The sequence below is a fragment of the Undibacterium sp. genome, assembly GCF_030683615.1.
Lineage (GTDB): Bacteria > Pseudomonadota > Gammaproteobacteria > Burkholderiales > Burkholderiaceae_D > Undibacterium > Undibacterium umbellatum.
Genome location: NZ_JAUXQE010000038.1, coordinates 1 through 57,671, shown reverse-complemented (window position 1 = coordinate 57,671; position 57,671 = coordinate 1). Strand labels below are relative to the sequence as shown.

Here is a 57,671-nt window from a genome sequence, read left to right as displayed (position 1 = left end):
ATAACACCAGCAGGTACCAGGTTGCTCATCTGGAGGCTAGCTTTATCTTGATACAAAACTTGCAGCCGCTGTCGCAGATTACTGATGCCCAGGCCTGGGCCTTGATCACTCTCATGCAAATGCCCGACATCATCCGCAATGCGTATGATGACTTGCCCTTCCTCCCTATATGCACTGATCTTTAGCTTAGTAAGCTGGCTGCGTTTTTCCACGGTATGCTTGAAACTGTTTTCGAGTATGGTCTGCAGGCTCATGACGGGTACTTTACTGGCCAGCACTTCGTCAGCAATGTCCCAGTGGATTTCAACCCTGTCGACAAAGCGCAGGCTCATCAACTTCGCATAGGCTTGCAGCAGATTCAGCTCATCTGCGAGGCTGGTTTCGCTGTGCTGGCCCAAGTCCATACTGGCGCGCAAGAGTGAGGCGATCTGGCTTAGTGCAGTGTCAGCCAGTTTGACATCGCTATACATCAGCGATGAAATGGTATTGAGTACATTGAACAGGAAATGCGGCTGCATCTGTTGTGTCAACCTGTGCAATTGCGCCTCGCGCAACAGAGCCTGGGATTTTTCTGTTTTTTCTTTTTCTTCCATCAAAGAGGCATAAGCTTGCAGGCCAAATATGACGACATAGAACATGCCAAAAAACAGGAATATCTTGCTGCATTCATAAAAATAAACCTTGAGCCAGCCATCATGTTGGTAGCTGAGTCCCAGCAAGGCATATACCGAGTGGCGCAGGCTATATACCAGCACAACAAATAATGTGCTGAACAAAGGCAGAGACTGTATTTGTTGCCAGAACCATTTGGCTGGCGTCTGCAGCAAACGCCTGTCAGTCAGTTTTCGCTTTTGTAGCAAGAGCAGGAATGTGCCAACGAGAGCAGAAGAGCTTTCCCAGAATATGGGTTCCCAGATATGCTTGCCGCCACCTTTCAGATGATCTTGCACAGCCACGGTCACCATCAATATCCAGAACAGAAACCAGCCTGTGATTACTGGTTTCTTGATTTTATCCCGATACGCCAGTCCGTCCATCATTGCGCCACAAGATTGCTGGTGCCCAGCCATTTGCCACTTGCACTCAAATCACGGGTCATTTCCAGCACCAGTTTTTCCACTGCCATGGCAGCATTCGTCAAAGGGATATTTTTTGATGCGCAGAGTGTCACAGTGCGTGATAGTTGTATATCGCTGATGGGGCAGGCGCGCATTTCGCCACGTTCAATTTCTGCCAGCATTGGGGAGACAGGTAAGATAGTTGCGCCCATATCAGCCTGCAGTGCAGACTTTAGAATTGCGATCGAAGTGATGTCGATGACATTTTCTATGCGCATTCCCTGCTGCCGGACCACCTGCTCTATGCGCGGCCGCACACCGTGTTGTATGCTGGGCAAAATCAGCGTAGCCTCCAAGGCCTGCGCCAGGGTAATCGATTTACGTTTGCAGGCAAATTGCGAATCCGTACGCGTGATGTACATCATTTCTTCTTCAACCAGTGGCTTAGTAGTGAAGCCACCCAATTGACCATCATCAAACAGGATGGCGAGATTCAAACGACCTGAACGTAATTGCTCAGTCAGGTTGCCCGTCAATTCTTCTGTCAGTTGAAACACGATATCTGGGTATGCAGTACGCACTGCTTTCAAAAGGGGAAAAGCCAGAGCGCCTGAAGCACTTTGCGGTATGCCCAGCGCGACTGTGCCGCTGGGTTTATCGGTCGACTGCGCGACAGCCGATTTGGCATCGCTGACTTGCTTCAAAATCGCCAGCGCGTGCTCATAGAATATTTTACCGGCATCGGTAGCTTGCATGCCCTGAGCAGACCTGTGCAGCAAAGTTGCGCCCAGTTCTTCTTCGAGTTGCTGCAATTGCTGGGTCAGGGCGGGCTGCACGATATGCAGCACCCGTGCGGCACGCGACAGCGAGCCGTGATCGACGATGGCAATAAAATAACGTAGCTGGCGCAATTCCATTTTTCTTATTCCACAGGCTTGATAGCCCGTCTTTCTATTGATGAAGACAGGATCAGGGAAGTTGACGTCACACCGCAACGTGCCAGGCTGGTGATCACACGCTCCAGCTCGCGCACCGAAGGTGCAACGACTTTGACGATCACGCAATCTTCTCCTGTAATGGCATGGCATTCAACTACTTCTGGTACTTGTTCGGCAATTTTCAATACTGGCGTATCGGTTGCACGGCTGGCAATGCGAACAAAGGCGGTGATGCCATAACCCAGCGCTTCAGGGTTGACCCTGGCATGGTAGCCAGTGATGACATTCGCCGCCTCCATGCGCTTGATCCTTTCAGTCACGGCAGGCTGGCTAAGATGTATGCGCCGACCTATCTCGGCCATGGTGACCCTGGCATCTGCCTGCAAAATCTCGAGGATTTTGCCATCCATCAGGTCCAATTCTATCTTCATGGGAAAAGCCTGCTTTTTCGTTGAGATTAAAAGAAATGTACCTGATTTACCTTTGATTATCCATTTAAAATTCAATGTCACTAACATACACTGTTTACTTGAAATTAATTTTAGCCTTCCCAGTCATGCGCCATTTGCCACGTAAAGTCTTACTTGCCCTGCTCACTGTTTATATAGTCTGGGGTTCCACTTACTTTGCCATACAAGTGGCACTGAAGGCATTCCCGCCTTTCATGATGATAGGTACACGCTTTCTAGTCGCAGGGGCTATCCTGTATGCATGGCAAAAATGGCGCGGTGCAGCCAACCCGACTTTGCGTGAATGGCGCGATGGCGGGATTGTCGGCATCCTGATGCTGGGTGGCGGCACCGGTTTGACAGCAGTGGCACAACAATATGTCTCTTCTGGCCTCACTGCGGTTTTCATTGCTTGCTCGCCCATGATCTTGTCTGGCCTGTCCGGCCTGTTTGGTGACTGGCCCAAACGCCGTGAATGGGTCGGCATATTCTGCGGTTTTGCCGGAGCCATGCTGCTGGCATCAGACGGCCAGTTCTCGGCTCAACCTTTAGGCATACTGTTCTTGCTGGGGGCGATACTGTGCTGGGACGTGGGTTCAATTTTGTCGCAAAAGAAACTCAAGATGGCAGCAGGCGGCATGGGTTTTGCCAGTGAAATGCTGGTAGGCGGCTTATTCCTGTTTATTGTCAGCCTTTTTAAGGGCGAGCAACTGACGGGTGAAGTCACCATAAATGCGGTGGCTGCCTGGGGTTATCTGGTAGTGGCAGGCTCCTTGCTGGCGTTCACGGCCTATATGTATTTGCTATCCAAAGTACCGGCTGGTCTGGCTGCCAGTTATGCCTATGTCAATCCCGTCATCGCGGTTGCCCTGGGTGTGGCGTTTGGGGGTGAACATTTGTCCGTGCGCGAGATGCTTGCCATGAGCATCATCCTTGGCAGTGTGGTCGTATTGACGAGTGCGCATCAAAAGCCCAAGGAACAAACTGCCAGTTAAAGATTGAAGGCAACCTGAAAAAGAAACAGCGGAACAGCAAAAGTCTGGGGACACTTGCTTTTCCTGCTTTAAAAGAATTCGGCAGTATCGTTGGATACTTCCGTATGCAAGTCCCCGCTGGTCACCAGTGCTTCGTAAAAACAAGTGCGGTTACGTCCATTCGTCTTGGCAAAATACAGGGCCTGATCGGCCCGGCCAACGATGGCAACGGCTGGTTCAAACGGGTCTATGCGGGCATAGCCTATGCTGATGGTCACCGTCCCCACCTGCGGGAAATGGTGCTGCTCCACATTCTGACGAAACCGCTCAAAAATGCTATGGGCATCTTCTTGCGAAGTAGAGCGCAGCAAAATCACAAACTCTTCTCCACCGAAACGGAATAAGCGGTCTGAAGGCCGGAAAGAACTACGCAAAAGATTGGCAATGAGGATCAGGACCTCATCACCATATAAGTGGCCAAACTGGTCATTCACACGCTTGAAGTGGTCAATATCCAGTACGGCAAGCCAGTGCTGACGTTCAGGTTCATGGCTGCGGCGCTCTTCTTCTTCACGCTCGGCTTCGGTGCTGGCACGTTGCTGCAAGGCGCTGCTACGTAGCACCTTAGAAAAATTATCATCAAAAGTCTTACGATTAAGCAAACCTGTCAGTGAATCGCGCTCACTGTAGTCAAGCAGGTTCTGGAAGTTGCGGTAGACAATCAGCATGCCGCTGACGACTTCCATGGTGGTCGCCGTGTAATTGGCTGGCTTATAGATTTCCAGACAAGTGTGCAGCTTTTCATTGATCCAGATGGGCAACCAGATAATCTTGCCGCCCTCAATGGAATGTTCAATGACTTGCTGCTGCAATGCAATACCCTCTTTCAACTGAGGGAAGAATTCTATGGAGTCACTTGATGAGGGGGCAGTCTGGGTCTCATCGGTAATTGCGACATTCCCATCTTGTATGCAGATATGTGGCTTAATAAAGACTTGCTGACCAACAGAAACTACATCGAGTACCCGCGCCGACTCTGCGTTGGTCAATTGACGCAACGCAGTAATCACTGAAATATTCAGTAAATCGTGATCGCGATGCCCGGTAATTTCTACCAGGTGTTTAATGATTGATTCCATGCCCCGTATTCCTGCATCTTCCTGCCGATTCCAGCCGATCCCTGCATCATTACCAATACGAACTCGCCAGCAATAAACAACACGGCACTTGACTCAAGTGCGCAAATTACCCTTATGCAATAGTATAACAAACAGGGCTGGCTTTACCTGATATTCTGCAAACAATTCCAGTACGACCATGTTTTAGGTAAAAAATACTAAATATTCAGACAAAAACTTTTGTAAATAACGACAAGCTTTCTGTCCTGCGCAGAACTAAAGTAATATAAACAGGGCTTAAGCAAAATTGTCTCAGCAAGGCGTAGCGACGAAGACAGTACTTTAGTACGGCGACGAGTTGCAATGCAGCTGGGGTAGGTTTGCGTAAGCCCAAATAACAAGAGATCATTTCAACCGTTTTTTTATTGGCAGGATGAAACCATGTGCAAACCACAAGTGAAGTTATCCACCCCGGCCATGATGGCGATACTGATGCCTGCAATGATGGTTAGCAGTGCGGCATATGCCGGGTCTGTCGTCCAGGTTACGGACAGCGGTGGCCAGCCAGTTCTGGATGCGGTGGTCTATGCAGAACTAGCCAGCGGGCCACAGCCTGCCAAAATGGCCAATGCCGAGATACAGCAAAAAGACAAGAAGTTCATGCCCTTTGTCACGGTGGTGCAAACTGGCACCTCGGTCTCATTCCCGAACAATGACACTGTCAGGCATCACGCATATTCATTTTCACCAGCCAAGCCCTTTGAATTGAAGCTGTACTCTGGCAAACCTGCTACCCCTATCGTCTTTGACAAAGCGGGAACGGTAGTTGTTGGCTGTAACATCCACGACCAGATGGTGGCCTATATTCATATCGTGGACACCCCTTACTTTGCCAAGACCGATGCCGCCGGTACGGCCCGCCTGCCCAATATGCCCGCCGGCAAATATGTCCTGAAGACCTGGCATCCGAAACAGCCTACGACTGCCAGCGTGCAGGAGCAAAGTCTGCAAATGGACAGCAACAATCCTGCTGTCACAGTCAAACTGAATTACAAGGCTGTATAAGATTACTTTTCCATGCACATTTTGAGGAAAGTTCATGCGTTTGCATAGTTTGGAAAGCCGTGTCGTTACCCTCTTCATAGGCTTGCTATTGACGGTACAACTGGCAGCTTATTTTGCCATTGGCAATGCCATCGACAGAAATGCACGCGATGCCGTTGAAGACAGGTTGATAATCAATGAGAAATTCCTGCTACGCCTGCTTGATCAAAATGCACAAAACCTTATACAGGGTGCCATTGTCCTGGCTAAGGAATATGCCTTTCGCGAAGCCATAGGCACGCATGATACTGAAACCATCGTTTCCACATTATCCAACCACGGCAATCGCATAGGTTCAGACCTGACCATGCTGGTTGGCCTGGACAGGAAAATCACGGCATTCTCGAACACCAGCAAAAACAACCGCACTGGCAATGGTAACGGTGCGAATAATGAATTGAGCAACAGCCTGCAACAATCAGTCGCCACGCTGATACAGACTGCAGAAAAGTCCGGCAGTGCTGCCAGGACTGCTATTGTCGATGGCAAGCCCTATCAAATGGTCGTTGTACCTATTGAAGCTCCAGTCACGATCAGTTGGGTGGTCATGGCTATTCCCATAGGCAAAGCCCTGGTGAGTGATATGCATGCATTGTCACGTATGCAAATCACTTTGCTGACCTCGGAAAAACAAGGGCGCTGGGCAGCGAATGTCTCCAGCATGAGCGACGAAAATGCCAGCAAACTGGCGCAACAATTGCCCAGTGCTGAAAAACAGGTCAGTTATCTGCCCGCCTTACAAATCGATGATGATCAATACAGCGCCCGCATACTCAAACTGGCACAAAATGAAGACTTCAGCACCATCGCCGTGCTGCAATTATCCATCAGCGAGGCAGTTGCGCCCTTTAAGGAATTACAACGCAACATCCTGATACTAACCGTCCTGGGTGCTGTGGTTGCCAGCATTATTAGTGCCATCACGGCACGCCGCATTACCGGGCCAGTACGTCAGCTCGCAGAAACTGCACGTAGCCTGGGTGCCGGTGACTACACGGCCACCATCAACGTCAAACAAAAAGATGAAATTGGCGATCTGGCGCGCACCTTCATGACTATGCGCGATGGTATTGCCCAGCGTGAGAAGGAAATCAGCCGGCTGGCTTACTGGGATACCCTGACCAATTTACCTAACCGTGCCCTGTTCACCGACATGCTGGAAGAAGCCATTGCCAGTGCACGCTCCCATGAAAAGTCCTGCTATGTGCTGATGATGGATCTGGATCGTTTTAAACATGTCAACGACGTCATGGGGCACCGTTTTGGCGATATCCTGCTGAACCAGGTTGCCATACGCCTGTCTGCGGAACTCGGCGCCGGCGGCACTAAACCAGCCCGCCTTGGTGGCGATGAATTTGCCATACTCCTGCCGCACAGCACAAAAGAAGATGCGCTGGATCTGGCGAACCGCATCTTGCGCTCGCTGGAAAAACCTATTTCCATAGAAGACCAGACTGTCGATCTGGGCGCAGGCATAGGGATTGCCGGCTTCCCAGAACATGCCAGCGATGCCCAGACCTTGCTGAGCCGTGTCGAAGTCGCCATGTATGCCGCAAAACTCGGCAATAGTGGCGCCATCGTTTATTCGCCGGATATCGATAAATCCAGCCAGCAGAGTCTGTCTCTGCTGAGCGAGTTGCGGGCGGCGCTGGAGCAGCAAGCCTTCCGCCTGTATGTACAACCCAAGGTCGACCTGATCCATGGCCAGGTGGTTGCGGTTGAAGCACTGGTACGCTGGATACATCCTGAGCGTGGCTTTATCTTTCCCGATCAATTCATTCCCTTTGCCGAGCAAACCGGCTTCATACGGCAACTCACCCACTGGGTCATGAATGAAGCAGCACGAGTATGCCGTGTCTGGCAAGAGCAAGGTATCAACTTGAAAATCTCGGTCAATATTTCTACCCGCGATTTGCTGGATCAGGACTTGCCAGCCAAATTTGCCCAGATATTGCACACCAATGAAGTTGAAGCAGCCTCGTTTTGCCTGGAAATCACTGAAAGTGCCATCATGGATGACCCGATCAGGGCTTTTCAGACCCTGGACAAATTACATGCCATGGGGCTGGAGTTATCGATCGATGATTTTGGTACCGGCTATTCGTCGCTGGCCTATCTGAAACGCCTGCCCGTCCATGAATTGAAAATCGACAAATCTTTCGTGCTGAAAATGGAAAAGGATATAGACGACACCAAGATCGTCAAGTCCACTATCGACCTGGGCCACAACATGGGCTTGCGGGTGGTTGCTGAAGGAGTGGAAAACATCGAAGTCATGCACTTGCTAAAAGAACTGAGCTGCGACCAGGCCCAGGGTTATTACATCAGCAAACCCATGCCCTCAGCTGACTTACCCGCCTGGCTGTGTAAATGGCAAGATCAGCATGCGCAATCTCAGGAAGCCTGATCAGGCCAGGTGAACGAACTGACCTGATTTGCGGTCACGCTTGCGGTTGTACATGCGACTATCGGCAATCTTGATCAGGCGCACATAGTCACAGCCATCTTCCGGAAAACTGGCCCAGCCTATCGACACCCCGACACTGACCACGATATCGTCAAGCGAAATGGGTTGCTCAACAATATTGCAGATTTTTTCCACCATATTATTGATGTCTATGGAGTTCTTTGTGTCTTTCAGGAGCAAGACAAATTCATCGCCGCCATAGCGCGCCACTTCATCAGTATCGCGTATGGCAGAGCGCAGGCGAGCGGCAATAATCACCAGTGCCTTGTCACCAGCATCGTGGCCGTGATTATCATTGATGTACTTGAATCGGTCCAGATCGATAAACAACAAGCTGAAGCCTTCACTGGCACCAGGGTTTTCCAATGCGTGTTTTTGCAGGTAGTTAATCTGAGTGAACAGGGATTCACGATTCGCTACCTGGGTCAGCTTGTCATAGCGCAGCTTGTTCTCCATCTCGATAAAAGTTTGGGCCAGCATGCCTATTTCGTCAGTGCGGCAGATTTGCAGACTAGGCATGGGTTCGCCATTGCCAAATTTTTCTGCCGCTGAAGTCAGCTTGCGGATGTCGCGTATAACGCGCTCGACAATGGTCAAGCCTATGGTCAATGCAAAGATGATGCAAGCCAGGGCAACCACCATACTTTGCATGAAACCCTGGTTGATACTGCTCATGAAGTCAGCACGTGGTACCGCTACCACAGTCAGCCAGTTCAGGCCCTGCTTATTGCCTAGCGGTGAAATTGCCACATCGATGGTGCCACTGCTGAGTTCTATGGACTGGGTCTGGGTAGCTGGCAATTTCAGATTCCCCACCTTTTGGAAGGTTTCGCTGATCAGGGGAGTCTTCATGTCGATAGCACGCATGCGCTCGGGCGTGCCATTGACGGTGCGTTCTGGCAGCTCCTGGCCAGAAGTGGCGACGATATAGCCATCAGCATCGACAATGTAGGCGACACTGTTTTTACTGATTTCCAGCTTGCGCAGGAAATTCGATAATTCCTTGAGTGTCAAATCTGTCGCCATGACACCGGCAAATTCATGGTTCTTTTGATAGACTGACTTGGCCAGGGTGATGGTCGGATAATGGAAAGAGAAATTATTATAGATTTTTGACCAAACCGGCTTCTCTGAGTTTTGCGCCGTCTTGTACCATGGCCGCAATCGAGGATCAAAATCATCGCTGCGCAAGATATTCGAACGGTCACCCACATGACTGACACGAAATACCGTGCGCTTGTCACTATCAGGCTCACGCCAGAATAGCTGCACGGTTTCTCTGGAAACCCTGTAGACACCGACAAAACGCCCATCGCTACCACCGAAATAGACATAATTATTGACATCCATGAACAAACCACTGGCAGCCCAGAATTTCTCTTCCAGGGCTTTCATGTCAGCAGAAAAGCTCTGCACCTTGGGCAAATTGATGGAGCTGGGAGCCACGGATTCCAGTGCTATCAAGGCCCCATCCAGATGTTTTTCAGTCGCATGGTTGATGCGGTTGACCATGTCCACCAGGATACGCTGGGTCAGGGTATAGACGGCGTCCGTCCCGGCCTTCATGGAGACCCAACCTATAGCGGCAGATACACCGATCACCAGCACTGTAATCGGTATCACCAATTCTCGACGCAAAGACGAACGACTCATACTTGGGCTCAAAAAAAACAATCGGTAATTATCTCTTGCTGACTCCAGTCTCCTCCGACTGACCGCCTACAGCTGTTGCGCTTGAAATTGGTCAGGAATTATTCCCGGAAGAAAAATCAGGGGCTTAAGTATATACCGTTAAAAATTGTTAAAACCAACTTATGCAGCAACACAGAAATTAAATCTTGCGTATTGTGGTAAAGGGACGCATACGCCAAAGCAAGATACTAAGTTCAACTTAGCTTTTCATCCATTTCTTTTATAACTTGAATCGTTTAGCCTTAAGAAAATTTCTTTTGAGCAAACAACACATTATGGACTTATACGTCACCGAAAGCGAAGTCAGGCAGCTTGAGCAGCGACTCACTGGTCAGGTGACACAGGAGCAACTGCATGAAGCGCTGACGCTGGCGTGGCATCTACGACAGCGTGATAGCGGTCGTGCCTTGGTGCTTTGTGAAGATATCAGCAAATTGCTGAACACTTCAAGCCGGAGTGACACTGACAAAGCACTAATTTATCTGCGCATGCAATTGATAAGGGCGGAAGAAAAATGGTTGCATGCCGACCTTGATGGTGCTGCCGCCATAGTCCAGGCCATACTCAGGCATCCGGATGTCCACCTTGACCGCGCCAGTCTGAGTGATGCCCACCGCATGCTGGGCTTTATATTTTCTGACCAGGGCAAGCACGTTGAGTGCGACATAGAGATGGCTATCTCCATCGATGAAGCCAGCAAGGCCGACGACATGCTGCGCAAGCAAAGCACCGCTGCTGCTTTGGCCAGAGTTGCCGTCTTGCGTGATGACAAGCTGGCAAAATCTTACTTCGACCGCCATTTTGATTCCAGGAATACTCCGAAGGATATTCATCCTGGACTGGCAGCACTGATGAATGATTTTCTTGGCTTGCATGCGGGCTTGAACGGGCATCTGGAAGAATCTGGGGCTTTTCTGAACAAAGCTTTCGAACTATGCCTGGACTCTGGCCAGATACGGCGGGCCATCCTGACAGCAGCCAATATTGGTTACAACTATAGCAATGCAAATGACTTCGAATCTGCGTTGGAATGGTTGCAAAAAGCCCTGAAGCTGGCGAAACCTACAGGCTGGTCGCCCAGCATAGGAAATTGCCTGATGCAAATTGGAGACACTTTGCGCAAAATGGGTTCTCTGGATGCAGCAGAACATATGCTGCATGAAGCTCTGGAGCAATTGGCCAAACTCACCAATTCGCGCAATTATGCCTTGACCATCAGCGTACTGGCTGATGTGGCACTGGACAGGCGTGACTATCACCTGGCCCTGAATTTGTTCACCCAACTCAGCATGCTGCCAGGCGCACAAGAACAGGCTGACTTGCAGGAAACCGCCATTCGCGGCCAAGCCAAGGCCCAGGCCAAACTCAAGTCCCCCCTACGCGAGACTGCCAATAATAAGTCTGCAGCACTTGCTGCAAAGCGCTAATTCCACTTGTGCAAGCCGTGTCCAGCTTGTATAAATAACTCTTGCGCAGGTTTTCTGCCAGCAAGATGCTGGTCAATCAATATCAGCCGTAACGATCTCCCATGCAGCCCTTATTACAACGACTCATTTCCAGCCTGGCTCTGCTCAGTTTGCTAGCAGCCAACCAAGCCAGTGCTCAACACTTGCCCATGCCAGACAAGGGCAGACTGCTGGCAACTGCTGGAGTCACACAACTGGAGGGTGCCGGCGGCGGCGGGCTGACACCCTGGGCAACGATCACCGGCTACGGCAGTGAAGACAGCTATGGCGTGAATGCCCATATCACCCAGGTTGCTACCCAGGATTACCGCTTGCAAACCACCGGTGTCGCCTTAGGCATCGCTGACAAACTGGAATTTTCGTTAGCAAAGCAGAAATTTACCGGCAATCTGGCGCCACTGGATCAATTGGAATTGCAACAGGATATCGTCGGTATCAAACTCAAAATTGCCGGTGACCTGGTCACTGACCAGGATAGCTGGCAACCCCAAGTCGCCATCGGTGCCATGTATAAACGTAATCACTCAGTCAAGGGCCTGGAGGCGCTGGGAATCACCAACGTCAAACAACTTGGCGCTGTGGATGATAGCGGCGTGGATTACTACCTGTCTGCCACCAAGCTGCTACTGGAACATAGCCTGCTTGTGAATGGTACTTTGCGCCTGAGTAAAGCAAACCAGATGGGCTTGCTGGGTTTTGGTGGCGACAAGCGCAAAGGCTACCAGCTCTTGCCTGAGGTTTCGCTTGGCTATCTGATCAACCGCAAGCTGGTTGCTGGCGTGGAATATCGCAGCAAGCCACAGAATCTGGCAGTCGATAATGAAAAAGCGTATTACGATGCTTTCCTGGCCTGGTTCCCCAGCAAGTCAGTTTCACTGACCCTGGCCTATGCGCATCTGGGTGACATCACAGTCTTCAATCCGAAAAACCAGCGCGGCTGGTATCTGTCGCTACAAATTGGCCAGTGAGAAGATACGCATGAAAATACACACTTGCATTCTGGTGACTTTATTAACCTTCAATACTGCAGTTTATGCCCAATCCGGTCCAGCCAGTTTGTTTCAGGATTTGGGAAGTGAAGCTGGTATCAGCCAGATAGTCGATGAAAGTCTGCTCATCATCCTGCAGGATGAGCGTATCAAAGCCTCGTTCAAGGAGACCAATATCCCCAGACTGGCACAGTTACTGAAAGAGCAATTTTGTGTCATCAGTGCCGGCCCCTGCAAATACACGGGCGACGATATGAAAACCGTGCATCAGGGCCTGGGCATCAATGCCGCGCAATTTTATGCAATGGCTGAAGATGTGCAAATCGCCATGGATAAACTGGCGATCCCCCCTGCCACCCAGAATCGCCTGATGGCGAAACTGGCACCGATGAAACGCGATATCGTTATGCCTCAAACCCGGCCCTGAGATTTTTTCCTATTTCTTGCATCAAATCTGAATCTGATTTTCAATCGCCTTCGTATAAAAAGCAGGTGCACGGTTTTCCGTGCGACATTGCCGCTTAAACAAGAGGAGAAATGATGCAAATGAAGAACAAGATCCTTACCCTGACACTGCTGGGGATTAGCACTACCTGTATGCACGTCGCTCAGGCTCAGGATATGTTGAAACCCGACATGGGGAAACTTACCGCCACTGGCGGAGTCAGCCAGCTTGAAGGTGCCGGCGGTGGCGGTTTGACCCCATGGGCACTCATTACAGGCTACGGTACGCGCGACAGCTATGGTGCCAACGCTCATTACACCCAGGTCAATACTCAGGATTACAGTCTAAGGGCCTATGGTGTGGCAGTTGGTATCGCTGACCTGGTAGAGTTGTCACTGGCCAGTCAGGAATTTACAGGTTCACTCGCGCCCCTGAATGCCTTGAATATCAAACAGGATATTTTTGGTGTCAAAGTCAAAGTCGCTGGTGACGCCGTGTACGACCAAGGTAGCTGGATGCCACAAATTGCGGTCGGTGCTATGTACAAGCGCAATAAAGGCATAGGCGGTCTGAGCGCCCTGGGTGTGACGAATGTCAAACAACTGGGTGCCAAGGACGACAGCGGCGTTGACTACTATGTCTCAGCAACCAAAATCCTGCTGGAGCAAAGTCTGCTGCTGAACGGTACCTTGCGCATGACCAAAGCCAACCAGATGGGCATACTGGGCTTTGGTGGCGACAAGAAGGATAGCTATAAACCCATGCTGGAAACCTCGGTCGCTTATCTGCTGAACCGCAAACTGGCCATCGGTGCGGAATATCGCATGAAACCGCGCAATCTCAGCGTCGACAATGAAAAAGACTATTACGACGTCTTTGTCGCCTGGTTCCCGAGCAAGAATCTGTCTGTCACGGCTGCCTATGCAACCCTGGGCGATATCACTATCTTCAATCCAAAAAATCAGCGTGGCTGGTATTTGTCCCTGCAAGCCGGATTCTGAGCCTCCATAGACAGCTACAAATTATAGAAAGATCACGTCATGAACACTATGCTTTCCCGTATCAGCAAAATCACTGTCAGCCTCTTCTTGCTTGCAAGCTTGTCTGTCCATGCACAAAGTGGTAACGACGCACTGTATCAGAGCCTGGGAGGTAAAACCGGTATCAGCACTTTCGTCAATTCTTTTATTACCATCGTGCTAGAAGATGCCCGTATCAACAAAGCATTCAAGGATACCGATACGGAAAGACTGGCCAGCTTGCTGACCGAACAATTCTGCGAACTCAGTGGAGGTCCTTGCAAATACAGTGGGCGCGACATGTATGAAGCGCACAAGGATATGCAGGTGACAAACGCTCATTTCAACGCCCTGGCGGAAGACTTGCAAATCGCCATGGAAAAGCATGATGTGCCATCATCAGTGCAAAACAAGCTGATTGCCAGGCTGGCACCTATGCAGCGGCCGATCGTCACCAAATGAATAATGTAACGACAGGAAAAATAATGAAACCATTATTTATGCAAAAGTTTCCTGCCCTCTTCGCCCTGGCGATGGCGCTGGCGCTGGCAGTAAGCTCGCCCATGCAGGCGCATGCAGCCAAACTGAATTTCCAGGCGGTCGATAAAAATGGCAATGCCATGAGTGATGTCGTCGTGTATGCAACACCGATAGGTATGCCCTTGCCACCCTCAGAAAAAACCGAAGCAACAATATCGCAAAACGATATGCAGTTTTCACCGTATGTGACGGCAATACACACAGGCTCGCAAGTCAGGTTTCCCAACTACGACAAGATGGAGCACCATGTGAAATCCTTCTCGGCAGCCAAGGAGTTTGAAATCAAGACCTATGAACGTGGCGTGGTTCCACCACCCGTCATCTTCGACAAACCCGGCATCGTCATCGTCTACTGCCTCTTGCATAACTGGATGCGCGCTTATGTACTGGTGCTGGACACACCATATTTTGTCAAGACTGACCAGAGTGGTACAGCCATGCTGGACAAACTGCCAGACGGTAATTACGACATTAAGGCCTGGCATCCCAATATGGGCAGTATCAAACCGCCGCTGAGCCAGACTGTCAAAGTCACGGATCAGTCAGCACCTGTCAAGTGGCAATTTGATTTTGTGCCTGTGGCTAGAAAAGCAAAATAGCTAATAACTGTCGATATTGAAATAGAAATGAAACCGGGCGCGAGTGCCCGGCTTCATTTTTTTGCCGCTAAGTTTTGCTCAGACTCTCGAGCCATGTTGCAAACTCTTTATCCATGCTCGTACCCCAAGACCTGACCAGGGATTGGTAGCGCGGATAATCACCGCTACGGGTAAACACCAGCATCTGATCTATCTTTGGCCTGTGTTTCTCCATCATGAAACGCACCGCCAGATAACCCCAGCTATAAATCCTGGCAGTGCCATTATTGTTTTCATAGCCGGTGTCGAATAACTGGCTCAATGCATAGGTCTTTTCAGTAGCAGCCTTGATAGCCGCCGGATTATCCTTGCCCTTGGAGACATACTCAGCGATGCCCTCGGTCCACCATACCAGGTAAGGCGTCAGCGGCGCAGGCTTGGCACAGTTTTCTGGCGGCGCATGCGAGTCGTGCAGGTTGGCGCAAAAGTCGCCATACAGATTAAAGCGGCCATCGAGATAATGCACATATTCATGACCCAGATTGAGGATGCTACCATCTTTTTTCTGGTTGGCGACAAACTCTGCCTGGTTACCCAAACGCTCAGGGTAACCCTCCAGATACATGCCACCATTATCGGTCGGCATATCAAAATGCTGGGGCGCATATTTTTGATAGTCTTCTTTGGACTGATAAATATTTGCTCTCAGGCTGCTGTTGCCATCATCTCTGACTGGTTTGCCTGCAGTACCAAAGATGCCATGAAACTGCCGCTCCAGCGCCCCCAGCATCTGGCAAGACTTACTTTCATCTTCCGCTGTCAATGCCTGCGAACGCAGGCTTAGCGTTGGACTGCACTGGTGCACATGCGTCAACACTTTTTGTATTTGCTGGTCACGCTCACTGATCTTTTGTGATGGATTGGTACTGCAAGCTGTCAGTCCAGCTGCTGATATCACCATCAATGCCAGCGCACCGCTATTTCTGATTTTCAACTCTGTCTCCTTTTTCATTTCTCTATTGCAAACAAGATTTATATCTTGATATCGGTTCGTTGTAAATATGTCGAAAATATTTTATTAATATACTTTAAATATATTTATATTGGTACATTTGAGTCCCGCCGGAATTTACATTCCTTATTTCCAGTATCGATTCCGGTGGCGAGCAGCAATACATGTCAGCAGCGAAAAACACTACTGCACTAACGGTGCGGCGTGAAAAACTGCACATGGATTTGCCCAAGATAAAGAGAAGGCTGGCCTTGCCGGGCAATAGAAAAGCAAGAGCCAGACCCGGAAGATATCCATTTCAGCGCTGGCTTATGTGCCGAAATGGAGGTGGCTGTTCATTCGAGGGATTGAATGGTGAGACTGAGGGCGACCTCAAAACTATGGAGCATATTTTGAAAAAACTACCCGATATGAAAAAATCCGCACTAGCCATTTCTCTGGCACTGATGGGATTGCAAAGCAGCTATGCACAAGATGCTGCACCTGTACAAAAAGTGGTCGTGACCGGCTCGAATATCAAACGCCTGGACAGTGAAACTGCATCCCCGGTACAGATCCTGACTCGTCAGGAAATCATGGACAGCGGTGCCAATACCGTCAAGGATATCCTCGACAACCTCAGCAATAATGACCGCACCGCCATTAGTGATCTGGGTGGTGCCAATTCTTGGGCCAGTGGAGCATCCGGCGTGTCCTTGCGTAATCTTGGCTTGTCGGCCACCTTGACTTTGTTGAATGGCCGGCGCTTGCCCAGCTATGGCTTTGCCGATGGCCTGCAGGCTACTTTCGTCAACATTGATGCCATCCCGGCCAATGCGATAGACCGCATAGAAATTCTGAAAGATGGTGCCTCGGCGGTGTATGGTTCCGATGCTGTTGCAGGTGTGATCAACATCATCACCCGCAAGGACTTCAAGGGCGTGACCCTGAATGCCAGCGCCCAGCAATCGCTGCGTAACAGCATGCTGAACAAATCCCAGACTGCCTCCATCACCGTGGGTACAGGTGATTATGAGAAAGATGGCTACAATGTGTTCGGCCACCTTGAGGCTTATCATCGTGGTGCCTACAAGGACCGCGATGTCTTTGGCATGCTGCCGGACTGGTACCTGAAAATGAACCCGGATCGTGCCGCCCTGTCTACTGGTGCCTATCCAGGCAACTATACTGGCCGCTACCCAGCCAATTATGCTGACAAAACCCTGGCGGGCAAATCCTTCACCACCGCTGCCCCTGGTTGCGCACCAGAATTGCTGATCGGTGGCTTGTGCCGCTATGACTACTGGAAAGACAGTGATGCCAATCCTGCTGCGGACCGTATTGCGTTTTTCAGCATGGGCAAGAAAAAGCTGGGTGAAAATCTCAGCGGTTTTGCTGAAGTCAATTTCTCGAACACCAAGAGCACTTATTACACCTCCGTCCCTCGCAGTAATATCACAGGCGTACCGCTGACATGGTATGACTCCATCAAGGGGCAGATGCAATACTTCACAGACCCGCAACTGCCAGTCGGCCATGCCTTCAATCCTTACTCCTTCCCGGTAGGCTTGAATTATCGCTTTGCTGATAACCCCGAAATGTTCAAAAATGTCGGTGAAGCCAGGCAATATCGCGTCGTAGTGGGACTGGAAGGTAATCACTTTGGCTGGGAATGGGATAGTGCTATCGGCAGGATGAGTTCTACCGCTACCCAGAAACAACGTCTGTACCGTGATCGTTATGGCTATCACGATGCCATCGTCAAGGGTGAATACAAATTTGGTGCGACCAACTCGCAGGCGGTGCTTGACAAGATGTTCCCGGAAATGGGATCACATGGCACATCGACACAAACCTTTTTTGACTTCAAGGCCTCGCGTGAACTGATGGCATTGAGCGGCGGCCCTTTGCAACTGGCAACCGGTTTCGACCTGCGCCGCGAAACATTTGAACAAGCCAGCAGCGACAATGTCTTGAATGCACAAATCGTGCAATTCAGCGGTGTATCGATACAAGGCTCACGCAATGTCAGTGCCGCATTTGCCGAATTGAACGCCCTGTTCACCAAACAGCTGGAAGGCAGTTTTGCTCTGCGTGCGGACAAATCAGGAACGACGGAGGCTGCCGTCGTGCCAAAACTGGGGCTATCCTATAAAGCCACGGATTTCCTGATGTTGCGCGGCACGGCAGCAGAAGGCTTCCGCGCACCTAGCTTGCCAGAAACAGGTAATGGCGGTGCATCCTGGTTCAATAATGGTTACCTTGATCCAAAACGCTGCTCGATGGCGACACAAATGTCAGACGCCTTAAAAAAAGGCAACGCTATCGACCAGGCAAATGCCAGCACCGCCTACAACCTCGGTTGCTCGGTCAGTTTCCCGGCGCGTGTTTTGCCGAACAAGGACTTGAAACCAGAAAAATCAAACAGCATCACCCTGGGTCTGGTCTTGCAAGCCAGCAAAGACACCAGCATCACCATCGATTACTACAGCATCAAGCGCCGCGATGAAATCTCTGTACTTGGTGTAGACGAAACCCTGGCCAATGAAGACAAGAAAGCAGGCCTGGTTGAACGTGGTGCAATGACGACCCAGGACATTGATCTGGCACAGCGTGCATCTGAGTTGGCTGGCAAACCCCTGGGCTTTGCCATTGGCCCTATCGCCACCATCGGTGCGCAATATGCCAACCTGACCAAGACCAAGGTCGCCGGTGTCGATGTGGATGTTAACAGCAAGTGGAATCTGGGCGAAGCAGGCAAGCTCAATACTGGCCTGGAATTGAATTACCAGACCGACTACCGTAGCTGGAGTTCCTTCACTAATGACTATAGTGAAAACTATGTAGGCCGTCGTGGCGTACCAAAAATCCGCGCCATTGCCAAGCTGGGCTGGGCCAGGGGTGACTGGAACGCAGGCACGCGCATCTACTACACCAGCGGCACTACATTAAGCTGGGGTGACCTGGACAGTGCCAACACTGAACAAGGCTGTATAGACCGCGGTGTAACTGCAGATCAGTGCAGGGTCGCTGCTGACACTACAGTTGATTTCTCGCTGAATTACAAAGGCTGGAAAAACACGCTGCTGACCATGAACCTGTTCAATGCCTTCAACCGCGACACCATCATGCAAATGCGCCCAGGCAGTTCTTTGCCTTTGCGTGGACGTGTGTTGAAACTGTCGGTGGAACATAAGTTTTAAGAGCAGGCTTTAACAAAGTATTAAAACAAAGGCAATCACATCAAAGTAGAGACCGGCAAATCATCCGGTTTTGACTTTGGGGTTGCCTTTGACTTTGCTTTGCCGTTGTTTTTGACTTTCTGCAGTTCCCATGTGTCGACGCCGTTTGTGCTGTACAGAAAATGGAAAAAGAAGGACCGCTGTTTGAGGTGTAGCAGGGGTTTCGGACAGCATGCTGTCCGCCTGCGTAACGGCAATCGCTTGCAAGCGATTGTGCGCCCTGCAAGGGAAGCGAGTTTCGGATCTTACCATTTTTTGTATTGCACAAACGGGAACCCCGTAGGGGCGACGATGCCTGGGTCGCCTTTTTGGTTTACCTTTTTGGCGAAGCAAAAAGGTAAGTAGCCGCCGGTCTACCACCGGCCTGCAATCTTAAATGACGTGTGCATGCATTTGAAAAGCAAAGACTTGCGCAATACGAATCAAACATTAGACGCTACGACAATATGCGACGAACGCCGCTGGATTCCAGCTAACCTCACGCTGGAGCGCCAGCCCGGTGGAATGACGTTAATAAGGGTTTCGGTAATTGAAGGCTCACAGCCAGGTGAAGATTCTAGGTCCATCTGCATTTGAAGCTACTCTGGCAGAATGCTGAAAGGCATACGCATAAACTACGTTATTGAGATTACCCCACTTTGTAGGAAAACCACCCGAGAAAACACCGTCCCAAGATTTTTCAAACAATAAGTTGTACACTGTGCCACACCAGAGTCCACAACTAGACTCCAAGGCAAGCTCCGCATAAAGGCGGGCTGAAAGAAAGGCCGTATTGAGTATCAAGCACAGACCAAAACCACACTGGCCTGCCGATTGAATTTCTTAGCCCCAAAACCATGCCCGAATCCAATAGCCTGGCTAACACGGCCAATAGTGTGCGCACCACGCCACCCCACATTATCCGCGAGCTGGAAAACGGACTGCTCGCCGATGCCGCCCATACCTCACCCAAATATTTCTATGATGCCGTAGGCTCGGTCTTGTTTGAAGCCATTTGCGTGCTGCCGGAATATTATCCCACCCGCACTGAAGCAGAGATTTTTACTCAACACATGGCTGACATGGCGCGTGTCATCGGTATAGGTGGCAGCCTGATAGACCTGGGTGCGGGTAATTGCGCCAAGGCAGCGCGGCTGTTTCCGGTGCTGCATCCTGACCAGTATGTGCCCATTGATATCTCAGTCTCTCATTTGCAGGATGCGGTACGCCGCTTGCAACAGCGCTTCCCACATATAGAGATGACAGCGCTGGGGCTGGATCTGGCACAGGACTGGAAACTACCCGTAGAAGTAAGGCGTGATAAACGCCTGTTCTTTTATCCGGGCTCATCCATAGGTAATTTTGAACCGGAAGAGGCACTTGCGTTTCTATGTCATTTGCGCGCTGCCTGTGACAATGATGCGGGCATACTGATAGGCGTAGATCTGATCAAGGACAAGACCTTGCTGGATGCAGCTTATGACGATAAGTTGGGTGTCACTGCCGCTTTTAACCTGAATCTGTTACGCCATATCAATCATTTACTGCACGCTGATTTTGATATCAGCCAGTGGCAGCACGAGGCTTTTTTTAACACCGAAAAATTCCGCATAGAAATGCATCTGCGCGCCAGGGAAAATATCCATGTCACCTGGCCCGGCGGGCAAAGAAATTTTATCAAGGGTGAACACATACACACAGAAAACAGCTATAAGTACAGCATACAGGGTTTTAATGCCTTGCTGGCCGATGCTGGTTTTTCCCATAGCTGCCACTGGACGGACAAAAATGAATGGTTCGCAGTTATCCACGCCAAAGCTGTTTGATTCCCTGACAGAGCCGGGACAAAGCCTGCAACAGGCAAGCATGGTTGAACGCTGGCAAGCAATCCGGTTACGTTCAGTCGCGATTGCAGCGCCCTTGTCTGCCGAAGACTGCATGGCACAATCCATGCCTGACGCCAGCCCGATCAAGTGGCATCTGGCGCATACGACATGGTTTTTCGAGACTTTTATCCTTGAGCAATTTGAATCCGACTTTCAGGCTTTTCATACTGACTTCAGGGTACTCTTCAATTCCTATTACAACGGTGTTGGTGACAAGCACCCGCGCCCGCAACGTGGCTTGCTGACAAGGCCATCCCTGGACACCGTGCTGGCCTACAGGCGCAATGTCGATGAACGCATGCTGCGTTGCCAGGACAAACTCAGCGATACGCGCTTCGCATCTTTGCTGGAACTGGGCATGCAACATGAACAGCAACACCAGGAGCTCATGCTGACTGACATCAAACATCTGCTGTCATGCAACCCCCTGTTCCCGGCCCTGTATCCCGCAAGCGAGATGCTCAAACCCCTGCCCGCATCTCATACTCTGAGCTGGCAAGACTATGATGCCTGCCTGTTTGAGATTGGTCACGAGGGTAAGGGCTTTGCCTTTGATAATGAGGGGCCGCGCCATCGCCAGTTCCTTGAAGCTTTCCAGCTGACAACACGTCTGATCAGCAACGCTGAATACCTGGAATTCATAGAAGATGGTGGCTACCAGAACCCTGCCCTGTGGCTGGCCGAAGGCTGGGACTGGGTCCAGCAACAGGACCTGCGTCACCCACTATACTGGCGTTATGATTTTCAACAAAACTGGCAGGAATTTGGGCTGCATGGCTTGTTGCCGCTGAATCCACAGCAAGCGCTTGGCCACATCTCTTATTTCGAAGCCAGCGCCTTTGCGACCTGGGCAGGTGCGCGCCTGCCCACCGAAGCCGAATGGGAATACGCAGCGCAGCTACATGAGCTCGAAGGTCAATTGAGCCAGTTATTTGAACATTGCTGGCAATGGACCAGCAGCAGCTACAGCCCCTACCCCGGCTTTGTTCCGGCTGCTGGTGCAGTAGGTGAATACAATGGCAAATTCATGGTCAATCAATATGTCTTGCGCGGCTCTTCTGCCTTTACCCCGGCAGGCCATAGCCGCCACACTTATCGCAACTTTTTTCCAGCAACAGCACGCTGGCAACTGACAGGCTTACGCCTGGCACGTTCACTTATTGAGGAGTAGTTTTATGCCCACCGCAAAATGGAAAGATACCGTCATCGCCCAGGCCAGTGAAGGCGAGATTGTGAAACTCGAAGGCAATATCTACTTCCCAAAAAATAAGGTCAATCCTGAGCATTTGCGCGACAGTGACAAACACACGGTTTGTCCATGGAAAGGCACAGCCAGCTATTACGATGTCGTCGTTAATGGTGAAGTCAACGCCAGTGCTGCCTGGTATTACCCCGAACCCAAGGATGCCGCGAAAGAAATAAATGGCTACATCGCTTTCTGGCGCGGGGTAGAAGTCTTGCCCTGAATATCAGTTGCAGGCGTGCAAGATAGTAAAATTCTTTACGAACCTTGCCGCCATCCTTTCACTCAGGCCAGACGTTTCGCCGCCAGTGCATTACCAGCACGGCTGACTGCTTTACGGCCCAAATGGGCAGAAATGAATTGCCCTGCATCCACCACAGCATTCAAGTTTATACCTGTATGTATGCCGAGACCCTGCATGAGGAAGAGTACATCTTCCGTCGATACATTGCCAGTTGCACCTTTGGCATAGGGGCAACCACCAAGACCGGCAACCGACGAATGGAAGATGGAAATACCGACTTCAAGACTCGCATAAATATTCGCCAGCGCCTGACCATAGGTATCATGGAAATGACCGGATAAAGCCGCAACAGGAAAATCCTTTGCCACTGTTTGCATGACGTTTTGCACCTGTCTGGCCGTGCCTACGCCTATGGTGTCGGCGATGTCGATTTCATCGCAACCGAGGTCACGCAAACGCTGCACTACATCTGAAACGCTATCAACGGCAACTTCCCCCTGGTAAGGACAACCGAAAGCGCAAGAGATGCTGCCTCGCAAACGAATCTTGTTTTGTTTTGCGGCTTCTGCCACTTCACGAAAACGCTCTATCGACTCTGCAATCGAGCAATTGATATTTTTTTGTGCGAAGGCTTCCGAGGCTGAACTAAAAATGACTACTTCATCGGCACCGGCTGCCAGTGCGGCTTCAAAACCCTTCATATTCGGCGTCAACACCGAATAGACGACACCAGGCTTGCGCGTGATGCCAGCCATGACCTCTGCCGAAGTTGCCATTTGCGGCACCCACTTGGGTGACACAAAAGAAGCTGCTTCGATATTCACAAAGCCAGCCGCGGTCAGACGGTTCACCAACTCTATTTTGACGTCGGCGGGTATGCTTTCTTTTTCATTTTGCAAGCCATCACGCGGACCTACTTCGACGATTTTGACTTGCTTGGGCAATGATGCATTCATTTTGTTTTTCCTTGGGGCACCGTAATTCCATCATTTTACCCCTAACATCGGGCAAGCTTGGCTCCCCCGTATTTCTACTTGCATCAAATGCTTTGTTCAAACCACATGTAATACTGACACACCCAGTTTGGCGAAATAGGGGTCCAGCCGGTCTGCCAGCTGCGGCAAGTTATAACTGGGCACTTGTGGATACAAGTGATGCTCAAGATGATAAGAAAGATTGAACAGCAAGGCAGGGATGATCTTGCCACGCAAGCTTCTGGCCTGCCCCAGTATGCTGCTGTCGGGTTTAAAGTGGGGCAACCATGCTGTTGTAATGGGATACAGGCAAGAGCCTATGTACATGAATACGCAATACGTTAGTGGCGCGGCAGTCCAGGGCAGCACAAGGATGGCAATCACAATTCCCAGGATGGCAATGCACAGTTCAGCCAGCATCCAGCGCTTTTGCACCGGGCTTTTGGCAAGCCGATAGGCATGCTGCCAATGACGTGCCAGGTAAGTAGGCCCTGCTTTCAGCGCCCCCAGCAAACTCAGATGCGCGGGGCTGCCTTCAAAATCATCATGCTCCAGGCAATGGCTGTGGTGGTGCAAATGCGCCTGACGGAAGGCATGACCACTTTCCAGCAACAGGATACTCATGGCAAACAAAACCCATTCTGTGCTGCGTGGCTTGAAACCAGCAGCTCCATGCAATACGTCATGGGTGAAAGTCACCGAGACCAGAAAGTGCAAGACGAAAACCAGTGGCAGCAAGAGGTATAACTGCATGGAAAAAACTGTGGCATAGGCAGCCAGGGTCAGTAGTGGCAGCATTGGCCAGAACAGACGTTGTAATTTACTGGCATTCAACAAGTCCAGGCCAAGGCTACTCAGATTGGGCAAGCCTGCCTGGCGGCGATTGAGCGGGTGTATGGCAGCTTGCTTGCGGGATGTGACTGCACTGCTGCGGGCGATGGGAAATACCGCGTCAGCCAGGGTAACAATATGGCTCATGTTCACGCTCCTGATCAGGCACGGATCAAGTTAGCGATGAAAAAGAGTATATAAATGCGTACCATCAGGCTTGAGCTCAGGTACTTGATACCCCAGCGCTGAAAAGCAAAGGTGATAGCTCTGTACAAATGCTGTACAAAAGAAACCGGCATCCTTAGCGATGGGTAAAACACGAACAATGCCAGCCATCTGGCACCAGGAATAAACAACAGTGGCAAAACAGAGATAGCCTGGGTCATGCGGTAGCCAGTCAACAGGAATTCATTGCGTGGGCTCAAAATATGCAAACGAAAGCCCAGCACATGCATTGAAAACGTAAATTTTTGCCGTTTGACTTTGGGCATGCCAAACAAAATCAACGACAAAAACCCATGCGCAAGCAAGAGACCGAGATCCACCAGCAAGGCGTGAGCAAGGTTCGCCCTCACAAAAAATTGCAGCACAGGCGTGATGAGCATGGCCCAGGCCAGGATGCGGTTGAGCCTGACCCAGTTGGCCTTGGTGAGCAAAGTGAAATGTGGGAAGCTTGATGTCGTTGAGTTCATGATTTTTCCTGCGGCGCTGTATGGTTTCCGGCTTTTTTGGGTGGCAGGTATGAAAACTGCCTATCTCCTTATTCGCAAACCGCGTGCCAGTCAGAAAATATTTATAAGCCCTTGTTTTTTAAGGAAATTTACTTTACGTATCAGCAACACTGTAAGCTTGCTATATAGTTGACTGAAATTTACTATCAAGATTGTTGACAGTTACTTCCCATGAATGCCTACGGACTCTATTTTTTCTCACTCGCCTTGCAGGGCATCATCAGCCCCTTGCTGGCGATCTGGCTGTGGGTAAAAGCTGGGCAACAGCCGGGCATGAAAGCCCTGGCTCTGTTTTGCGTGGGCATAGGCCTGTGGGCAACCGGGCAACTAGCCATCAATCTGGGGGATGCCAGGACTAGCGAACTCGGCAAGATGCTCGTCAATACCGGCCCAGTGAATGCGGTATTCTTTCTACATTTTGTCTTGCGGTTTCTGGGCCGTTTGCAGCCTGCACGCATCATCGCCTGGTATGCAGTTGCCTTACTGGTGGTGCTGGGTATCACCGTCTTTGATATGGGTAACCTCCTGCCCTGGCTGGAATTCCAGCGCTATTACGTGTTTCCAGTCTGGGGCTGGATACCCGGCATCTTTGTCAGTGGCCTGAGTACCTGGGCGTACTTGCTCTTACTGATGGCATGGCCTGCCGCAGCACCGAAGAAGCGCGGGCAAATCCTGGCGGTTTGCCTGGCCGGGGTATGGGGTTCAGCTTCTACGCTGATGTTCCTGAATGCCTCATTTGGCATACCCATCTTCCCGTACAGTGTGATTCTGTTGCCTTTCTATGCGGTCTTGCTGGTGCTCGGCATCTTGCGATATGACATGATGGCGGTGAACCTGTGGGCCAACCGCTTCCTGGCCTGGCTAGCTTTAAGTGTGTTAACGGTAGCCATTGCGGGTCTGGTGTTGAGCCTGGTGGCACAAACCGGCTTTAGTCCACTGGCGGCATTGCCCCTGTGGCAGTTATGGTTATTGGGTACAGGCATGCTGCTCATCATGCTGATGCTGGAAAGACCCATGCGCAGTTTCATGGAGAAACTGATCTTCCCCGGTGCGCATCTGGAAGCCACCGTCCTGAGTAACTGGCGCTTGCAACTGGAAGCGGCGTCTAGCTGGCAAGAACTGGAGGTAACCGCCTCTGCACTGTTGGAAACCCATCTGCGCCAGCCCATGCCTGTTTTTCTATCCCGTGATGGTGCACCCGGCAGCAGCGCCGCTGAACAAACCTGTGTGATTTGTTACCGACAGCAAGCACAGGCTGCCCAGGCAGAATGGCATTACGAACTGCGTCATTGGGAAGGAGCGACCCCCAGTGTGCAAAGAGTGGGCGCAGTATTTGGTGCCCTGCTGGCAGCTGCCGCCGGACGCCTTGATCAGTTGCTGCGTTATGCAGACCAGGAAAAGCAGCGTCTGCAACAGGCACATCTGACGGAGTTGGGTGGGCTGGCAGCTACTGTCGCCCATGAATTGCGCAACCCCCTGAACATCATCAGCATGGCTGCCATCTCCTGCCCGGCAGAAGTGCGCAATGACATACGCGAGCAGATAGAAAGAGCAGACCATCTGATACAGGATTTGCTCAGTTATTCCGGTGAAGTGCGCCTGAATTGCCAGCCTGTGGACGTGGCAGAACTGGTTGATCAAATAGTGGCTCAACTACGCCCTGCTGGCATGGCGAATGGTGTCCAAATAAGCTGCGATATCGAAGAAAATTTAAGCGGCAATATAGACCGCATGCGCACTGAGCAAATTCTCAATAATCTGCTCAATAATGCACTTGCAATGTTGCGCGGAAGACCCGACGCACGCGTCCACATCGAAGCGGCTACACATAAGCAGATGCTGAGGCTGCGCATCTGCGACAACGGCCCCGGCATACCAACAGAACAGATAACCGATTTGTTTCAGGCATTCAAGAGCCGCCGCCCTGGTGGTACAGGCCTGGGCCTGGCGATAGTACGCAGGCTGGTGGAAGCCCATGGCGGCAGCGTTGCACTAGTCAGTAATTCAGGCTGGAACTGCTGTTTTGAACTTTATCTCCCCAAATCACCATGACACCATGAGCATGCAAACTATTTTACTGGTCGATGATGAACCAGCCTTTCAACGCCTGTGCGGCAACTGGCTGGCCAGCCTGGGTTATATCGTCAAAGTCGCGGCCACGGCAGAGCAGGTACATGCCTTGCTTGCAGAGAACAGCTTTGACCTGGTCTTGCTGGACCTGGCTCTGCCACCCTCGTTCACACCAGATGAAGGCCTGGCCCTGCTGCCTGCATTTGCACCTGTACCAGTAGTCGTCATGACTGGTCATGCAGACCGTGAACTGGCGCTGCGCGCCATAGGACTGGGAGCCTGGGATTTTTTACCCAAGCCACTCGACCCAGACATCTTACGGGTCGTCGTTGACCGCGCCCTCAACAAAAGCCGCCTGGAACGTGAACTGGCAGAATGGCGCGCCCGCGCCCTGCCGGACGACAACAGCATGGGCCTGATAGGTATCAGTGCCGAACTGGCAGAATTGCGCTCGCTGATACGGCGTATTGCGCCTACCGATGTCCCGGTCATGATCACTGGCCCCAGTGGCACAGGTAAAGAACTGGTGGCACGCGCCCTGCATGCTCAGGGCAAGCGGGCTGGCAAAGCCTTTATCGCCGTGCATTGCGGCGCCATACCCGCAGAATTATTCGAGAGTGAATTATTTGGTCACTGCAAAGGCAGCTTCACCGGTGCCGACCGTGACCGCAAAGGCCTGATCGCTGCGGCTGATGGCGGCACGCTATTCCTTGATGAAGTCGGTGAAATGCCCCTGCCCATGCAAGTCAAGCTCTTGCGCTTCTTGCAGTCTGGCAGTTTTTTCCCCATAGGTGCACGAGCCGAATTGCGTGTCGATGCGCGCATCGTCGCGGCCACGAATCGTGATCTGGCCGTCATGGTTGAAGAAAAAAGTTTCAGGGACGATTTGTATTACCGCCTCAAAGGCATACAAATGCGCACCCTGGCGCTGGCAGACAGGGCAGAAGACATTGCCTTGATAGCCCAGGCAATTGCGGCCAGATCAACGCCACCAAAACGCCTGACGGCTGCAGCGCAGGAGTGGTTGGTATCTCATGCCTGGCCCGGCAATGTCAGGGAATTGCAGCATTGCCTGCAAACTGCGATGGCACTGGCGGGTGAGATGAACGAAATCGTAGTGGATGATCTGGCCCTGGCTTGCGGTGAGGTCGCAAGCGATGCGCCTGTGGTGGATTCGGGTTTATTGGAAGAACAGGTGGCCGCGCTGGAGAAGCGCCTTATCGTCGGCGCATTGAATGACAACCAGTACAATCATACGCATGCAGCAAAACAACTGGGGATATCCCGCGTCGGTTTGCTGAACAAAATGCGCAGGTATGGACTGCGTTAGTGGATTGCTGCGAACAGACGACTCAAATCCAGCACAGGTATGCTTTTCCCCTGTTGTTCAAAGCAGGAAATTGCCATGTCTTCCCAAGCAATTTCATCCAGGCTGCTGGCTTGATCATCATCGACGAGTACGCGCACTGGTGGTGCTGCCAGATGTATCGCCCCCAGGCCGACGCTATTGCTGACAGTATCATGAAATGCCACTAAGGCCAGGATATTGCCAGTACAAGCCCTTTCGCCCAAACGCAAGGGCAATTGCACGACCGGCACTGCTCGTTTTTGCCAGAAAATTACCTCTCGCATATGCACAGGTGCCAGCGGCACTTCAAAGCTGTCTTGTGCATCCATGATTTGTATCAGTTCACGCTGGCCTATGGCGACTTGTCTGCCATCACCTATATCGAGTAACCAGGCATTTGCACTAGACATATTCTTTCTCCAGGTGTCCAGACGTGACTTGCGCGAACGCACCATATCGCAGCAAGTGTCTGGCATCACTGAGGCAGGCCAGGCTGTTTTCAAAGGGCATGATAGCCTGTATAGGTGTGTTGGCAGTGCGCATGGCGGCAGGCAATGCATAGTCACTGCCAGATTGCTGATTGAGTACCCTGACATCATCACACAGCAAGCCAAGGAAACCCTTGCCGGTAGCCAGCATGACACAGGCGCGGCGTGCCGCAGGTATGCTGTCCAGCGTCTGCAATTCACCGTTCAGACTCAATACTGGCCAACTTTGACCCAAATAAGTAATCCTGCCAACTGAAGGTGCAAGCGCATTTTCACTATTGAGGTCAGCGACGGATTCGACCGCACAGACATCGCCCTGCGGCAGCATGAGTTGCATGCCATCTATACGCAGCAACAGACGGTTACGAACTTCTGTTTTCATGCCCGGCATCATCGCTCCCATGTTCAAACTCCTGTCAGGCGGTTGATATGCTGCAGCAAGGCATCTTCACTGAAGGGCTTGACGAGGTAGGCATCCACCCCGGCAGCATCACCCTGCTGTCTGTGCTTCTGGGTCGAGCGTGAAGTGATCATGATGATGGGAATGCGCTTGTCGAGCTTGCGGGCGCGTACATGGCTGGTCAGTTCCAGACCATTCATGCGCGGCATTTCCATGTCTACCAAAATAACATCCGGTATCACTTCGTCAAGGATGGCAACTGCATCCAGACCATCAATGGCGGTGCGCACTTCATAACCGGCATCGCGCATGATCTGTGCGGTAGCACGGCGGGCTGACAGGGAATCATCGACCACCAGCGCTGTCCGCACATGTGCAGCCTGATGATCAGTTTTCGCTGGCAAGCCAGAATGGGCATCATTCACATTGATATACTGCTGCGTCGATGCCCGCAACAATTCCGGCAAATCGATGACTGGTGCAACACTGCCATCACCCAGGATCACCGCACCGATGGTGCCCTGGATTTTTGGTACATAGCGGCCAAATTTCTTGACCACGACTTCGCGGCCATCCACCAGTTCTTGTACTTGTACGGCACAGGTAGCACCAGTATCGGTACTGATCAGCAAGACCGGGTAGCCATAGCTGCGTGCTTCCTTGCGATGGTCTTGCATGCCCAGTAATTGATCCAGCTTCAGCAATTTATGTACGGCATCGCCGACGCGATAGACAGGCTGATCAGCCAGCGTATCAATCTGTGCATCAGTGATGTAATGGATATCAATAATGCGACGGCTGGATATCGCCATCATATGACCAGCCACGCGCGCCATCAGGGTATGTTCTGACAAGAGACTTGCAGGCAAACGCAATTCCACCACCAGACCCTGGCCTGCGACTGAACGCAGGTTCAGCGAACCTTTCATTTCCAGTATGCGTGCATGCACCATGTCCATGCCTATGCCACGACCAGACGTCTGGGTGCTGCTATCGCGAGTAGAAAAGCCTGGCACCAGGATCAGCCTGGCCAGTTCTTCTTCCGACAAAATGCGTTCGGCGCTGATCATCTTGCGTTTCAAGGCGGTGCGGCGTATGGCAGCATAATCAAGGCCTGCGCCATCGTCCTTGCAACGCACGACGATGGAATTTCCTTCACGCGCAAAGCTCAGTTCTATCAGGCCATCTGCGGGTTTGTTCACACCCAGCCTGCTGGCTGCTGTCTCTATGCCGTGGTCAACCGCATTGCGCAGGATATGCATTAATGGATCAGTCAGATCATTGAGCATATTGCTATCGATATTGGTATTTGCGCCGAGTATGTTCAGGTTCACTTGTTTGTCGAGCAAACGGCAAGTCTGGCGTACACTGCGCTGCAGGCGCGAAACGATGGTCGTCACCGGCACCAGGCGCGTACGTATCACGGCATGCTGGTTTTCCATTTGCAAGCGGCGCTGAACTTCCAGCAATTCCGCCAGGCCATGCAATTGCTCATCAATGTGGTTAGACATTTCAAAGGCATCAGTGCGTGCTTCCACCAATTGTGCCGTGATGGTGTGCAGCTCGCTATAACGTTCGAACTCCAGCGGATCAAAATCACCATCAATAGTACTGATACTGGCCTTTTTCTGTGGACTGCTCATGCCGCGTACATCGACCAGTGTTTCCAGATCGGCGATGAGTTTCTGGAACAGGACATCGTGCTTTTGTATCGCTTTCGATTGTTTCTGGGTCTGTTTCAATTGCTCCTGGATTTGCGCATTCGAGATGACATTTTCACCAGCCAGGCGCAGCAATTCATCGACCACTTTTGCTGGTACCCGCAGCATCGGTTCTGCAGCGTGTGAACCTGGCTCGACCAGGTCAAGCACCACGCTCGCAGGCTGTGCTGCTGATGTTACTGCAACTGACTGGCTTGATGGTACAGGCTCACTGCGCACAAGGAACTCACCACTGTTCATAAAGCCGACATAGTCACAAACTTGCTGCAAGACTTGTTGTGACTGCGCCGGGGCAGTACCGCCATCGACCACTGCTTCGCTCATGGCTTCCAGGCAGTCCCCTGCTTCGGTCAACAGTTCTGACAATGCCTGGTCGGGCAGGCTTTGCTTATTGCTGAGCGCAATCAGCAAGTCTTCCAGATGATGAGTCAGGTTGGCGATACCGGCTATTCCCACGGTATTGGCTGCACCCTTCAGCGTATGTGCAGCACGCTTGGCCTGCTCTACATCCTGCATGCTGCCAGCGCCGCTGGAAAATTTTTCTATGGCACTGGTAAAACTGCCCACCTGTATTGGCAATTCCTGCAAGAGACCATCAAATAATTCAGTATTCAAATCATCCGGCAATTGTATGGAAACATCGCTTTCCGTGATAGAGACAGCAAGCTCTTCTCCATCGTGAATTTCTTCTATAATGTTGACATTGATGAGTTCTGCAAACAGGGACTCATTGCCATCCATAGTCGCAGTTTGGGACCAGACCTGGTCCATCAAAAGAGCCAGCAACTCCAGCGCAGGTACTTCTTCTGTTGGATTACTCAAATAGCCTGTCAGTTTGGCAGGCAAATCATTGAGCAAGCTGATTTGTTGATTATCCAAAGCTTCAGTTTGCGCTGAGACCAGATTGGCGAGCAGGGATAAGAAACGATGTAAGGCAGTCAGCCCTATAGATTCGGAAGTTGTTGCTATGCGCAGCAAGGCTTCGACGTAGTTCTGCAAGGCAAGGTGGCGCTTTTCGCCATCATCGCCTGCGGCTACAACGGCAGCCAGGTCCGCTGCCAGCATGTCAGCCATCAAGCCAAATTCTCTGGCAAACAGGGCCAGCATGTCGCTGCTGATTTCTTGCATGGCGAGGCCGTGTTCAGTATCTTCGCTTTGTTCCAGTTCAGTATACGTTGCCTCGGTTGCTTCATTTGCTTCATTTACTTCGATTTCTGTTGATGGCTCTGCTAGTGCCTCGGTCCCATTCCATACCGGGTCATAAATGACATCCAGCAAACCCGCTACTACTTCAGGATTATCTGCATCGGCAATGCTGTCCATCAGCATCAGAGGAAAGCGCTGCAATATACTCAGTTCTGTCTCGTTCAAGGCATTCGCGACTTCAGATCTCAAGGTGACGACATCGGCGAAAGCATGACAGGCATCGGCCACAGCATGCATGGACAATTGCGCAGCACATGTAGAAAACGCCTGCAATTGGGCGGCATAGCATTGCAGGGTAGCTGCATCAGTTTCGCCGCCCAGGCCAAAATGCTCATCGGCAGCCAGGGTCATCACCAGTGCATCGAGGGCATCATGCAAGTCGAAAGACTGTTTGGGGGTGCTTAACTGTTCTGCCTCTATTTGTACCACCGCTTCGGCAAATGCTGGTGTCGCAGCAGGCACCAGGAATAGTGCAGGTGCGTCCTCAACCTCATCTACGGGGGTTAGCGGATCGCTATTTAGTAACTGCCGTAATTCGCCAGAATCACCGTGACTCAAAGGCAGGGGCCAGCTGGCTGTCGATAGATGATCGATCAGGGTTTCTATATTTTTGTCACCATGATTCAAGGCATGGCTGGCCAGTAGATCAGGCCACTCGCTGAGCAAATAATATTCTGCTTCGGTGAGTTTGCGGTTCTGGTTATACAGGCTGATCAGATTACGTTCTATCAGCGCACAGACCCAGTGCAGGCCAGGCATGTCGGCAGCGCTGGCTGCCGCGCGTATACGGCGCAATTGCTCTATATAGCAAGCCAGTGCACGGGTAACTACACTGACATCAGCTGAATGGGTCGCATCAGTTTCCAGGGCATTGAATACCTCATCGAGGGCACCGAGGACGACATGACTGAAATCTGTAGCATGGTTTTCTAGCTGTTCCATACTGCCTCAGATGGGTGAGTTGGAAAGAAAGAAACCTGCGCAAATTCTTGCGCAGGTTTGTTGGGATCAGGCTGCCAGTTTGAAGACGCGCACGGTAGACAAGAGCATCCTTGCATATTCCACCAGATTGGTAGTTTGTGCAGATTGTTCATCAAGTTGCAAACTGGTTTCCTGGTTGGTTTTCTTGATCTGTATCGCTCTGTCCAGCAACTCCTGGCTGGCCTTGGCCTGGCCGTGGGATTTGATGGCAATTTGCTGTACCGATTCCACCAGCTCAGTCGTCGCATTTTGCGTTGCCTGCATTTGCAGACCGGCTTGTTCTGCCAGGCGGCTACCTTCTACCACCTGGGCAATTGCCGAGTTCATGGTGTTGACCGTATCTGAAGTTTCCAGCTGGATGTTATTGACCAGGCCAGAAATTTGCAGCGTCGCCTGACGCGCATTTTCTGCCAGCCTTTGCACCTCATCCGCAACCACCGCAAAACCGCGACCAGCTTCACCGGCAGATGCCGCATGCATACTGGCATTCAGCGCCAGGATGTGAGTACGTTCGGCAATCGCATTGATCAGACCGACCACGCCGGAAATTTCTTGTGAACGTTCACCCAGACGTTTAATCCGTTTTTCTGTTTCACGTATGATGTCGCGGGTACTGTTAATACCACCCACGGTGCTGTTTACCGTATCCATCGCCAGTTGTGTTGAGCGTATGGCATTGTCAGCAGCGCGGTTACAGGTTTGTGCCAAGTCAGCAATATTGCGCATTTCTTCAGAAGCATTCGACAGTGACAAGGTCGTATGTTCCACTTCCAGCCTTTCTTCTGCTGCCGCTGCCATCACGTTATCGGACTGCGCTTTCACTTTCAGCGTGGCCTCGGTCACGTCGGCAGAAATATTACTTACATCGCGCAGCACTTTGGCGGTTTCGCTGGTCAGCATGTTCAAGGCATCAGACACTGCACCAGTCACGTCGGCAGATACTGGCACTTTTACTGTCAAATCTCTGCTCGCCAGTTGCGCCACCGCCTGCAACAAGACCAGCACGGATTCATTGAGTTTTTCATTTTCATCTTCGATGGATTTACGGCTGGCTTCACGTTCATCCACCATCTTGTCAAACTGGCGTGAAAGTTTGCCGATTTCGTCAGGGTGACTACTGCGCGCCCTGACCGTGGCATCGCCCTGCGTCAGTTTCTGCATAACGGCGATCAGATGCGATACCGGCTTGGTGATGCTGCGCGTCATCCAGTAAGCAACGCCCGCAACCAGCAAGATGGAAAGCGCGGCCACCAGCGCCAGCACATTTTTCGCTGTCACGTAGGTACTGTCGGCTGCGGCACCATCCCTGTTCACCAGCTTGGTTTGGTAATCAATCAGGCTATCCATGGAAGAAAACCATTTTTCCTGATCGGCTTGCAGATTTCCCAGCAGCCAGGTAGTCGCTTCTGTCTTTTTACCTTCAGTCGCCAGGCGCATGAATTCCCTTTGCGAAGTACCGTATTTGGTACGTGCTTCAGTCGCTGTCTGGAAGATGCCTTTTTCTTCATCGCTGGTAATCAGCTTTTCAAAATTGGCGATATTTTCTTCCTGGTTCTGTCTGCGTGACAAAATCAATTGCTGTTCTTTTTCCACTGCCGATTGATCGTTCAGGAGCAGCATATTGCGCATGGAACGCGCATTGGCATTGACGTTACCGAGCATCTTGTAAGCCAGCACAACCTTGGGATAGCTGCCGTCCACAATACGGTGAGTACCATCATTGATGCTCTTCAGGTTGGACATCGCCAGCCAGGCAGTTACCGCCAACAGCAGCAACACCGCTGTAAATCCCAGACTGAGACGGATACCAATATTCGGAGTACGTAATTTCATTTTGCTCTCCACAAGAAAAACATCAAAGACTGCTTATTCAAACAAGGTTCAGCCAGATTTTGCTTAAAGTTTGATGCTCTATGCGCTACGGCTGAGTTTTTCAAAAAAACTTTCATGATTGAAATCCAGCCAGACCTTGTCATCCTTGACGAAGGCGGCTGTTACATGGGCTTCCAGTGTTGCTGGCAATTGCGGCATCTGTGTGATGGTACGCAATTCCGTCAGCGGTTGCGGATAACTGTCTATCAGCATGCCAACGGCATTTTCTGCCTTGTCCAGTATCAAAAATAATTTAGACGCCGCAACTTCGGACCTGCGGCCACTAAGCACCAGGCCCAGATCAAAGATGGGCACCAGATTGCCACGCAGGTTGATCAAACCAAGCAAATAGGCTGCTGCACCCGGCAGAGGCGCAACAGCCTGTGGTCGTATCACTTCACTCCCTACCTCAGCCCTGATCAGCAAATTCAGCGAACCCACGCGATAGCCATAACGCTTTCTTTCGACTAGCGGTGCCACATCGCTCCACAACAAATCACCGGGTGGAGTGTAGCGATCCAGAGCAATGCTGGGTGGCAGCCATTCCGTAGGCTGCCCGGCATTGCTGGATGTGATTTGACTCATGACCGCCCCCATGCATGGGTAAAAGGATATTGAAATCAGGCAGCGATTTTGAGCTGATCGATGATCTGGTCAGCAGTATAGGGTTTGGCGACATAGCCTTTGGCACCTTGCAACTGGCCCCAGATCTTGTCAGCTTTTTGAGATTTGCTGCTGACAAAAATGATAGGAATGTCTTTGGTTGCAGGGTCTTGCGTCAGACTGCGGCAAGCTTCATAACCATCCATCTCTGGCATGACGATATCGAGGAAAATAATCGAGGGTTTTTCGGCCTTGGCTTTCTCCAAAGTATCCTTGCCACTGGACGCGGTGATCACCACATAACCGGCATCGGTCAATATGCTTTTGATGTTGGCCAGTTCAGTAGTGGAATCGTCAACAACGAGTGCTTTTTTCATGCCCATGATGTACTCCCGAGATGTGTAGATGAAACACCCTGATCCCCAGGGCAAAGGTAGCTAATTGCAAAAAAATCAGATGCCCATGGCCAAGTCCTGATTCTTGTCCATGGTGAAGATGGCGTCTCCTGCAGTCAGGGTCTTTTCCACTACAGCGCGAAACTTAAGGTGCTCTACTGGCTTGGTCAGATAGCTGCTGCAACCTGAGAGCGAGCCACGTATGCGGTCAAAAGGGGAAGACTTGCTGGTCAGCATGACGACAGGCGTGCGCTTGGTTTGTGGATGGCGGCGTATGATCTTGCAAATTTCATAGCCGTCGGCACCGGGCATGACGATGTCGAGGAAGATGATGTCGTAGTTTTTTTTCTCCAGCATTTGCAAGGCTTGTTCACCTGTTTCTGCACAGTCGGAAGCAATCTTCATGGAGCGCAATTCAAGGTCAATCTTGATTCTTGCGGTGGGGCTGTCATCAATAATCAAAGCGCGATGAGCGGTTTGCATGACCGCTGCCTGAAAATTCTTTTGCACCAGTGGTTGCACAATAGCTGCTTTGTTCATATCTGCCTTTTGAAGCATGGCGGCACCGGCGGGTAATTCCGCTGGCAACACTTTTTCCAGCTCACCTGCTACCTGATCCAGCAAAGCCAACATCTTGGTCGGAACCAGGGGATGCAGTAAATGATATTTACCTGGCTTTGCCTGACCCACATTCGAAATAAAAACGGTTGCGGGTTCAGGAATATTGCGTGTTGTTATCAGCTCCTGCAAAGCAGCCCTGGCCTGACCATTGTCGGGGTCAAGTATGACGATATCCGGATCAGCAGCCTGACTGGCATCAAACAGCGCATAGGAATGCTTGCGCCCACTGGCCATGGTCAAGCTGAGCACGCTGCGCACCAGACGCAATTCATACTCAGACAAACCAAATACACTAATCAGAATTTTTTTTGAAGCGCAGGGGAGCGCCGTAGAGATGCTGTTCATGAGCGACCTACCTCTTAACGAAACACCGCTGTTGCGGATTACGGTACCTGGCTGCCCTGCCATGATCAGCGAGGGCCCTGTAGTTTTGCGTCCCACTCTTTCGGATGGTTTGCCTTTAAACAACGCTGATGCTATCCCTATGAACTACTTCTCATCCATAGGGCGGTACACCAACCACAGTGCCTCATGCGAAGCACCGTTACCCCAATGTAGTTCATGATTTTGTAAGCTACAAGGGAAAAGTTAACATTTTTTTGCTTTTTATTTTCTCATGCAAAAGATGCAAAATTTAAGCTTGCTGACAAATTTTTGCATATGTTGTTAGCACTTCGGCTATGCCCTGCTCCAGGCATTCAACGATGACCGCATGGCCTATGGACACTTCCAGTATGCCGGGTATGGTCAGGAATTTAGTCAGGTTACTCAGGTTCAGGTCGTGGCCAGCATTGACACCCAGGCCCGCATCCTGGGCGCGTTTAGCGGCGGCCGCGAAGCCCTGGAAAATCTCTTCACCCTTTGCCGTTCCAAAATGCTCGGCATAGGGTTCGGTATATAACTCGACACGGTCTGCGCCGAGCTCTTTGGCCAGATGCATATCCTGATTGTCGTAGTCGACAAACAAACTGCTGCGTATGCCCAGTGCCCTGAGTTCAGCCAGTACAGGTCGTAAAAAGTCCGCATCCTTGCGCAAGTCCCAGCCATGGTCAGAAGTCAGCTGATCTGGCGCATCCGGCACCAGCGTGCATTGAGCAGGTTTGTGGCGTTTTACAACTTCGAGAAAGTCTGGCGCAGGATAACCTTCGACGTTCAATTCCACACCACGCGCCTGGCATAGCACACCCAGTGTTTCCACATCCGAATAACGCGCATGCCTTTGATCCTGACGCGGATGCAGGGTAATCCCACGCGCACCGAGATCCAGGCAGCGGGCAGCAAAGGCCTGCACGTCAGGGTAATTACGGCCACGGGAATTGCGCAGCAAGGCGATTTTGTTGATGTTGATGGAGAGTGCGGTCATGGTGATTCCAAAGTCTGGGCGAGGTAATGAAAAATCGCTTTTTGCAGATTTTTCTTGTTCAAGTATTCATCATGGACTTGCTTGCAGGTTTGTACAAGTAACACAGCGGGGTGATTTGCTGGTGTATCTGTTTTGCTTAAATGATCTGATGAAATAAATAAGCCAGCACAACAGTGCTGGCTTTATGGTACGAACTCCAGACAAGCTTACTGCTGAAACGCTAGCAACTGCGCCCCTTCAGTCACCTGATCGCCGATCGCATACAAGACTTCATCAATGACACCATCATGCGGTGCAGAGATCGTATGCTCCATCTTCATCGCTTCCATGATCAGCAGGGCATCGCCCTTCTTCACTTCCTGCGCCTTGTTGACGAGCACAGCAACGATTTTTCCTGGCATGGGTGCAGTCAGGCGGCCAGTCTCGGCCTCGGCTTCACCGGCATGCGCCAGCGCATCGATGTAATGCAGGTCAGTATGCCTGCCCTGACTAAAGACGTGGAAATGTTCACCATCGCGCACAACGGTGGCTGCCACGGTCTGGTCTGCAATCTTGATGACAATATCATTCTCATGCGCCAGCGCCAGTTTGACTTGTGCTGTCGCTGCACCAGCCTGCACTTGCCAGCCGTCTGCCAAATAAGTCACCTGCACTTCATGGGTCTGTTCTTCTTCAGTGAATTGCAGACTACGTTGCATCAGGCTGTTCATGCGCCAGCCGTGGCTGGATTGCCATGGGTCACCACTACCATTTGTAGATTTCTCTGAGTTCAGCAAGGACACGACGGCCAGTGCCAACGTAGTCAGGTTCGCCGCTACCGGTGTCGGGAACAGTTCTGCCTGATTGCGCTCTATCAGGCCAGTGTCCAGATCAGCACCAGAAAAAGCTGTGCTGGTGACCAGACGCGACAGGAAGGCGATATTGCTGTGCAAGCCAACAATCTGATATTGCGCCAATGCTTGTGCCATGCGAGCCAGTGCTTCTTTCCTGTCCTTGCCCCAGACGATCATCTTGGCAATCATGGGGTCATAGAAAGGGGAAATCGTATCACCTTCACGTACACCGCTATCGATACGGAAAGCCGCCGGATCAGTAGCACCTCCGAGTTCAAAATTCACTGCAACAGGGGTGCGGGCATGACGCAAAGTACCTATCGATGGAAGGAAACCTTTTTCAGGATTTTCTGCATACACGCGTGCTTCTATGGCGTGACCATGTATCTGTAATTCATTTTGTTGCAGCGGCAGTTTCTCACCGGCAGCAACACGCAATTGCCATTCCACCAGATCAGTACCAGTGATCATTTCTGTCACCGGATGTTCGACTTGCAGACGGGTATTCATTTCCATGAAATAGAAAGAACCGTCCTGGTTGGCGATGAATTCCACCGTACCGGCACCGACATAGCCAACTGCTTTTGCAGCAGCCACGGCAGCATCACCCATGGCGGCACGGCGTTCTGCCGTCATGCCTGGTGCGGGTGCTTCTTCGAGTACTTTTTGATGGCGGCGCTGTACCGAGCAATCGCGCTCAAACAGGTAGACGCAATTGCCGTGAGTATCAGCAAACACCTGTATTTCTATATGACGTGGTCTTTGCAGGTATTTTTCTGCCAGCACTTTATCGTCACCAAAAGAGTTGATGGCTTCGCGTTTGCAGGATGCCAGTGCGTCTTTGAAATCAGCAGATTTTTCAATAACACGCATGCCCTTGCCGCCACCGCCAGCACTGGCTTTCAGCAAAACCGGGTAACCGATACGGTCAGCCTCGGTATGCAAGAAATCAGCATCCTGATTATCGCCATGGTAGCCCGGCACCAGCGGCACGTTGGCTTTTTCCATCAATGATTTCGCGGCGGACTTGCTGCCCATGGCTTGAATTGCCGAGGCAGGCGGGCCTATGAAGGCGATACCATTCTTGGCGCAAGCTTCAGCAAATTCACTGTTTTCTGACAAAAAGCCATAGCCAGGATGTATCGCCTGCGCACCAGTCGCCAATGCGACTTCAATGATTTTGTCAGCGCGCAGATAACTTTCCTTAGCGGCAGCAGGGCCTATCAAAACTGCCTCATCACAAACTGCAACATGCTTGGCGTTGGCATCGGCTTCGGAATACACAGCGACAGTCTTGATGCCCATGCGACGTGCGGTAGCAGCAACACGGCAAGCAATTTCGCCACGGTTGGCGATAAGGATTTTGGTAAACATGTCTCTAACCTTTTGGGTGGATGTATCGACGATAATTAATTGCAATTATTTGTCATCAGAAAAAGGCTCTTCCTTCACTTTGCCTTCCTCTGTGTCTCATTTTTCTCTCTGTGTGCTCTGTGCTGAAGATTTATGGTTTTAATCAACCACAACTACCAGCTTTAGCCTCAACCTTGCCACGCGTCTTCAAGCCCAACTTGTCGAGCAAGACACGGTCATCCTGTGCTTCTGGATTAGCCGTAGTCAGCAATTTATCGCCGTAGAAAATCGAATTCGCGCCAGCCAGGAAACACATAGCCTGCACTGCCTCACCCATCTGTCGACGGCCAGCAGACAGGCGCACACGCGCCTTGGGCATGGTGATACGGGCAACCGCTATCGTGCGTACAAATTCCAGTGGATCAAGAGGGTCCAGGCCATGCAAAGGCGTGCCTTCTACCTGCACCAGATGATTGACAGGTACCGATTCAGGATAAGGATTCAGGTTCGCCAGTTGCGCGATCAGGCCAGCGCGCTGGCGGCGTGATTCACCCATGCCGACGATGCCACCACAACAGACTTTGAGACCGGCGCTACGCACATGACCCAGAGTGTCCAGCCTGTCCTGGTAATCGCGGGTAGAAATCACGTTGCTGTAAAACTCGGGGGCAGTATCAAGATTGTGGTTGTAGTAATCCAGACCCGCATCTTTCAAACGCTGTGCCTGTTCTTCCTTGAGCATGCCCAGAGTCGCGCAAGTTTCCAAACCCATGGCCTTGACTTCGCGCACCATGGTTTCTACTTTTTCCATGTCGCGGTCTTTAGGTGAACGCCAGGCGGCACCCATGCAAAAACGGGTTGCGCCGTTTTCACGGGCGGCTTTGGCAGCGTCCAGCACTTCGCGCACATCCAGCAATTTCTTGGCTTCTACGCCAGTGTCATAACGCGCCGCTTGCGGACAATAGCCGCAGTCTTCTTCGCAACCACCGGTCTTGATGGACAAGAGGGTCGCCAGCTCTACATCGCCATCAGGGAAGTTGGCGCGGTGCGCAGTTTGCGCCCGGAACATCAAGTCATTGAAGGGCAAATCAAACAGAGCCAGTACTTCATCCACGGGCCAGGTCTCGGCTTCTATCTTCTTGACCGGTGGCTGGAATTGCATGGCTTGCAAAGTCGTATCAGTAGCTTGCATCTTTGTTTCCTTTTACTTCAATTGACTCAAATCCAGATACGAGGCAGCAACTTTTGCCTTCTCGTGATCAGGAACATTCAAACGGGGAATATGCCCCAGCATGGGCGCTGCTATGCGCTCACGCAGGGCGGCAATATTTTCTTGCGGGTACAGCATGTTCGCGTCAACGGTATTGGCAACCCAGCCTGCCAGCTTCAGGCCTCGCGTGGCGATGGCTTCAACGGTCAGCAATGCATGATTGATGCAACCCAGGCGCATGCCAACCACCAGCATCACTGGTAAATCCAGTGCTTGCGCCATGTCTGCCGTCGTCACTTGCGCATTCAGTGGCACGCAAAAACCACCGACTCCTTCCACTACCACAGCATCTGCGAGTTCATACAATTGCTGGTAGCTGTTGACGATATGCGGCAGTTCGATATTCAAATTTTCCAGCTCTGCGACGATATGCGGCGCTGCTGGTGTCTGCATCAGGTAAGGGCATACCAGAGTCAACTCTGCCTTGACGCTGGATGCTGCCACCAACATGTCTACATCTTCATTATGCAGGATGCCATCACGCATTTCTGCCCCGGCGGCTATCGGTTTCATGCCCACGCTTCGCAAACCTTGCGCCTGCAATGCATGTAGCATGGCAGCGCTGACCAGAGTCTTGCCGATCTCTGTATCGGTGCCTGTCACGAAAAAGTCATGCTGCCGTTTTTGCATCAGGCCACCTCGGCAAAACACTGGGCCACATAACTCATCTGATCCAGGCGGTTAATCGCCTGCACCAGTTGCAGGACCTGGATCTCAGTATGTGCGGCAGACAGTGTCACGCGCAGGCGTGCCGTCCCAACAGGCACGGTAGGCGGGCGTATCGCACCTACCCACAAACCCTGGTCCATGAGATTGCCAGCTACCCTCAGCATGGCAGCATTGTCACCAATGAGGACGGGTTGTATGGCAGTATCCGATGGCATGCCCTGCCAGACTTGCAAATGCAGGCCATCGCTGAACAGGCCTATCAGTTTCTGCAGATGTGCACGTCTTTGCTGGCCTTCTTCGCCTGCAATGATGTCTATACTGGTCAGCAAGGCATGCGCCAGTGCAGGTGCGGCAGCGGTCGTATAAATGTAAGAACGAGCGCGCTGTACCAGCCACTCAATCACGGTCGCGTCAGCCGCAACAAAGGCACCGCCAACACCGGCAGCCTTGCCCAGCGTACCCATATACACCAGATTCGGTGACTTGATATTCAGGTGCTCCAGCACGCCACGGCCATGCTGGCCCAGCACGCCAAAGCCATGGGCATCATCAACGATGAGCCAGGCATCATAACGCTCGCAAATTGCCAGCAATGCACCCAGTTCAGCGATATTGCCATCCATGCTGAAGACGCTGTCGGTGACAACGACCCTGTGCTTGGTCTTGCATTGTTGCAGCATGCGTTCCAGCGCTGTGTAATCGCGGTGCGGGAATACCTGCACGGTGGCACGCGAGAGGCGCGCACCATCAATCAATGATGCATGGTTCAGGGCTTCAGAAAATACGGTTGTGTCTTTATTGATGGCCAGCGCGGTGATAACCGCCAGATTGGCCATATAGCCTGTGCAAAAATACAGGGCGCGGGCGTTATCGATATGCGGTGAGACAAACTCGGCCAGGCGTTCTTCCAGCACAGCATGGGCACGGCTATGACCACTGATGAGGTGTGATGCACCACTGCCTACGCCGTACAGCGCAACACCTTCCTGCATGGCCTCTGCCAGTTTGGGATGTGCTGCCAGACCGAGGTAATCATTGCTGCAAAACGCCAGCAAGTCACGGCCATCGACTTTCATGTTTGGTGCTGATGGCGTTTCTACCGTGCGTCTCTGGCGCAATAAATGTTTTTGATCCAGCACGGCAAGCTCTTGCTGCAAACCCTGTATCAGGGATTTGCGCTGGGTCGCTATGCGTATGCCGGGATTGCTATTACTAGCATCGTTCATGCCATTACCTCTTCAAATACCAGTCTGGTTTTATGAGCCAGCAAGCTCATTTCATCCTGCTCAAGGATGTAGGGCGGCATCATATAGACTGTGCGACCTATAGGCCGCATTAATAATTCCTGCTTCAGGGCCGCAGCAAAAAAACGGCGGGAAAATGTCGCTGCGCGTTCTGCATCATCAACCACCGCATCAAAGGCGAGAATCATGCCTTGCTGGCGGAAATGGCGCACGCGCGCATCATTTTTCAAGTCTGCAAAAGCAGTGTTCAAAAAATCTGCCTTGACGCGGTTCATTTGCAAGACCTTGTCATCTTCAAAAATCGCCAGTGTCGCCAGCGCTGCACGGCATGCCAGCGGATTACCGGTGTAGGAATGCGAATGCAAGAAACCGCGGCGCACATCGGCATCATAAAATGCCTGGTAGACAGTATCTGTCGTCATCACCAGTGACAGCGGCAAATAGCCACCACTAATGCCTTTTGACAGGCATAAAAAGTCTGGCCAGATATTGGCTGATTCGCAGGCAAAGAAAGTACCAGTGCGGCCACAGCCCACGGCAATTTCATCAGCAATCAAATGGACCTGATACTGATCGCACAATTCGCGCAAACGCTTCAGATACACCGGGTCATGCATGGCCATGCCAGTCGCGCACTGTACCAGCGGTTCAATGATGACGGCAGCAATCTTGCCTGCACGTTCCTGCAATTTTGCTTCCAGTGCAGCGGCGGCGCGCAAGGCCACATCGGAGGCAGTTTCGCCAGCCTCAGCCAGACGCGCGTCGGGTGAAGCGACAACATGAGCCCGCTGCAGCATGGGGCCATAGGCTTCACGGAACAGGCTAACATCGGTAACTGCCAGCGCACCCACGGTTTCACCATGGTAGCTGCCCTGTATGCAAATAAACTCTTGTTTTTCAGTCTGACCACCATTGCGCCAGGCATGAAAGCTCATCTTCAGGGCGATCTCGACTGCCGATGCACCATCAGAGGCATAGAAGCAATGGCCGAGGGCATGATTAGTCAGGGCCGCCAGTTTCTCGGATAATTCGACGACTGGTGCATGGGTAAAACCGGCCAGCATCGCATGCTCAAGCTTGTCGAGTTGGTCTTTCAATTCCGCGTTGATGCGTGGATTGGCATGGCCAAACAGATTGACCCACCAGGAACTGATGGCATCCAGATAGCGCTTGCCTTCCATATCAAACAGCCATGCACCGCGGCCATGGCTGACGGGAATCAGCGGCACGGTTTCATGATGCTGCATCTGGGTACACGGATGCCATACATGCTGCAGGCTGCGTGCTACCCAGTCATTTTCTTGATTCAAATTATTTCCAGACATTTAGCAAATTACTCTTACAACACCTTTAAATCACAAGGCTCGCAAGACATCGCCTTCAAATGATTTTCTATATGCATGACATGGGCCTGGGCAAATTCTGCCTTGCTCAAATTGCCATAAGCAAAATGCGGCTTGATCTCACCCGCATGGTTTTCAAATTTTTGTAATGCGGCAATCAGCATATCGATACCAGCATTCACATCGCCACTCTCAGCAATTGCTGGTGCACCTGGTATGGGCTCAGTCAGATTATGCGTCATCGCACCGACGACTGAAAAAGCATAAAAAGCGGCACTGCCTGCCGTTTTCTGAAAGGCAACCGGTTTCATTTCCGGGTAACCTGTCATCGAATACTCTATGCTTTGCGCCAGATGCACAAAGACTTTATAAGGCTGCCAGCCGGATAGGCTGTCCAGTTTATTCAATTTCAGACTGGCAAGTTTTGCCTGCATGTCTGCAATTGTAGTGATGACTACTGTGGACTTGCGATAAGCCACAGCGCCCGCTACGGCCAGCAAAGATACGCCCAGTCCAGTCAATACCAGTCTACGCTTTGTCATCTTTGCCAGCTCCTTTCCACTCTATTCTATTCTTGCTATCCGCTTGATCTTCAAGCCAGATTCAACTTAACCAGTTTGGCTTACGTTTTTCCAGGAAAGAACGTACCCCTTCACGGCCTTCATCCGATGCGCGCATCTGCGCTATACCTTCTACCGTTGCCGCTATCAGTGCTGGCGTCAATTCACGACTGGCCACATCCTGTACCAGGCGCTTGGCCTGTTTCACTGCATTTGGGCTATTGCTGCTCAGCGCCTTGACGATCTCGGCCACTTTGGCATCCAGTGCCTCTGCCGCCACCACTTCATGTAAAAAACCTGTGCGATATGCTTCAGCAGCGCTAAAACGCTCGGCAGTAATGAAATAACGGCGCGCCGCGCTTTCACCCATAGCCTTGATCACATACGGCGAAATCGTCGCCGGTATCAAGCCCAGCTTGACTTCACTAAGGCAAAAATTTGCTGTATCCACACTGACGGCAATATCGCAAGCTGCCACCAGACCCATGCCACCCGCATAGCAATCACCTTGCACTTTGGCAACTACCGGCTTGCTGCAGCTATAGATGGTATGCAGCATTTCAGCCAGTTGACCGGCATCCACGAGGTTTTCCTCATGGGTGTAATCGGCCATCTTTTTCATCCAGTTGAGGTCTGCACCAGCACAAAAAGCAGGACCATTCGCGGCCAGCACAATAGCACGAATGCTGGCGTCCTTATCCAAATTGCGAAAAACCTCAGTGATTTCGGCTATGGTTGTTTCATTAAATGCATTGCGTACCTCAGGGCGGATCAGCGTGACTGTGGCCAGCTGATTCGTGGTTTCTACAATTAAAGTTTCCATTTTGATATAGCCTTCACTATTGCTGAGAGTTGTCCACGGTATGCGACCTATAGGTGTATGGATCTAACGCTTGAAATTCGGACAAGCATTCTGGCCCTTGTCCCTGCTGATGATAGCGACTGGCACCAGCGTCTTCATATCTGTAGCATCCCATAATCTGACACTGCAGTTGCCCGTCGTGGTCACACTGTCCAGGGCGTAGACATGATTAGCTTTTCCAAAGAAACTGAATTTCATCGAGCAGGAAACCGATCCCTGCATTTCCACATAACGCAGGGTCGTCAGTTTATCAGCGGCAAATTTAAATTTGGAAATACTGATCCTGTTAGCATCACTGATGATGCCTTGTTCGCCAGAGCAAGTCTCGGCATTTTCGTAGTTGTTAAGATAAAACAAGGTTTTACGTGCTGGACTGATTCTGACTACCATTTCAGCAGTCTGCCCATTTTGTGGCTCAATATAAGGAGCATTCAGACAGCCGCTTAACATCAGACTGGCTGCTAAGGCACACAAGGCGGAAATAAAGGTTTTTTTCATCATCTGATCTGCTACCTACATCCTGAACACGCCAAACTTCACATCCGGTATCGGTGCATTCAAAGCTGCCGACAAGCCCAGGCCCAGCACCATGCGCGTATCTGCCGGGTCGATGACACCATCGTCCCACAGGCGTGCGGATGCATAGTAAGGGTGGCCCTGGTGTTCGTACTGGTCCTTGATCGGTTGTTTGAAAGCCGCTTCTTCTTCGGCTGACCAGCTGCCGCCCTTGCCTTCGATGCCATCACGTTTTACTGTTGCCAATACACTGGCGGCCTGTTCACCGCCCATGACGCTGATGCGCGCATTTGGCCACATCCACATGAAGCGTGGTGAGTAAGCGCGGCCGCACATGCCATAGTTACCAGCACCAAAGCTGCCACCGATGATGACGGTAAACTTCGGTACATTTGCCGTCGCCACTGCGGTCACCATCTTGGCACCATTGCGGGCGATGCCTTCGTTTTCATATTTGCGGCCCACCATGAAGCCAGTGATGTTTTGCAGGAATACCAGCGGTATCTTGCGCTGGCAGCACAGTTCTATGAAATGTGCGCCCTTCAGGGCAGACTCAGAAAACAGGATGCCGTTATTGGCGATGATGCCGACTGGCATGCCGTGGATATGGGCAAAACCGCACACCAGGGTTGTGCCATACCGTGCCTTGAATTCATCAAAATGGCTGCCATCGACGATGCGGGCAATCACTTCACGCACATCAAAAGGCTTGCGGGTATCGACCGGTATCACGCCATACAATTCAGATGCAGGGAACTTGGGTTCTTCGACTTCTTTCATGACCACGGTTTGTGGTTTCTGGCGGTTCAGGTGCGAAACGATAGTACGCGCCAGCGACAGCGCATGCGTGTCATTTTGCGCCAGATGATCAACCACGCCAGACAAACGGGTATGCACATCACCACCACCGAGGTCTTCGGCACTGACGACTTCGCCAGTGGCCGCTTTCACCAGCGGTGGACCACCCAGGAAAATCGTGCCCTGGTTCTTGACGATGATGGACTCATCACTCATTGCTGGCACATAGGCACCACCGGCAGTACAGGAACCCATGACCACTGCAATTTGCGGTATGCCCTTGGCTGACATATTGGCCTGGTTGTAGAAGATGCGGCCAAAGTGATCACGGTCAGGGAAGACATCATCCTGGTTAGGCAAGTTTGCACCACCGCTATCGACGAGATAAATGCAAGGCAGGTTATTTTGCTCTGCGATCTCTTGCGCCCGCAAATGCTTCTTGACGGTCAGGGGATAATAAGTGCCACCTTTGACTGTCGCATCATTACAGACGATGATGCATTCCTGCCCGGCCACGCGGCCTATGCCAGTGATGACACCGGCAGATGGAGCGGCATCGGCACCGCTCTTTTCTTTGTACATGTCGAAAGCAGCGAGTTGCGAAAACTCTAGGAAAGGCGTGCCTGCATCAAGCAGCATTTGTACGCGGTCACGCGGCAAGAGCTTGCCGCGCGCCAGATGTTTCTTGCGTGCTTCATCACCACCGCCCAGTGCAATTTTGGCGATCTTTTCTTTGAGGTCATCCACCACGGCCTGCATGGCCGCTGCATTGGCTTTGAATTCTTCAGAGCGGGGATTGAGTTTGGAATCTAAAGTTGTCATTATCTTTTTCACTTTTCTGGAAAACTGCCATCCACGTAAAACCACCTGCCTTCATAGCGCACAAAACGGCTGAGTTCATGCAGCCTGTGCGCCTTGCCACCTATCTTGTAACGGGCAACAAATTCCACGGTGGCATTGTCACCATCAGCCTTGAATTTCTTGACTTCCAGACCCAGCCATTTGGTAGGGTCATCATGCGTAATACGTTCTTTGGGACAAGTCCGCTCATCCCAAGTCGCACGCAGATAGGCTTCATCGTTCAGGGTATAGGCGGTATAGCGCGAACGCATCAATGCTTCTGCCGTAGATGTTACCGCTGCGCCGCTGATGTACGGGCCGCAGCATAGGTCAAAACTCTTAGTCGAGCCACAGGGGCATGCTTTGCTACTCATTATTACTTCTTGCTTTCCTTGATGGCGACTGGCGCACCGGCGGCCATCCACGCAGTGAAACCGCCGTCAATATGGGCGACATTTTCCAGACCCATGTCTTGCACGGTCTTGGTCGTCAATGCACTGCGCCAGCCAGCGGCACAAAACAAAATGAATTCTTTTTTCTCACCGAAGACGGGCTTGAAATAAGGCGAATCAGGATCAACCCAAAACTCTATCATGCCGCGTGGCGCATGATAGGCACCAGGGATGATGCCTTCACGTTCCAGTTCGCGGATATCGCGAACATCAATGAACTGCACATTGCCGTCTGCGAGTTTGGCCTGGGCTTCTGCCACGCTATAGGTTTTGATCTCGGCGTTGGCTTCATCGACCAGTTGCTTGTAACCTTTTTTCATGCTGTCTCCGTTTAAATTCAAGACCTCTCACCACAGAGGCACAGAGACACAGAGAAACCCGGGAGAAAACCTGCTTTCTCTGTGTCTCTTGTGTCAACCCGCCAGTGCACGCCCGATCAAAATCTTTTGTATATCTGAGGTACCTTCATAAATCTGGCAAACCCGCACATCGCGGTAAATTCGCTCTACCGGGAAGTCGCTGACGTAGCCGTAGCCGCCGTGTATCTGTATCGCATCCGAGCAGACTTTTTCTGCCATTTCCGACGCAAACAATTTTGCCATCGCCGCTTCTTTCAGGCAGGGCTTGCCTGCATCTTTCATGCTGGCGGCGTGCCAGATGAGCTGGCGGGCGGCTTCTATCTGGGTCGCCATGTCGGCCAGTTTGAATTGCACGGACTGGTGTTCAAAGATAGGCTTGCCAAAACTGGTTCGGTCTTTGGCATAAGCAAGTGCTGCTTCAAATGCGGCGCGCGCCATGCCCACTGATTGTGAGGCTATGCCTATACGGCCACCTTCGAGTCCGGACAAGGCAATCTTGTAGCCCATGCCTTCTTCACAGATCAGGTTTTCTGCCGGAATGCGGCAATTCTCGAACAGGATTTGTGCAGTGTCGGATGAATGCTGGCCCATCTTTTGTTCCAGGCTGGCGACGATATAGCCAGGTGTGCTGGTTGGCACCCAGAAGGCACTAATGCCCTTCTTTCCTGCTTCCTTATCGGTGACAGCCATGACGATGGCGACATCGGCATATTTGCCGCTGGTGATGAATTGCTTGACGCCGTTGATGACGTAATGATCACCATCGCGTTTTGCCGTCGTACGCAATTCAGAGGCGTCACTGCCTGCATGTGGTTCAGTCAGGCAAAAAGCACCGAGCATTTCGCCTTGCGCCAGCGGAGTCAGCCACTGTTTTTTTTGCGCGTCATTGGCGTACATCATGGCGATGCTGCAGACCGGGCAATTGTTCACGGATACGACGGTAGAAGTGCCGCCATCACCGGCGGCAATTTCTTCAAGCACCAGGGCCAGCGACAGGTAGTCCATGCCGGCGCCGCCAAACTCTTCTGGCACGGCCACACCATAGGCACCCATTTGCGCCAGTTCTTTCAACTCTTCTGCAGGAAAGTGATGTTCCTTGTCCCAGCGTGCGGCATTGGGCACCAGACGGTCCTGGGCAAAGGCGCGCACGGCGTCGCGTATCATTTCGTGTTCTGGTGTGAGTAGCATATTGATCTGTCTTCTATTCTATTTTTGCTGTAACTGTGACTGCTTTACCAGCCGTGTTCTGTGCCGGTATATTGCAAATACTTGCCATTGTCGGCTGGCTTCAGTGCGGCCAGAGTCTGGCGTATGCCTGCCACGCTGACATCGACAGTGATTTCTGCGCCATCACCACCCATATCGGTTTTTACCCAGCCTGGGTCCATGGCGATACAGATGGCCTTGTCGGTACTCAGCGACACGTCTTTCAATACTGAATTCAATGCCGTCTTGCTGGCACGGTATAACCAGCCAGCAGGATTACTGCGCTCACTTATCGATGCCATGCTGGATGAAATTACCGCCAGCCTGCCATGGGCGTTTTCTACCAGCGGCAACACGATAGGCAAGATCCGCATGGCCGACAAGACATTGGTATGCATGACAGCGTCAAACTGTTGCAGGTCTGGTGCTGTCAGGCCCTCGGTTCTTGGGCCGAAAACACCGGCATTCAGGATAGCCACATCGATTTTTTCACCATCAAGACGCTCACCCAGCCCGGCGCAATCACTGAGCTTAGTCACGTCCAACTGCAGCGGCTCGCAATCTGCTGACTGCAAGCTAACCAAATCTTCTTCCTTGCGCGCAGTGGCGATGACACGCCAGCCTGCAGCCTTGTATTGCATGGCCAGTTCGTGGCCTATACCGCGTGATGCACCGATGATTAAAGCGACTGGCATATTTCCCCAATGTCCGAAAATTTTCAAATCCCCTCCCCCGTGAAGGGAAGGGACTTACGGCAAAATTTAAACCATTTCAATGGCGAGTGCAGTGCCTTCACCACCACCAATACATAAAGAAGCCACGCCACGTTTCTTGCCCTGCTTCTTCAAGGCACCCATCAGCGTAATGATGATACGCGCACCAGATGCGCCGATAGGATGACCCAAAGCACAAGCACCGCCATGCACATTGATTTTGTCGTGCGGGATACCCAGCTCTTTCATCGCTGCCATAGGCACGGTCGCAAAGGCTTCATTGATTTCAAACAGATCAACATCATCCGTTGTCCAGCCCAGTTTTTTGTACAGCTTCTGGATGGCACCTACCGGTGCAGTCGTGAACCAGCCTGGTTCTTGCGCATTGCTGGCGTGGCCGAGGATTTTGGCGATCGGTGTCAGGCCGAGTTCTTTGGCTTTGGATTCACGCATCAAGACCAGGGCAGCAGCGCCATCATTGATGGAAGAGGAAGATGCAGCGGTAATTGTGCCGTCTTTCTTGAAGGCTGGTTTCAGTGCAGGGATTTTATCGAGCTTGGCTTTCAGCGGGCCTTCATCCTTGTCGATGACAACATCACCACCGCGGCCAGAGACCGTCACTGGGGCGATTTCCCAAACGAAGGAACCATCGGCAGTTGCGGCTTGCGCACGCTTGACGGAGGCAATCGCAAATGCGTCCTGCTCTTCGCGGCTGAAGTTGTATTTGGCTGAACAGTCTTCAGCAAAAGTACCCATGGAACGACCCTTGTCGTAGGCATCTTCGAGGCCATCGAGCATCATGTGGTCATACATCATGCCGTGACCGATGCGGTAACCGCCACGTGCCTTGGGGATCAGGTATGGGGCATTGGTCATGGATTCCATACCGCCGGAGACGATGACTTCATTGCTGCCTGCATTGATGGAGTCAAATGCCATCATGGTGGCTTTCATGGCTGAGCCGCACATCTTGGACAAAGTCACGGCGCCAGTGGAAACTGGCAAACCCGCAGCCAGCAAAGCCTGGCGTGCCGGGGCCTGGCCCTGGCCTGCCATCAGGCAATTGCCGAACAAGACTTCTTCTACCAGTTCTGGTTTGATACCTGCGCGCTCGACCGCCGCCTTGATGGCAACTGCACCGAGTTGGCTGGCTGTCAGGGAAGAAAAATCGCCCTGGAAAGCACCCATGGGGGTACGGGCTGCACCAACGATTACGATAGGATCATTCATCTTGTTCTCCAAAAATAAAAGCAGATTCACTGCCTGACTAATGAAAGCTTACGTGCAACAAATAAGCACGCAGCTGCTAAGTTGTACTACTGGTCTGATTGCAAAAACGGATTTCCTGCGGATACGGAAACACATCATCCACCTTGCCATCGACTATGCGCTTCTTGCGGGCCTGCCAGTATTCGGCGGTCAGCAAGTCAGCGTGATGCTTCATAAAATATTTTCTGACATTATTATTCCCCAACAGGAAAGTGCCAAACTGTTCGGGGAAGACATCATTTTTCGCGATCGGATACCAGGGCTCAGCAGACATCTCGTCTTCTTCATTACGCGGCAAAGGTATCTTGCGGAAGTTGCAGTCTGTGATGTATTCGATTTCATCATAGTCATAAAACACGACGCGACCATGACGGGTGACACCGAAGTTTTTATACAGCATGTCACCAGGAAAAATATTTGCTGCCACCAGGTCCTTGATGGCGCTGCCGTATTCTTTCAGGCCATGTTCCATGGCAGCCATATCACCACCGCGCTCGGCTTCGGTCAGCCAGATATTCAGCGGCGTCATGCGGCGTTCTATGTACAGATGCTTGATGACGACTTCATCATCATTTACTTCCAATAATGAAGGTGCGTATTGTCTGATCTCGGCCAACAATTCTTCAGAAAAACGCGAGCGTGGGAATGCCACATCCGAATACTCCAACGTATCCGCCATGCGACCTACACGGTCATGGTTTTTCACCAGCAGGTATTTTTCCTTGATCAGGGCCTTGGTGGTTTCCTTGGGTGGAGGAAAGCTGTCCTTGATCAGTTTGAACACATACGGGAAAGACGGCAGCGCAAATACCAGCATCACCAGACCCCGTATGCCGGGTGCGGCTTCTATGCGATCGGATGAGTATTTGAGGTGATGCAGAAAGTCGCGATAAAACAAATTCTTGCCATGCTTTTGCAGGCCTATCATGGTGTAGATTTCACTGCGCGGCTTCTTGGGCAAGATGCTGCGTATGAATTGCACATAGGCCGATGGCACTTCCATGTCGACCATGAAATAGGCACGGGTAAAAGAAAACAATACCGTAATCAGCATGGTGTCAAAGATCACGGTATCAAGCACCAGCTCACCCTTGCGCTTGTGCATGACGGGTATAACAAAAGGATATTCCTTGTTGCCATTGATACCCTTGCCTATGATGTAGGCTGACTTGTTGCGATAGAACAGGCTGGCCAATACTTGTATCTGGTGATTCGGCTCCAGCTTGGCGGGCCCAAAATTTTCGCGCAGGCGCGCTTCGACCAGGGCCACATCGCGGTCCAGGTCTTCAAACTTGGCATTCAACTGGAAGTTGGTGACGATGCGCTTGATGGTGAAGCTCAGGCCATCGGTTGCCGGGTAGTAGACTCGATAACTCGGTGGCGTATCTTCACTTTCCAGATACTCGGTCGAGGTTGCCGGGCGCACAAAAATGAAATCATTGTGGTAATAATTCCTGTGCAAAAGCTTGGTGCAGACGGTATTGAAAAAAGTCTCGGCCAGCTCTGGGCGCAGATGATCGATCAGCATGCCCATGTAATGCAGTTTAACTTCGCGCCAGACCTCATCACTGAGATCTTCTTCTGCATATTCGTCTTCGAGCGCCTGTACACATTCGCGCACACGGGTGTCGTAATAGCCTATGCGGTCGCGTGCAGCAATTTGTGCCGCCTTCCAGTCGCCTGTTTCAAATTGCTGCTTTGCCCTTTGACTGCTGGCTCTGAACAAGCGGTAATGTTTGTCAAAGCCATCGAGTATCGACCTGGCGATATCAAAGGCGATTTGCGAAGACAACAATTTGGGGAAATGGGTGTGGGGCATAGTAGGCTCAGGTCAACTGGAACTGGTTTTTCCAAGCCTGTAGTTTACCTAAATCCACGGCAATGCCACCACAAACCACAATCAGTGGTTTTTTGAACTCAGCCAATACAGGCAAGTTCTGGTAGGCAACTGCCAGTGCCGCGCCGCAAGCGGGCTCTACCAGGGCCAGCATGTCGTCGGCAAAAGCCAGACAAGCCTGCACAGCCTGGGCATCGCTGACGGTCACGGTATGGATGGTACGTTTGCGTGTCCAGTCAAATGCCTGCTGTGCAACACGTCTTGCCCCCAGGGTACTGGCAATAGAGGTAATCGCTGGCAAAGTCACCAGTTCGCCTGCCTGAACGGCTGCATGCAGTGAAGCCGCGCCTTCGGTTTCTGCGGCAATGATGGGAATGTGGCCGAGGCCATTGCGCTCAAGCCCCAGGGCTATGCCACTCAACAAGCCACCACCACCAACCGAGCAGATGATGGCATCAAAATCGAGTTTGCCTGCCACTTCATCTATTACTGTGGCATTGCCATCCCAGATATCGGCATGATCAAACGGCGGGATATACACGGCACCCGGTTGTTCGCACAGGCGCAAGGCCTCCTGATTGGCTTCATCCCAGACGCTGCCAGCGACGATGACGGTAGCACCGATTGCGCGAATTGCCGCACGCACACTTTCATGCGTGGTTTCCGGCACGACGATGGTGGTTTGCAAACCCAGGGCCACACCAGCAACGGCGGCAGCAAAACCAGCATTGCCGCCAGAAGGGCAGACAAAGTGCTTAGCGCCCAGCTCCGCCGCACGCTGGCACATCAGGCCTATGCCACGCAACTTGAAAGAGCCGGAAGGCTGGTTGTTTTCCATCTTCAGCCAGACCTGTTTATCCAGGCTGGCTGAAAGAGCGCGGTGTTCCAGCAGCGGTGTAGGGATATGCAAATGTGTCATGGTCAAATAGACTCAGTTTACAACAATCAGCTTGTTTGGCTTATTTAACTTATTTGGTTTCTGCAAACAATTCACGGCCTATCAGCATGCGGCGTATCTCGCTGGTGCCCGCGCCAATTTCATACAACTTGGCATCGCGCCATAAGCGACCTACCGGGTATTCGTTGATATAGCCATTGCCACCCAGGGTCTGGATGGCTTCGCCTGCCATCCAGGTAGCTTTTTCTGCCGAATACAGAATCGCTCCCGCCGCATCCTTGCGCAGGGCGCGCACTGCTTCTGGCGTAGTGGCGCGGTCGCAAGCCTGGCCAACAGCGTAGACATAGGCCTTGCAAGCCATCATGGTGGAATACATATCCGCCAGTTTGCCCTGCATGAGCTGGAATTCACCAATAGGCTGGCCGAATTGCTTGCGGTCATGCACATAAGGAACTACTGCGTCCATACAGGCTTGCATAATGCCCAGAGGGCCGCCGGACAGGACGGTACGTTCAAAATCCAGACCAGACATCAACACATTGACGCCCTTGCCCAAGCCACCGAGCACGTTTTCTGCCGGAACTTCACAGTCCTCGAACACCAGCTCGCCTGTATGGGAGCCGCGCATGCCGAGTTTGTCGAGCTTTTGCGCAATGCTGAAGCCTTTAAAGCCTTTTTCTATCAAGAAGGCTGTCATGCCGCGAGGGCCAGCTTCCAGGTCATTCTTGGCATACACCACCAGAGTATCAGCATCTGGGCCATTGGTAATCCACATCTTGGTGCCGTTCAAAACCCAGCGGTCGCCTTTCCAGTCGGCACGCAGTTTCATGCTGACCACGTCGGAACCGGCATTTGGCTCGGACATGGCGAGTGCGCCTATGTGTTCGCCGCTGATCAGTTTTGGCAGGTATTTTGCTTTTTGTTCTTCTGTACCATTGCGCTTGATCTGGTTCACGCACAGGTTGGAATGTGCACCGTACGACAGGCCGACTGAGGCAGAAGCACGGGAAATTTCTTCCATGGCAATAATATGTGCCAGATAACCCATATTGGCGCCACCGTATTCTTCGCTGACAGTCACACCCAGGATGCCCAGGCCGCCCATCTTGCGCCACAAATCCATGGGGAACTGGTCGCTGCGGTCTATCTCGGCAGCGCGCGGGGCGATTTCTGCCTGGGCAAATTGCTGCACGGCTTCGCGCAAAGCGGCGATGTCTTCGCCGTGATCAAAAGTCAAACCTGGTAAATGGAGCATGTCGTCCTCACACTTTTATAAAATTAAAATTGCTGGCTTGTGACCAGCCTTGGTACCGTCTATATGCTAAATTTTCGATTCTGCCTTGGGTATCACAAACAATGTCTGTTGCATGATGGCGCAAAGCTTTTCTTTTCCCTCATGGACTACAAAAACGTCGGCGCTGGATACCACCAGGGTTTTTCCTGCCTTCAAGACCTTTCCACGGGCAATCAGGGTATCGCCCTTGCCTGGTGCAACGATGTTGATCTTGTACTCTGCGGTTAAGCACTCACTCACCGGCATCAATTGCGTATTCGCGGCATAACCCCCAGCCGCGTCGGCTATCGTGCCAATTACACCACCATGGAAATAGCCATGCTGCTGGCTAACGACATCACTGAAGGGCAGGCTGATTTCACATGCACCAGAGGTGATGCTGGTCAGACGTGCATTCCAGGCCATCAAAGCTCCCTGGGAATTAAAGCTTTCCAGCAAGCTCAGTGCCAGTTTGTGATCCAGTGACTGTGTTGCCTGATTATTCATGAAGCCCCCATTACTACGGAAAAACCATCTCAGACAAAAATAATACGTCTAATTGACGTTTACGTAAACGTCAATTCATTGATTTGCTACTTTTCACCTACCGACTTATCAGCAAATTTGTCGTATTTATAATATGTATTGTCGAAAATATCTTATTTTTCCGCATGGTCCAGTTGCCCCAGCAAACTACGGCTTTTTTCTTCATGCGCGCTGATTTCCGCCAGCATGATTTCTATGTCTTCCCGCTGTTGTTCCAGCGCCGCCCTGTGCCTTGCCAACACCACCAGGAAACTCTGCAACTGTACTTCAGTATCCTTGGGAGAACGGTACATATCGACCAGGCTTTTGATATCTGACAGACTCAGGCCCAGGCGTTTGCCGCGCAGGGTCAGCTTCAGGTGAGTGCGTTCCCGCGTCGTGTAGACACGGTTGCGGCCGCCGGGACCTTCACGCGTAGGGCTAAGCAAACCCTGGTCTTCATAGAATCGTATTGCCCTTGGGGTAATATCAAATTCGCGGGCAAGTTCGGTAATGGTATAGGTGGCCATGGTCAATCTGGTGATAAAACACAGAAACAGTTTTCTGATTACAATCTGCACTTGATGCAGTTGACGTTAACGTCAAATAGTTTTAAATCGCATTGTAGGCTATTCCAGCGCTTCTGGAGTCATCCATAATGAGAAAACAGGTAGCAGATAGGGGGTGTTGACATATCTTTTAGTCAAGCGAATGGGTGAGAAACCTTGTCTGGCTAGGCGTGCGGAGCGCTGCTTGGCGAGCCAAGTGAGCGACGCACAACAACGCCAGGCGAGGTTTCTGGCCCATTCCCTCCGGGTTCACTCC

General features: G+C 51.6%; 51 protein-coding genes and 1 riboswitch (1 of these 52 running past the window's edge). Of the genes, 15 read left to right on the top strand and 36 right to left on the bottom strand.

Annotation, left to right across the window (positions count from 1 at the left end; all coding sequences use genetic code 11):
• The 3 genes in view from Q8K39_RS21285 to Q8K39_RS21275 are tightly spaced (at most 5 nt apart) and all read right to left on the bottom strand, a layout consistent with a single transcriptional unit that may run on beyond the window.
• Window positions 1–1,070: the 5' portion of a sensor histidine kinase gene (locus Q8K39_RS21285; RefSeq protein WP_305263207.1), read on the bottom strand. Its footprint begins 37 nt before the window's first position; the window shows 1,070 of its 1,107 coding nt (coding positions 1–1,070); the start codon lies at window positions 1,068–1,070; its stop codon lies off the left edge, out of view.
• Entirely contained in the window at window positions 1,037–1,975 is a 939-nt protein-coding gene (locus Q8K39_RS21280; RefSeq protein WP_305263206.1) for a LysR substrate-binding domain-containing protein, read from the bottom strand. The genes Q8K39_RS21285 and Q8K39_RS21280 overlap by 34 nt, the downstream gene beginning before the upstream one ends.
• 5 nt (window positions 1,976–1,980) lie before the next feature.
• A complete protein-coding gene (locus tag Q8K39_RS21275) occupies window positions 1,981–2,427 on the bottom strand; it encodes an Lrp/AsnC family transcriptional regulator (protein ID WP_186953904.1) in 447 nt (148 codons plus the stop codon).
• Window positions 2,428–2,525: 98 nt separating this feature from the next.
• Here Q8K39_RS21275 and yedA point away from each other — a divergent pair, with 98 nt between their 5' ends.
• On the top strand, window positions 2,526–3,440 hold the full coding sequence (gene yedA, locus Q8K39_RS21270) for a drug/metabolite exporter YedA (protein ID WP_305263205.1): 915 nt from the start codon (window positions 2,526–2,528) through the stop codon (window positions 3,438–3,440).
• 68 nt (window positions 3,441–3,508) lie between these two features.
• On the opposite strand, the gene Q8K39_RS21265 is transcribed toward yedA, so the two are convergent.
• The gene (locus tag Q8K39_RS21265) at window positions 3,509–4,558 is read right to left on the bottom strand and encodes a GGDEF domain-containing protein (RefSeq protein WP_305263204.1); all 1,050 of its coding nucleotides are present in this window, start codon (window positions 4,556–4,558) and stop codon (window positions 3,509–3,511) included.
• 420 nt (window positions 4,559–4,978) lie between these two features.
• Here Q8K39_RS21265 and Q8K39_RS21260 point away from each other — a divergent pair, with 420 nt between their 5' ends.
• Window positions 4,979–5,602, top strand: a complete 624-nt coding sequence (locus Q8K39_RS21260; RefSeq protein WP_370868663.1) for a methylamine utilization protein — start codon at window positions 4,979–4,981, stop codon at window positions 5,600–5,602.
• 34 nt (window positions 5,603–5,636) lie between these two features.
• Window positions 5,637–8,048 carry an EAL domain-containing protein gene (locus tag Q8K39_RS21255; RefSeq protein ID WP_305263203.1) on the top strand — a complete coding sequence of 804 codons (2,412 nt, stop codon included), beginning with the start codon at window positions 5,637–5,639 and terminating at the stop codon, window positions 8,046–8,048.
• Here Q8K39_RS21255 and Q8K39_RS21250 read toward each other — a convergent pair whose 3' ends face one another.
• Window positions 8,049–9,761 carry a diguanylate cyclase domain-containing protein gene (locus Q8K39_RS21250; RefSeq protein WP_305263202.1) on the bottom strand — a complete coding sequence of 571 codons (1,713 nt, stop codon included), beginning with the start codon at window positions 9,759–9,761 and terminating at the stop codon, window positions 8,049–8,051.
• A gap of 314 nt (window positions 9,762–10,075) precedes the next feature.
• On the opposite strand from Q8K39_RS21250, the gene Q8K39_RS21245 reads away from it, so the two are divergent.
• The 6 genes from Q8K39_RS21245 (at window position 10,076) to Q8K39_RS21220 (ending at window position 14,858) form a co-directional block, all read left to right on the top strand.
• A complete protein-coding gene (locus tag Q8K39_RS21245; RefSeq protein ID WP_305263201.1) occupies window positions 10,076–11,227 on the top strand; it encodes a tetratricopeptide repeat protein in 1,152 nt (383 codons plus the stop codon).
• 101 nt (window positions 11,228–11,328) lie between these two features.
• Window positions 11,329–12,234 carry a DUF3034 family protein gene (locus Q8K39_RS21240; protein WP_305263200.1) on the top strand — a complete coding sequence of 302 codons (906 nt, stop codon included), beginning with the start codon at window positions 11,329–11,331 and terminating at the stop codon, window positions 12,232–12,234.
• 10 nt (window positions 12,235–12,244) lie between these two features.
• Entirely contained in the window at window positions 12,245–12,682 is a 438-nt protein-coding gene (locus Q8K39_RS21235) for a group 1 truncated hemoglobin (protein ID WP_186953897.1), read from the top strand.
• A gap of 170 nt (window positions 12,683–12,852) precedes the next feature.
• The gene (locus Q8K39_RS21230) at window positions 12,853–13,701 is read left to right on the top strand and encodes a DUF3034 family protein (protein WP_305263343.1); all 849 of its coding nucleotides are present in this window, start codon (window positions 12,853–12,855) and stop codon (window positions 13,699–13,701) included.
• 39 nt (window positions 13,702–13,740) lie between these two features.
• On the top strand, window positions 13,741–14,181 hold the full coding sequence (locus Q8K39_RS21225; protein WP_305263199.1) for a group 1 truncated hemoglobin: 441 nt from the start codon (window positions 13,741–13,743) through the stop codon (window positions 14,179–14,181).
• Between the two features lie 23 nt (window positions 14,182–14,204).
• The gene (locus Q8K39_RS21220) at window positions 14,205–14,858 is read left to right on the top strand and encodes a methylamine utilization protein (protein ID WP_305263198.1); all 654 of its coding nucleotides are present in this window, start codon (window positions 14,205–14,207) and stop codon (window positions 14,856–14,858) included.
• A gap of 67 nt (window positions 14,859–14,925) precedes the next feature.
• Here the strand turns inward: Q8K39_RS21220 and Q8K39_RS21215 are convergent, their stop codons facing one another.
• Window positions 14,926–15,831, bottom strand: coding sequence for a collagenase (locus Q8K39_RS21215; protein WP_305263197.1), 906 nt, complete (start codon window positions 15,829–15,831; stop codon window positions 14,926–14,928).
• A 182-nt stretch (window positions 15,832–16,013) separates the two neighbouring features.
• Here Q8K39_RS21215 and Q8K39_RS21210 point away from each other — a divergent pair, with 182 nt between their 5' ends.
• The 4 genes from Q8K39_RS21210 to Q8K39_RS21195 all read left to right on the top strand — a co-directional run bounded on the left by Q8K39_RS21210 (window position 16,014) and on the right by Q8K39_RS21195 (window position 22,401).
• Complete coding sequence (locus Q8K39_RS21210; protein ID WP_305263196.1) at window positions 16,014–19,031, top strand: TonB-dependent siderophore receptor; 3,018 nt, start codon at window positions 16,014–16,016, stop codon at window positions 19,029–19,031.
• A gap of 875 nt (window positions 19,032–19,906) precedes the next feature.
• Entirely contained in the window at window positions 19,907–20,875 is a 969-nt protein-coding gene (gene egtD / locus Q8K39_RS21205) for an L-histidine N(alpha)-methyltransferase (protein WP_186955930.1), read from the top strand.
• 40 nt (window positions 20,876–20,915) lie between these two features.
• On the top strand, window positions 20,916–22,106 hold the full coding sequence (egtB, locus tag Q8K39_RS21200) for an ergothioneine biosynthesis protein EgtB (protein ID WP_305263342.1): 1,191 nt from the start codon (window positions 20,916–20,918) through the stop codon (window positions 22,104–22,106).
• Between the two features lie 4 nt (window positions 22,107–22,110).
• Window positions 22,111–22,401: a DUF427 domain-containing protein gene (locus Q8K39_RS21195; protein ID WP_305263195.1), complete on the top strand. Its 291-nt coding sequence runs from the start codon at window positions 22,111–22,113 to the stop codon at window positions 22,399–22,401.
• Window positions 22,402–22,463: 62 nt separating this feature from the next.
• Here the strand turns inward: Q8K39_RS21195 and Q8K39_RS21190 are convergent, their stop codons facing one another.
• The 3 genes from Q8K39_RS21190 to Q8K39_RS21180 all read right to left on the bottom strand — a co-directional run bounded on the left by Q8K39_RS21190 (window position 22,464) and on the right by Q8K39_RS21180 (window position 24,919).
• On the bottom strand, window positions 22,464–23,378 hold the full coding sequence (locus Q8K39_RS21190) for a hydroxymethylglutaryl-CoA lyase (RefSeq protein ID WP_305263194.1): 915 nt from the start codon (window positions 23,376–23,378) through the stop codon (window positions 22,464–22,466).
• Window positions 23,379–23,474: 96 nt separating this feature from the next.
• A complete protein-coding gene (locus Q8K39_RS21185) occupies window positions 23,475–24,374 on the bottom strand; it encodes a fatty acid desaturase (protein ID WP_305263193.1) in 900 nt (299 codons plus the stop codon).
• Between the two features lie 14 nt (window positions 24,375–24,388).
• The gene (locus tag Q8K39_RS21180; RefSeq protein ID WP_305263192.1) at window positions 24,389–24,919 is read right to left on the bottom strand and encodes a hypothetical protein; all 531 of its coding nucleotides are present in this window, start codon (window positions 24,917–24,919) and stop codon (window positions 24,389–24,391) included.
• A 210-nt stretch (window positions 24,920–25,129) separates the two neighbouring features.
• Between Q8K39_RS21180 and Q8K39_RS21175 the strand changes: the two genes are divergently transcribed.
• Both Q8K39_RS21175 and Q8K39_RS21170 read left to right on the top strand, forming a co-directional pair.
• The gene (locus tag Q8K39_RS21175; protein ID WP_305263191.1) at window positions 25,130–27,010 is read left to right on the top strand and encodes a sensor histidine kinase; all 1,881 of its coding nucleotides are present in this window, start codon (window positions 25,130–25,132) and stop codon (window positions 27,008–27,010) included.
• A gap of 10 nt (window positions 27,011–27,020) precedes the next feature.
• Complete coding sequence (locus tag Q8K39_RS21170; RefSeq protein ID WP_305263190.1) at window positions 27,021–28,358, top strand: sigma-54 dependent transcriptional regulator; 1,338 nt, start codon at window positions 27,021–27,023, stop codon at window positions 28,356–28,358.
• On the opposite strand, the gene Q8K39_RS21165 is transcribed toward Q8K39_RS21170, so the two are convergent.
• The 27 genes from Q8K39_RS21165 to Q8K39_RS21035 all read right to left on the bottom strand — a co-directional run bounded on the left by Q8K39_RS21165 (window position 28,355) and on the right by Q8K39_RS21035 (window position 57,376).
• Window positions 28,355–28,786 (bottom strand): hypothetical protein, encoded by a 432-nt coding sequence (locus Q8K39_RS21165; RefSeq protein WP_305263189.1) that lies wholly within the window; start codon window positions 28,784–28,786, stop codon window positions 28,355–28,357. The two genes, Q8K39_RS21170 and Q8K39_RS21165, sit on opposite strands and share 4 nt — an antisense overlap.
• Complete coding sequence (locus tag Q8K39_RS21160; protein ID WP_305263188.1) at window positions 28,779–29,267, bottom strand: hypothetical protein; 489 nt, start codon at window positions 29,265–29,267, stop codon at window positions 28,779–28,781. The genes Q8K39_RS21165 and Q8K39_RS21160 overlap by 8 nt, the downstream gene beginning before the upstream one ends.
• A gap of 2 nt (window positions 29,268–29,269) precedes the next feature.
• The gene (locus Q8K39_RS21155; protein ID WP_305263187.1) at window positions 29,270–33,133 is read right to left on the bottom strand and encodes a response regulator; all 3,864 of its coding nucleotides are present in this window, start codon (window positions 33,131–33,133) and stop codon (window positions 29,270–29,272) included.
• A gap of 66 nt (window positions 33,134–33,199) precedes the next feature.
• Window positions 33,200–35,005, bottom strand: a complete 1,806-nt coding sequence (locus Q8K39_RS21150; RefSeq protein WP_305263186.1) for a methyl-accepting chemotaxis protein — start codon at window positions 35,003–35,005, stop codon at window positions 33,200–33,202.
• Between the two features lie 78 nt (window positions 35,006–35,083).
• A complete protein-coding gene (locus tag Q8K39_RS21145) occupies window positions 35,084–35,629 on the bottom strand; it encodes a chemotaxis protein CheW (RefSeq protein ID WP_305263185.1) in 546 nt (181 codons plus the stop codon).
• Between the two features lie 35 nt (window positions 35,630–35,664).
• The gene (locus Q8K39_RS21140) at window positions 35,665–36,030 is read right to left on the bottom strand and encodes a PleD family two-component system response regulator (RefSeq protein ID WP_110257528.1); all 366 of its coding nucleotides are present in this window, start codon (window positions 36,028–36,030) and stop codon (window positions 35,665–35,667) included.
• A gap of 69 nt (window positions 36,031–36,099) precedes the next feature.
• Window positions 36,100–37,008 carry a response regulator gene (locus Q8K39_RS21135; RefSeq protein ID WP_305263184.1) on the bottom strand — a complete coding sequence of 303 codons (909 nt, stop codon included), beginning with the start codon at window positions 37,006–37,008 and terminating at the stop codon, window positions 36,100–36,102.
• A gap of 39 nt (window positions 37,009–37,047) precedes the next feature.
• Window positions 37,048–37,132: riboswitch (cyclic di-GMP riboswitch) on the bottom strand.
• A 165-nt stretch (window positions 37,133–37,297) separates the two neighbouring features.
• Window positions 37,298–38,026, bottom strand: a complete 729-nt coding sequence (locus Q8K39_RS21130) for a pyridoxine 5'-phosphate synthase (protein WP_305263183.1) — start codon at window positions 38,024–38,026, stop codon at window positions 37,298–37,300.
• A 206-nt stretch (window positions 38,027–38,232) separates the two neighbouring features.
• Window positions 38,233–40,233: an acetyl/propionyl/methylcrotonyl-CoA carboxylase subunit alpha gene (locus Q8K39_RS21125; protein ID WP_305263182.1), complete on the bottom strand. Its 2,001-nt coding sequence runs from the start codon at window positions 40,231–40,233 to the stop codon at window positions 38,233–38,235.
• 142 nt (window positions 40,234–40,375) lie between these two features.
• Window positions 40,376–41,404, bottom strand: a complete 1,029-nt coding sequence (gene bioB / locus Q8K39_RS21120; protein WP_370868662.1) for a biotin synthase BioB — start codon at window positions 41,402–41,404, stop codon at window positions 40,376–40,378.
• A 12-nt stretch (window positions 41,405–41,416) separates the two neighbouring features.
• Entirely contained in the window at window positions 41,417–42,112 is a 696-nt protein-coding gene (gene bioD / locus Q8K39_RS21115; protein WP_305263181.1) for a dethiobiotin synthase, read from the bottom strand.
• Entirely contained in the window at window positions 42,112–43,377 is a 1,266-nt protein-coding gene (gene bioF, locus Q8K39_RS21110) for an 8-amino-7-oxononanoate synthase (protein WP_305263180.1), read from the bottom strand. Before bioF ends, bioD begins: the two co-directional genes overlap by 1 nt.
• A complete protein-coding gene (bioA, locus tag Q8K39_RS21105; RefSeq protein ID WP_305263179.1) occupies window positions 43,374–44,720 on the bottom strand; it encodes an adenosylmethionine--8-amino-7-oxononanoate transaminase in 1,347 nt (448 codons plus the stop codon). The genes bioF and bioA overlap by 4 nt, the downstream gene beginning before the upstream one ends.
• 14 nt (window positions 44,721–44,734) lie before the next feature.
• On the bottom strand, window positions 44,735–45,280 hold the full coding sequence (locus Q8K39_RS21100) for a DUF1569 domain-containing protein (RefSeq protein WP_305263178.1): 546 nt from the start codon (window positions 45,278–45,280) through the stop codon (window positions 44,735–44,737).
• Between the two features lie 61 nt (window positions 45,281–45,341).
• A complete protein-coding gene (locus Q8K39_RS21095) occupies window positions 45,342–46,121 on the bottom strand; it encodes an enoyl-CoA hydratase/isomerase family protein (protein WP_305263177.1) in 780 nt (259 codons plus the stop codon).
• A 63-nt stretch (window positions 46,122–46,184) separates the two neighbouring features.
• The gene (locus Q8K39_RS21090) at window positions 46,185–46,661 is read right to left on the bottom strand and encodes a hypothetical protein (RefSeq protein WP_186955950.1); all 477 of its coding nucleotides are present in this window, start codon (window positions 46,659–46,661) and stop codon (window positions 46,185–46,187) included.
• Window positions 46,662–46,673: 12 nt separating this feature from the next.
• Complete coding sequence (locus Q8K39_RS21085) at window positions 46,674–48,296, bottom strand: carboxyl transferase domain-containing protein (RefSeq protein WP_305263176.1); 1,623 nt, start codon at window positions 48,294–48,296, stop codon at window positions 46,674–46,676.
• A gap of 8 nt (window positions 48,297–48,304) precedes the next feature.
• Window positions 48,305–48,688 carry a YchJ family protein gene (locus Q8K39_RS21080; RefSeq protein WP_305263175.1) on the bottom strand — a complete coding sequence of 128 codons (384 nt, stop codon included), beginning with the start codon at window positions 48,686–48,688 and terminating at the stop codon, window positions 48,305–48,307.
• A gap of 2 nt (window positions 48,689–48,690) precedes the next feature.
• A complete protein-coding gene (locus Q8K39_RS21075) occupies window positions 48,691–49,086 on the bottom strand; it encodes a rhodanese-like domain-containing protein (protein ID WP_305263174.1) in 396 nt (131 codons plus the stop codon).
• A 93-nt stretch (window positions 49,087–49,179) separates the two neighbouring features.
• Window positions 49,180–50,313, bottom strand: a complete 1,134-nt coding sequence (locus tag Q8K39_RS21070) for an acyl-CoA dehydrogenase family protein (protein ID WP_305263173.1) — start codon at window positions 50,311–50,313, stop codon at window positions 49,180–49,182.
• A 44-nt stretch (window positions 50,314–50,357) separates the two neighbouring features.
• Window positions 50,358–51,026 (bottom strand): SDR family oxidoreductase, encoded by a 669-nt coding sequence (locus Q8K39_RS21065; RefSeq protein WP_305263172.1) that lies wholly within the window; start codon window positions 51,024–51,026, stop codon window positions 50,358–50,360.
• A 66-nt stretch (window positions 51,027–51,092) separates the two neighbouring features.
• Complete coding sequence (locus tag Q8K39_RS21060; protein ID WP_305263171.1) at window positions 51,093–52,274, bottom strand: acetyl-CoA C-acetyltransferase; 1,182 nt, start codon at window positions 52,272–52,274, stop codon at window positions 51,093–51,095.
• 76 nt (window positions 52,275–52,350) lie between these two features.
• Window positions 52,351–54,132 (bottom strand): bifunctional isocitrate dehydrogenase kinase/phosphatase, encoded by a 1,782-nt coding sequence (gene aceK / locus Q8K39_RS21055; protein WP_305263170.1) that lies wholly within the window; start codon window positions 54,130–54,132, stop codon window positions 52,351–52,353.
• A 7-nt stretch (window positions 54,133–54,139) separates the two neighbouring features.
• Window positions 54,140–55,069 carry a pyridoxal-phosphate dependent enzyme gene (locus tag Q8K39_RS21050; protein WP_305263169.1) on the bottom strand — a complete coding sequence of 310 codons (930 nt, stop codon included), beginning with the start codon at window positions 55,067–55,069 and terminating at the stop codon, window positions 54,140–54,142.
• A 49-nt stretch (window positions 55,070–55,118) separates the two neighbouring features.
• Window positions 55,119–56,303, bottom strand: a complete 1,185-nt coding sequence (locus tag Q8K39_RS21045) for an isovaleryl-CoA dehydrogenase (RefSeq protein ID WP_305263168.1) — start codon at window positions 56,301–56,303, stop codon at window positions 55,119–55,121.
• 66 nt (window positions 56,304–56,369) lie between these two features.
• Window positions 56,370–56,828 (bottom strand): PaaI family thioesterase, encoded by a 459-nt coding sequence (locus Q8K39_RS21040; RefSeq protein WP_305263167.1) that lies wholly within the window; start codon window positions 56,826–56,828, stop codon window positions 56,370–56,372.
• A gap of 152 nt (window positions 56,829–56,980) precedes the next feature.
• Window positions 56,981–57,376 carry a MerR family DNA-binding transcriptional regulator gene (locus Q8K39_RS21035; RefSeq protein WP_186955959.1) on the bottom strand — a complete coding sequence of 132 codons (396 nt, stop codon included), beginning with the start codon at window positions 57,374–57,376 and terminating at the stop codon, window positions 56,981–56,983.
• Window positions 57,377–57,671: the final 295 nt, after the last annotated feature.

What these genes read in the sequence shown, in the direction of transcription:
- Q8K39_RS21280 (WP_305263206.1), bottom strand. Translation starts at nt 1,975, where the DNA reads ATGGAATTGCGCCAGCTACGTTATTTTATTGCCATCGTCGATCACGGC.
- Q8K39_RS21275 (WP_186953904.1), bottom strand. Translation starts at nt 2,427, where the DNA reads ATGAAGATAGAATTGGACCTGATGGATGGCAAAATCCTCGAGATTTTG.
- Q8K39_RS21265 (WP_305263204.1), bottom strand. Translation starts at nt 4,558, where the DNA reads ATGGAATCAATCATTAAACACCTGGTAGAAATTACCGGGCATCGCGAT.
- Q8K39_RS21260 (WP_370868663.1), top strand. Translation starts at nt 4,979, where the DNA reads ATGTGCAAACCACAAGTGAAGTTATCCACCCCGGCCATGATGGCGATA.
- Q8K39_RS21255 (WP_305263203.1), top strand. Translation starts at nt 5,637, where the DNA reads ATGCGTTTGCATAGTTTGGAAAGCCGTGTCGTTACCCTCTTCATAGGC.
- Q8K39_RS21250 (WP_305263202.1), bottom strand. Translation starts at nt 9,761, where the DNA reads ATGAGTCGTTCGTCTTTGCGTCGAGAATTGGTGATACCGATTACAGTG.
- Q8K39_RS21245 (WP_305263201.1), top strand. Translation starts at nt 10,076, where the DNA reads ATGGACTTATACGTCACCGAAAGCGAAGTCAGGCAGCTTGAGCAGCGA.
- Q8K39_RS21240 (WP_305263200.1), top strand. Translation starts at nt 11,329, where the DNA reads ATGCAGCCCTTATTACAACGACTCATTTCCAGCCTGGCTCTGCTCAGT.
- Q8K39_RS21235 (WP_186953897.1), top strand. Translation starts at nt 12,245, where the DNA reads ATGAAAATACACACTTGCATTCTGGTGACTTTATTAACCTTCAATACT.
- Q8K39_RS21230 (WP_305263343.1), top strand. Translation starts at nt 12,853, where the DNA reads ATGCACGTCGCTCAGGCTCAGGATATGTTGAAACCCGACATGGGGAAA.
- Q8K39_RS21225 (WP_305263199.1), top strand. Translation starts at nt 13,741, where the DNA reads ATGAACACTATGCTTTCCCGTATCAGCAAAATCACTGTCAGCCTCTTC.
- Q8K39_RS21220 (WP_305263198.1), top strand. Translation starts at nt 14,205, where the DNA reads ATGAAACCATTATTTATGCAAAAGTTTCCTGCCCTCTTCGCCCTGGCG.
- Q8K39_RS21210 (WP_305263196.1), top strand. Translation starts at nt 16,014, where the DNA reads ATGTCAGCAGCGAAAAACACTACTGCACTAACGGTGCGGCGTGAAAAA.
- egtD (WP_186955930.1), top strand. Translation starts at nt 19,907, where the DNA reads ATGCCCGAATCCAATAGCCTGGCTAACACGGCCAATAGTGTGCGCACC.
- egtB (WP_305263342.1), top strand. Translation starts at nt 20,916, where the DNA reads ATGGTTGAACGCTGGCAAGCAATCCGGTTACGTTCAGTCGCGATTGCA.
- Q8K39_RS21195 (WP_305263195.1), top strand. Translation starts at nt 22,111, where the DNA reads ATGCCCACCGCAAAATGGAAAGATACCGTCATCGCCCAGGCCAGTGAA.
- Q8K39_RS21190 (WP_305263194.1), bottom strand. Translation starts at nt 23,378, where the DNA reads ATGAATGCATCATTGCCCAAGCAAGTCAAAATCGTCGAAGTAGGTCCG.
- Q8K39_RS21185 (WP_305263193.1), bottom strand. Translation starts at nt 24,374, where the DNA reads ATGAGCCATATTGTTACCCTGGCTGACGCGGTATTTCCCATCGCCCGC.
- Q8K39_RS21180 (WP_305263192.1), bottom strand. Translation starts at nt 24,919, where the DNA reads ATGAACTCAACGACATCAAGCTTCCCACATTTCACTTTGCTCACCAAG.
- Q8K39_RS21175 (WP_305263191.1), top strand. Translation starts at nt 25,130, where the DNA reads ATGAATGCCTACGGACTCTATTTTTTCTCACTCGCCTTGCAGGGCATC.
- Q8K39_RS21170 (WP_305263190.1), top strand. Translation starts at nt 27,021, where the DNA reads ATGCAAACTATTTTACTGGTCGATGATGAACCAGCCTTTCAACGCCTG.
- Q8K39_RS21165 (WP_305263189.1), bottom strand. Translation starts at nt 28,786, where the DNA reads ATGTCTAGTGCAAATGCCTGGTTACTCGATATAGGTGATGGCAGACAA.
- Q8K39_RS21160 (WP_305263188.1), bottom strand. Translation starts at nt 29,267, where the DNA reads ATGGGAGCGATGATGCCGGGCATGAAAACAGAAGTTCGTAACCGTCTG.
- Q8K39_RS21155 (WP_305263187.1), bottom strand. Translation starts at nt 33,133, where the DNA reads ATGGAACAGCTAGAAAACCATGCTACAGATTTCAGTCATGTCGTCCTC.
- Q8K39_RS21150 (WP_305263186.1), bottom strand. Translation starts at nt 35,005, where the DNA reads ATGAAATTACGTACTCCGAATATTGGTATCCGTCTCAGTCTGGGATTT.
- Q8K39_RS21145 (WP_305263185.1), bottom strand. Translation starts at nt 35,629, where the DNA reads ATGAGTCAAATCACATCCAGCAATGCCGGGCAGCCTACGGAATGGCTG.
- Q8K39_RS21140 (WP_110257528.1), bottom strand. Translation starts at nt 36,030, where the DNA reads ATGGGCATGAAAAAAGCACTCGTTGTTGACGATTCCACTACTGAACTG.
- Q8K39_RS21135 (WP_305263184.1), bottom strand. Translation starts at nt 37,008, where the DNA reads ATGAACAGCATCTCTACGGCGCTCCCCTGCGCTTCAAAAAAAATTCTG.
- Q8K39_RS21130 (WP_305263183.1), bottom strand. Translation starts at nt 38,026, where the DNA reads ATGACCGCACTCTCCATCAACATCAACAAAATCGCCTTGCTGCGCAAT.
- Q8K39_RS21125 (WP_305263182.1), bottom strand. Translation starts at nt 40,233, where the DNA reads ATGTTTACCAAAATCCTTATCGCCAACCGTGGCGAAATTGCTTGCCGT.
- bioB (WP_370868662.1), bottom strand. Translation starts at nt 41,404, where the DNA reads ATGCAAGCTACTGATACGACTTTGCAAGCCATGCAATTCCAGCCACCG.
- bioD (WP_305263181.1), bottom strand. Translation starts at nt 42,112, where the DNA reads ATGCAAAAACGGCAGCATGACTTTTTCGTGACAGGCACCGATACAGAG.
- bioF (WP_305263180.1), bottom strand. Translation starts at nt 43,377, where the DNA reads ATGAACGATGCTAGTAATAGCAATCCCGGCATACGCATAGCGACCCAG.
- bioA (WP_305263179.1), bottom strand. Translation starts at nt 44,720, where the DNA reads ATGTCTGGAAATAATTTGAATCAAGAAAATGACTGGGTAGCACGCAGC.
- Q8K39_RS21100 (WP_305263178.1), bottom strand. Translation starts at nt 45,280, where the DNA reads ATGACAAAGCGTAGACTGGTATTGACTGGACTGGGCGTATCTTTGCTG.
- Q8K39_RS21095 (WP_305263177.1), bottom strand. Translation starts at nt 46,121, where the DNA reads ATGGAAACTTTAATTGTAGAAACCACGAATCAGCTGGCCACAGTCACG.
- Q8K39_RS21090 (WP_186955950.1), bottom strand. Translation starts at nt 46,661, where the DNA reads ATGATGAAAAAAACCTTTATTTCCGCCTTGTGTGCCTTAGCAGCCAGT.
- Q8K39_RS21085 (WP_305263176.1), bottom strand. Translation starts at nt 48,296, where the DNA reads ATGACAACTTTAGATTCCAAACTCAATCCCCGCTCTGAAGAATTCAAA.
- Q8K39_RS21080 (WP_305263175.1), bottom strand. Translation starts at nt 48,688, where the DNA reads ATGAGTAGCAAAGCATGCCCCTGTGGCTCGACTAAGAGTTTTGACCTA.
- Q8K39_RS21075 (WP_305263174.1), bottom strand. Translation starts at nt 49,086, where the DNA reads ATGAAAAAAGGTTACAAGCAACTGGTCGATGAAGCCAACGCCGAGATC.
- Q8K39_RS21070 (WP_305263173.1), bottom strand. Translation starts at nt 50,313, where the DNA reads ATGCTACTCACACCAGAACACGAAATGATACGCGACGCCGTGCGCGCC.
- Q8K39_RS21065 (WP_305263172.1), bottom strand. Translation starts at nt 51,026, where the DNA reads ATGCCAGTCGCTTTAATCATCGGTGCATCACGCGGTATAGGCCACGAA.
- Q8K39_RS21060 (WP_305263171.1), bottom strand. Translation starts at nt 52,274, where the DNA reads ATGAATGATCCTATCGTAATCGTTGGTGCAGCCCGTACCCCCATGGGT.
- aceK (WP_305263170.1), bottom strand. Translation starts at nt 54,132, where the DNA reads ATGCCCCACACCCATTTCCCCAAATTGTTGTCTTCGCAAATCGCCTTT.
- Q8K39_RS21050 (WP_305263169.1), bottom strand. Translation starts at nt 55,069, where the DNA reads ATGACACATTTGCATATCCCTACACCGCTGCTGGAACACCGCGCTCTT.
- Q8K39_RS21045 (WP_305263168.1), bottom strand. Translation starts at nt 56,303, where the DNA reads ATGCTCCATTTACCAGGTTTGACTTTTGATCACGGCGAAGACATCGCC.
- Q8K39_RS21040 (WP_305263167.1), bottom strand. Translation starts at nt 56,828, where the DNA reads ATGAATAATCAGGCAACACAGTCACTGGATCACAAACTGGCACTGAGC.
- Q8K39_RS21035 (WP_186955959.1), bottom strand. Translation starts at nt 57,376, where the DNA reads ATGGCCACCTATACCATTACCGAACTTGCCCGCGAATTTGATATTACC.